This is a genomic window from Azospirillum sp. TSO22-1, assembly GCF_003116015.1.
In the GTDB taxonomy this organism is placed as follows: Bacteria; Pseudomonadota; Alphaproteobacteria; order Azospirillales; family Azospirillaceae; genus Azospirillum.
Genome location: NZ_LGQZ01000002.1, coordinates 1 through 53640, shown reverse-complemented (window position 1 = coordinate 53640; position 53640 = coordinate 1). Strand labels below are relative to the sequence as shown.

The following is a 53640-nucleotide window of genomic DNA, read 5'->3' as shown; positions in this document are numbered from 1 at the left end:
GGCGCAGCCGACCTCGCGGACCACGCGCTGAAGGGTCGCCACGTCGGGCTTGGCCGCGTAGCCAGGGATGCTCTCGCACTTGTCGAGCGTGCCGCCGGTGTGCCCCAGGCCGCGCCCCGACACCATCGGCACGAAGCCGCCGCACGCCGCCACCGCCGGCGCCAGGATCAGGCTGACCTTGTCGCCGACGCCGCCGGTGGAGTGCTTGTCGAGCACCGGGCCGGGCAGGTCGAGCGACCTCCAGTCGAGCACCCGGCCGGAGCGCGTCATGGCGCGGGTCAGCGCCACCCGCTCGCCCAGGCCCATGCCGCGGAAATACACCGCCATGGCGAAGGCGGCGGCCTGCCCCTCGCTGACCGTGCCGTCGGTGAGGCCCCGCACGAAGGCGAAGATCTCAGCGTCTTCCAGCGGATAGCCGTCGCGTTTGCGGCGGATGATCTCCTGCGGCAGCATCGGCGCTCAGTACCCCCCAATATTCTCCGGGGCTGCGGCGACCTGCTCGGGCGCCTCGCCCAGCTCGGCCAGCAGCGAGTCGAGCAGGCCCGACGCGCCGAAGCGGAAGCAGCCGGGCTTCGCCCAGCCCTTGCCCATCAGCGCGTCGGCAAGGTGCAGGTAGGTCGCCGCGGTCGCCGCGTCGCGGATGCCGCCGGACGCCTTGAAGCCGACCGGGTGCCCCGTCTGCCCGATGGTGTGGAGCATCAGCGCGGCGGCCTCCAGCGTTGCCGCCGGATTGGTCTTGCCGGTGGAGGTCTTGAGGAAGTCCGCCCCCGCGGCGATGGCGTCGCGGCCGGCCCAGGCCAGCAGGTCGGGGTCGGGAAAGGCGCCCGATTCCAGGATCACCTTCATGGTCACCCCCTCGCCGCAGGCCTCGCGGCAGGCGTGCAGCACCTTGTTCGGCATCGTGCGCGCGCCCTCGATGAAGGAGCGGTAGGGCAGCACCACGTCGATCTCGTCCGCCCCGGCCTTCAGCGCGGCGCGGGTGTCGGCGGCGACGGTGGCGCCGTCGTCCTCGCCGGCGGGGAAGTTCACCACGGTGGCGACCTTCACCGGCGTGCCCTTCAGCGCCTTGTGCGCCGCCTTGACGAAGCGCGGCCAGACGCAGACCGCCGCCACCGGGCCGACCGGCGTCACCGCGCGCTTGCACAGCGCGGCGACCGACGTCTCGGTGTCGTCGTCGTTCAGGCTGGTGAGGTCGAGGAGCGCCACGGCGCGGCGCGCCAGGGCGGGAGTGGCCTTCGCCTCCTTGGCGGAGTCGACGGCAAGCTGCAATTCGGCGAGCAGTTTCATGGCTGGGCCTCGTCCCCTGCGGTCCATCCGTTGACGTGATCGGCAAGAAAACCTGTCAGCAGCCGCTCCAGGTCGGCTGCGGCGGATGCTGCGTTGCGCAGCGTGTGGTCGTGGTCCACCGGTTCGTCGCTCAGGCCCACGCCGAGGTTGGTGATCACCGCCACCCCGGCGACCCGCAGCCCGCAATGCCGCGCCACGATGCATTCCGGAACCGTGGACATGCCCACGGCATCGGCCCCCAGGACCGACAACATCCGCACCTCGGCCGGCGTCTCGAAGCTCGGGCCGAGGCAAGCGGCGTAGACGCCCTCGGCGAGCGGGATGCCGAGGCCGGCGGCGCGGTCCTTGAGGCGGGCGCGAAGATCCGGATCCCAGGCGTCGGTCAGGCTGGGGAAGCGCGGGCCGAAGGCGTCGTCGTTCGGGCCGGCCAGCGGGTTGGCGCCCAGCAGGTTGATGTGGTCGGTGATCAGCATCAGGCGGCCGGGGCCGACCTCGCGCCGCAGCGAGCCGGCGGCGCAGGTCAGCATCAGCGCCTCGCAGCCGGCGAGCTTCAGCGCGCGGACGGCGGTCTTCAGCGCGGCGAAACCGGCGCCCTCGTAGGCGTGCACGCGGCCCTGCATGACGGCGACCGGGCAGCCGGACAGCGTGCCGAGCACGAGGCGGCCGGCATGGCCCTCGACCGCCGGGACGGGGAAGCCGGGCAGCTCGGCGTAGGGGACGGCGGTGGCGCCCTCGACCCGGTCGGCGACGCCGCCCAAGCCGGAGCCGAGCACGATGCCGACGCGCGGCCGCACGCCGGGGGCGCGGGCCAGGATCTCGGCGGCGGCCTTGGCGGCGGTCATGCGCGGGCGTCCTTCAGGGGTGCCGGTGGGGGATGAACGGACACGGCGGTCCCTCGGTTCAACGGGGCCATCACCGCTCCTTCAGATAGGGAACGCCGCTCGCCTTCGGCGCCACCGCACGGCCGACGAAGCCGGCGAGCAGCAGGACGGTCAGCACATAGGGCAGCGCCTGGATGAACTGCACCGGAATCGTGCCGATCAGCGGCAGCGCAACGCCCTGCAGGCGCACCTGCGCGGCGTCGGTGAAGGCGAACAGCAGGCAGGCGGCCAGCGTCGGCCAGGGGCGCCACTTGCCGAACACCAGCGCGGCCAAGGCGAGGTACCCCTTCCCCGCCGACATGTCGCGCACGAAGCCGGCGCCGTGCGCGATCGACAGATAGGCCCCGGCCACGCCGGTCAACGCCCCGGTGGCCAGCAGCGCCTGATAGCGCAGCCGCGCCACCGACAGGCCGGCGCTGTCCACCGCAGCCGGGTTCTCCCCCACCGCGCGCAGGCGCAGGCCGAAGCGGGTGCGGTGGAGCATCCAGGCGGTGACCGCCACCACCGCCGCGGTCAGCCAGATCAGCACGTTGAGATCGCCGAGCAACGGCACCGGCAGGTGGACGTCCGGCAGGCGGGCCGAGGCGGGGAGCAGCGGCGTCTGCCCGCCCTGTTTGAACCACGCGTAGGCCAGCGTGGGCGCCAGGCCGGCGACCAGGATGTTGATCGCCATGCCGGACACCACCTGGTTGCCGGCGTGCGTCACGCAGGCGAAGCCGTGCACCAGCGCCAGCGCGATCCCGGCGCCGACGGCGGCGAGCAGGCCGAGCCACGGGCTGCCGGTAGCGTATGCGGTCGCGGCGGCGGCGAAGGCGCCGGCCAGCATCTTGCCCTCCAGGCCGACGTCGACCACCCCGGCGCGCTCGCAGTACAGGCCGGCGAAGGCGGCCAGCACCAGCGGCGTCGCCAGCCGGACGGTGGAATCGACGAGCAGAAGCAGGAGGGTCAGCGCCTCGCTCATGCCGCCCCCACCCTGCGGAACAGCGCCTCGGCGCGGCGGCGGAACAGATGCTCCAGCGCGCCGGCGAACAGGATGACGAGGCCCTGGATGACCACCACCAGCTCGCGCGTGATGGTCTGGAACTCGAACGACAGCTCGGTGCCGCCCTGGTACAGCGCGCCGAACAGCAGCGCCGCCAGCACGATGCCGACCGGGTGGTTGCGCCCCATCAGCGCCACCGCGATGCCGACGAAGCCGACGCCGCCGGTGAAGTTCAGCAGCAGCCGGTGCTGCACGCCGAGGATCTCGTTGAGCCCGACGAAGCCGGCCAGCGCGCCGGACAGCAGCATGGCGGTGACGACGATGCGCGCCGGGCGGATGCCGGCGTAGACCGCGGCGCGCTCGTTCTGGCCGGTCACGCGCAGCTCGAAGCCCCAGCGGGTGTGCCAGACCAGGACGTAGACGATCCCGCAGCACGCCAGCGCCCACGGGAAGGAAAGGTTGAGCGGCGAGGACGGCAGCGCCAGCCCAAGCGGGGCCAGCATCGCGTCCATGGCGGGCAGCCACGTCTCCGGTGCGAAGTCGCGCGATTCGGGGCTCTGCTGGCCGGGCTTGATGAGAACGTCGACCATCAGCCAGGTCATCAGCGAGGCGGCGATGACGTTGAACATGATGGTGGTGATGACGATGTGGCTGCCGCGCTTCGCCTGCAGCCAGCCGGGCAGGAACGCCCAGGCGGCGCCGAACCCGGCCGACGCGGCGATGCCCAGCAGCGCCGCCGCCGGCCACGGCCAGCCGGTCAGCGCCAGCCCGACCAGCCCGGCGCCGAGGCCGCCCAGCGTCGCCTGCCCCTCCCCGCCGATGTTGAACAGCCCGGCGTGGAAGGCGACCGCCACCGCCAGCCCGGTGAAGATGAAGTTGGTGGCGTAGTACAGCGTGAAGCCGACCGCCTCGGGGTAGCCGAAGGCGCCGTAGGCCAGCACCTTCAGCGCGGCCAGCGGGCTCTCGCCGATGCCGGCGACCACGAGGCCGGAAAGCAGCAGCGCCGCGGCGAGGTTCAGCGCCGGCAGCAGGGCACGGCCGACCCAGCCCGGCACCGTGCCGGGCGGCCGTCCGCCGCTCCCCCGCGCTTCGCCCACCATACCGCCCCCCGGTCACGCCCCCGCTCGGGAAGGTGCCCCGCCGCGGTGCGCAAGGCAAGCGGCGAGCCGCAGCCGACGGACTCCTCAGGCGGCGGCCAGCGCCAGCACCACCGCGGCGTAGTGGCAGGCCGCGGCGGCGAAGACGCAGCCGTGCCAGATCGCCTGGTTGTAGGGGATCGAGTCGCGCAGGTGCACCGGCACGCCGGCGGTGTAGATCACCCCGCCCGCCATCAGCAGCGTCAGCGCGCCGGACGACAGCCGCTCGATGACGGCGTCGAGCTGCACGACTCCGGCCCAGCCGAGCGCCACGTAAAGCACCACCGTCACCGCCTCGGGCCGGTGGCGGAACAGGACCTTCAGCAGGATGCCGAGCGCCGCGACCAGCCAGACCGCGGCGAGCAGCCCGAAGCCGCGCCAGCCGCCGACCACCAGCGCGCAGAACGGCGTGTAGGTGCCGGCGATCAGCAGGAAGATGGCGGAATGGTCGAAGACGCGCAGCACCGCCTTGCGGCGCGGCGCCGTCGCCGCGGCGTACAGCGTCGAGCAGGCGAACATCGCCACCAGCGACGCCCCGTACACCCCCGCGGCCACCGCGGCCCCGGCGCTGCCGGCCTGGACCGTCCAGGTGATCAGGATGGCCCCGGCCACGATGCTGGCCGCCAAGCCGCTGGTCTGGATGGTCAGGTCCACCCGCCGTTCCCGCAGTGCCCGCATGCGCGCCTCCCGGTTGACCGTAAGGGAGCTGTCGCGGGTGACGCAAGCGTCAAGCCGACCGTTGGGATGAGTGGGGTCCTCCGCTCGGGTCAACCCCTGCCATCATCAGCCCCAGCGTCCGCTCGTCGGTGTCCGGCGGCACCTCGCCGACGATGCGGCCGGCGCACATCACCAGGATGCGGTCGGACAGCGCGCGGATCTCGTCCAGCTCGGCCGAGACCAGCAGGATCGCCGTGCCGGCGTCGCGCAGCGCCACGAGGCGGCGGTGGATGAACTCGATGGCGCCGATGTCGACGCCGCGGGTCGGTTGGCCGACCAGCAACAGATCGGGGTCGCCCTCGATCTCGCGGGCCAGCACCAGCTTCTGCTGGTTGCCGCCGGAAAAGCCCGCGGTGCGCAGCTCCGGGTCGGCGGGGCGGACGTCGTAGGCGGCCATGGCGCGGGCGCAGCGGGCGCGGGCCTCGCGCCAGTCGAACAGGCCGCGGCGGGTGAGCGCCGGGTCGGACTGCTGGCCGAGCACGGCGTTCTCGTAGGCGGCGAAACCGGTGACGAGGCCGACCTTCTGACGGTCCTCCGGCACGTGGCCGCGGCCGTGGCCGGACAGGCGCACCGTGCCCTCGAACGGACGCGTGCCGGCCAGCGCCTCCAGCAGCTCCGACTGGCCGTTGCCGGAGACGCCGGCGACGCCGACGATCTCGCCGGCGCGGACGGTGAGGTCGATGCCCTTGACCGCGGCGCCGACGCGCAGGCCGGAGACCTCCAGCACCGGGGCGCCGGGGGTGGCGGGGGGCTTGTCGACGCGCAGCAGCACCGGGCGGCCGACCATCCGCTCGGCGAGGCCGGCGGCGTCGGTCTCGGCGGTGGGGAGGGTGGCGACCACCTCGCCGCGGCGCATCACGGTGACCGCGTCGGTCAGCTCCATGATCTCGCGCAGCTTGTGGGTGATGATCACCACCGTCTTGCCCTGCGCCTTCAGCGCCCGGAGGATGCGGAAGAGGTGCGCCGTCTCCTGCGGGGTCAGCACGCCGGTCGGCTCGTCGAGGATCAGCAGGTCGGCGCCGCGGTGCAGCGCCTTGAGGATCTCGACGCGCTGCTGCGCGCCCACCGGCAGCTCGCCGACCGGGCGGTCGAGGTCGACCTCCAGGCCGTACTCGCGGGCCAGCCGCTCCAGCCCGGCGCGGGCGCGCCCGAGGCCGGGGGCGAGCGTGGCGCCGCCCTCGAAGCCCAACAGCACGTTCTCCAGCGCGGTGAAGGGCTCCACCAGCATGAAGTGCTGGTGCACCATGCCGACGCCCAGGGCGATGGCGTCGTGCGGGCTGGCGATGCGGGCATCGCGGCCGTCCAGGCGCACCGTGCCGGCGTCGGGCGTCAGCGTGCCGTAGACGACGTTCATGATGGTGGACTTGCCGGCGCCGTTCTCGCCGACGATGCCGTGGATCGTCCCCTTGGCCACCGCGAACGACACCGCGCGGTTGGCGTGGTTGGCGCCGAACCACTTGTCGACGCCGACGACTTCCAGTGCAGGGGCGGTCATCCGTGGTGCCCCCACCCCATCCCTCCCCCGCTTCGCAGGGGAGGGGGTCTGTCGCCGTCAATTCCCTCCCCTGCGAAGCGGGGGAGGGTCAGGGAGGGGGCAAGGCGGCTCACGGCCTGTACGGCTTCACGGCCAGCGAGCCGGCGACGATCCGGGCGCGCGCCTCGTCCACCGCCTTCTGCATCTCCGGCGTGATCAGCGCCCGGTTGTTGTCGTCGAGCGCCCAGGCCACGCCGTCCTCCTTGAGGCCGAGCACGCGGTGCCCCGCCTTCCAGGTGCCCTCGCGGGCGTCCTTGAAGCAGGCGTAGACCGCGCCGTCCACGCGCTTGACCATGGAGGTCAGCACCTTGCCGGGGTGCAGGTGGTTCTGGTTCGAATCCACGCCGACGCCCAGCTTGCCGGCATCCGCCGCCGCCTGCAGCACGCCCAGGCCGGTGGCGCCGGCAGCGGCGTAGACCACGTCGGCGCCGCGGCCGAACTGGCTCTTGGCCAGTTCCGCGCCGCGCGTCGGGTCGTTCCAGGCGGCGGGCGTGGTGCCGGTCATGTTGACGAACACCTCCGCCCCGGCATTGGCGTGCTTCACCCCCTGCTCGTAGCCGGTGAGGAAGTTGCGGATCAGCGGCACGTCCATGCCGCCGACGAAGCCGACCTTGCCGGTCTTCGAGGCCATCGCCGCCAGGAGGCCGACGAGGAACGAGCCCTCCTCCTCCTTGAAGGTGACGGACTGCACGTTGGGCGCGTCGAGCTTCTCGTCGATCAGGCAGAACCTGGTGTTGGGGAACTCGCGCGCGACCTTCTCCATGGGGGCCGCCTGCGCGAATCCGAGGCCGACCACGACGGTCGCGCCGCGCCGCGCCATGGTGCGCAGGGCCTGCTCGCGCTGCGCCTCGTTGGTCACCTCGAAGTCGCGGTAGGCGACGCCGGTGTCCTTCCTGAACTTTTCGGCGCCGACGTAGGCCGCCTCGTTGAAGGATTTGTCGAACTTGCCGCCCATGTCGTAGACGACGGCCGGCGCGAACTCCTGCGCGCCGGCGGCCGGGATCCAGGCGAGCAGCGCCGCCAGCGTCAGCGTGAACCGCGTCATCACCACCGTTCCTCCTCGGTTTGCGAAAAAGAATAGCCGCGCTTGCGCCACCGGGACAGAGGGCGCGTGACCGCGGTCGGTTGACTTGCCCCCATCGGACGGATATCACGCGGGCACGGCTCCGCCCGCGCGGACCCTGTAGCCTCGGGGAGGACGTTGGTGGTCCAGGAACTGCTGGTGGTGCTGGTGCAGGGGTACGTGCTGGGCATCGCCATCGCAGCCCCCGTCGGCCCCATCGGCCTGCTGTGCATCCGCCGCACCATCCAGCACGGCGTCTTCATGGGCTTTTCCACCGGCATGGGGGCGGCGGTGGCCGACACCATCTACGGCGGCATCGCGGCGTTCGGCGTGTCGGCGGCGCTGGCCTTCCTCGAGGGGCATCAGTTCTGGTTCCGCGTCGTCGGCGGCGTCTTCATGCTGGCCGTGGCCGTGCGCACCTTCCGCCAGCAGCCGGCGGCGGAGGAGCAGGAGGTCGCCAAGGTGCCGGACAGCCGCACCGCCATCGCCGGCTTCATCACCGGGCTGTCGCTGACGCTGACCAACCCGGCGACCATCCTCGCCTTCATCGCGGTGTTCGCCGGATTCGGGCTGGGCGCCAACCTCGGCAAGTTCGACGCCGCCACCATGGTGCTGGGCGTGTTCCTGGGGGCGAGCAGCTGGTGGCTGGCGCTGTCGTCCGGCGTGGCGGCGGTGCGCCACCGCATCACCGACCAGGGGCTGACGGTGCTCAACCACTGCACCGGGGTGGGTCTGGCGTGCTTCGGCCTGTGGGCGCTGGGGACGGCGTTCACCGGCATCGGGTCGGCTGGGTGGTGAGGATCTCCTCGCCCGGGCGGCCGCCGCGCAGCGCGTGGAAATGCATGGCCAGCCGGACCACGTAGACCCCGATCAGCAGGACCACCAGGCCGATGGTGAACCACCCCACCAGGTCGGCGATGCGCGGCCACGTTGCCAGCATGTAGCCGCTCCACGCCAGCACGAACGTCCACGCGACCGAGCCAACGCCGGAGGCGAGGCCGTAGCGCCACACCGGCATGTTGCAGGCGCCGGCGGGGATGGAGATCAGGGTGCGCAGCCCGGGGATCGGCTGGCAGAACAGCACGGCGAGGTCGCCGCGCTGGCCGAACCAGCGGGTGGCGCGCTTCACCTGCTTCGGCCGCACCGTCAGCCAGTGGCCGTAGCGCCTGAGGAAGCGCTCGAACCGGTCGGCCGGCATCAGCCGGCTGGGCAGGTACCAGACCAGCTGCCCGACCATCGAGCCCAGCCCGCCGGCCAGCGCCACGGCGTACAGGTTGTACTCGCCGGCGGCGGCGCCCAGGCCGGCCAGCGGGATCACCGTCTCGGCCGGGACCGGCGGCACGACGCGGGCGAGCACCAGGAGCAGGAAGATCCCCACGTACCCCATGGAGTGCATCACATCGACCAGCCACTCGGTCATGCCAATCTCCGCTTGTCCGGCGAAGGAGCAACAAAGCCGATGGGTGCGGGTTCCCGAGGGCGTCAGGCGAGGGCCGGCGTGACGTCGGTCCGGGAGAAGTCGCCGCCCTTGAACAGCAGCGGCAGGTCCAGGGATTTGGCCAGCGCGTAGGATGCGCAGTCGCCCATGTTCAGGCCGGCGGGGTGGCGGCCCTTCCCGAAACGGATGAAGGCGTCGCGGGCGATGGCGGCGAGATCGGCGTCGAAGGGGGCGATCTCGACGCCCATGGCCCTGAGAACGGCATCAAGGCCATCGCCGGTATCGGTCGCACTGCGCCCGATGGTCACCATGGCCGCCTCGAAAACGCTCACGGCACAGACGAGCCGGCCATTCGCATCGGCTATGACCTGCTCAAAGCGGGCCTTTTCAGGTTCTTCCCTCAGGATGGCGATCAGGGCCGACGTATCGATGACGATCACGCTGGCAATCCGTTCTCATCATACAGATCGTCTTCCGAGAAATCGGGATTGACCGCCGGGTACTTCCTGTTGAATTCGTCCACCGCTTCCCGGATGGAGCGCAACCGCTCCGCCACCTCCTCCGGGCTGCACTTCTTCAGGTGCCGGACGCCGCCGTAGATGAACTCCACGCCCGCCGCCTCCAGCGCCGCCCGGACCTGGGCGAAGGTCGAGGGGGCGACCGCCGACATCCCATGTTCGGACTCCAGCCGGCGCAGCGTGGCGACGGAGACGTGTGCGCGCGCCGCCAGTTCCCGTTGCTCGAGGCGGAGCAGCGCGCGGGCGGCGCGGATCTGTTCGGGCGTGACCATCTTCATGAGCGATAAATATCACCCGTGAGCGATAGCGTTCAAGGCCGGGAGGTGCGGACGGGCGCGGGGGTGGGGGGAAGCTGCGCCCGTCCGTCCTTCCGCAGGCCGTCGCGCGGGGGTGGACGGCCTGTAGCGGCGGTTGCCGTGCGCTAACGATGCCGGCCGGGGCGGGACCGGTCCAATTGTCTTTTCCAACCGGTGTGATAGGAAGCAGCGATGATCGAAGCCGTGACGCTGCGCCAGCTGCGCTACCTGGTATCCGTCGCCGACACGCTGCACTTCGGCCGCGCGGCCGAGCGCTGCCACGTCAGCCAGCCCAGCCTGTCGGCGCAGATCCAGCAGCTGGAGGACGTGCTGGGCGTGCAGCTGGTGGAGCGCACCCAGCGCCGCGTGCTGCTCACCCCGGCCGGGCGCGACGCGGTGACACGGGCGCGCCGGATCCTGGGCGAGATGAGCGACCTCGCGGCCGCCGCGCGCAGCGCCGCAACACCGCTGGGCGGCGAGCTGCGGCTGGGGGCGATCCCGACGCTGGCGCCCTACTACCTGCCACGGGTGCTGCCCGATCTCCGCCATGACCACCCGGACCTGAAGCTGTTCCTGCGCGAGGACCTGACCGGGCGGCTGCTCGACTTGCTGAAGGCCGGAGCGCTGGATGCGGTGCTGCTGGCGCTGCCGGTGGACGAGCCGGGGCTGGAGCACGCCGCGGTGTTCGACGAGCCCTTCGCCGTCGCCCTGCCCGCCGGCCACCCCCTGGCCGCGCGCCCGGCGCTGACCGAGCGCGACCTGGGCGGCGAACGGCTGCTGCTGCTGGAGGAAGGGCACTGCTTCCGCGACCAGGCGCTGGCGGTGTGCCATCGGGCCGGCGGGCCGGACCGCGACGGCTTTTCCGGCACCTCGCTGGCCACGCTGTGCGAGATGGTCGCCGGCCGCATCGGCGTCACGCTGCTGCCGGAGCTGGCCCGCGCGCGGGCGCCTGAGGGCGTGGAGACCCGCCCCTTCGCCGAGCCGCGGCCGGCCCGGCGCCTCGGTCTGGCGTGGCGCAAGGGCAGCCCGCGCGGGGCGGAATTGCAGCAGTTGGCGGCGTACCTGCGCCGGCACCTGCCGGACGGCGTCGCAGCGGCGGAATAGGCGTCAGCCGGCGACCCAGCCGGCGATGCCGGCCAGTGTCAGCGCCCACAGGACGAGCACGACGCGCAGGGCGCGCAGTTCGCCGGCGAGGCGGCGTTCCATGACCACGCGCGTGCGGCCCATGGCGGCCAGACGCGCATCGACGTCGAGCAGGCGTTGCGTGGTGAGGGAGCGATAGGCGTGCATGCCGCCAGCCTAGGGCGGCGGCGTGGCGGCGCGGTGTGGCCTTCGCGGGATCTTTTACGCGCCGGCCGTCTCGTCCAGCAGCTCGCGCACCGCCTCGGCGAGCACCTCCGGGCGGTAGGGCTTCTGCAGCAGGCGGAAGCCCTCCTTCTCCGCGGTGCTGGCGGCGTTGGAGTAGCCGGTGGTCAGCAGCACCGGCATCGCCGGGAAGCGCTCGCGCACCCGCCGCGCCAGGTCGAGGCCGTTCATGCTGCCGGGCATCACGATGTCGGAGAACACCAGGTCGAAGCGCCTGCCGTTGGACAGCGCCTCCAGCGCGCGGTCGGCGTTCTCGGCGTACACGACGCTGTAGCCGAAGCCCTCCAGCAGCGTGGTGGCGGTGCGGCCGATCTCCGGGCTGTCCTCGACCAGCAGGATGGTGCCGCCGGCCGGCCGCGGGCTTTGCGCCGGGGTGGCGGCGGCCTGGGCCGCCCCTTCGCCGCTGCGCGGCAGGTAGAGGGTGATGGCGGTTCCCTCCCCCGGCCGGCTGTCCAGCCCCACCGTGCCGCCGGCCTGGGTGGCGAAGCCGTAGACCTGGCTGAGGCCCAGGCCGGTGCCCTTGCCGACATCCTTGGTGGTGAAGAACGGGTCGAAGACGCGGTCCTGGATGTCCGTGTCGATGCCGCAGCCGGTGTCGGCCAGGGTGAGCGCCACGAAGTCGCCGCGGAGGCCCCCCGGCCCGTCGCCGCCGAGCGTCACGTTGCGGGTGCGCACGGTCAGCCGGCCGCCGTCCGGCATGGCGTCGCGGGCGTTGACCGCGAGGTTGAGCACCGCCAGCTCCATCTGCGCGCGATCCGCCTTCGCCGGCCACAGGCCGGACATCAGGTCGGTGTCGATGGCGATGTCGCCGCGCAGCGAACGCTTCAGCATGCCGTCCACCATCGGCCCCAAGGCGGCGTTGACGTCGAACACCTCCGGCTTGACCGCGTGCTGGCGCGAGAAGGTCAGGAGTTGCTGCGTCAGCTGCCCGCCGCGGTAGGCGGCCTGCATGGCGGTGTCGATGAAGGGCGCCGCCGGGCCGGGTTCGCCGCCGCGCGACTGCGCGAGGTAGAGGTTGCTGGTGATCACCATCAGCAGGTTGTTGAAGTCGTGCGCGATGCCGCCGGCGATCTGGCCCAGCATCTCCAGGCGCTGGATCTTCTGCAGGATGGCCTCGGCGTGCTGGCGGCGCTCCACCTCGGCGGCGACGCGGGCGAGCGCCACGCGCTCGGCGCGCGCCTTGCGCACCACCAGCCACGACACCAGCGCCAGCAGCAGCGCCGAGGGCACCGCGAACAGCGCGTAGAACAGCACCTGCGAGCGCCACTCGGCCAGGATCCAGCCGATGGACCGGCCGTACAGGACATACACCGGGAAGTCGCCGACCTTGCGGTAGGCGTACAGCCGCTCCACCCCGTCGCCCTGCGACTGCGTCCGGAACACGCCGCCGGCCGGAGCGGCGGCGACGGCGCGCATGAAACCGCTCTCGGGCGTCAGCTTGACGGCCGTCGGCGGCCCCGGGTAACGCGCCAGCATGGTGCCGTCGGCGCGCACCAGCGACACCGCGTCGCCGGGGGTGGCTACCACCTGCGCGAAGAACTCGGTGAACTCGGCGACGTAGACCGAGGCGAGGATGCTGCCGTCGTAGCTCCCCTCCGACGCCGAGCGGCTGCGCGCCACGTTGAACGCCAGCTTGCCGGTGGTGCGCCCGGGATAGGTCGCGCTGATGAAGCGCGTCTCGCCGCTCTTGAGCGTCAGGTGGTAATCGCGGTCGGAGACGTCGGAGGCCGGCACCGGAAAGAAGCGGCTGCTGCCGGCGATCCGGCCGGCGGCGTCGACGAGCCACAGGCTGCCCACCTGCGGGAAGGCGTGCTCGACCCGCTCCAGATAGCGGTGGACCTCCGGCGTGGCGGTGATCCCCGGCCACGGACGCCCGGCGATGTACTGGTCGATCTCGTCCAGCACGAAGGCGTAGGTCTCGAACAGGCGCAGCGTGTGCTCGTAGACCACGGAGTTGGACCGGTCGACGTGCCGCTCGGCCTCCGCAAAGCCCTCGCCGTAGTCCCGCCACGCCACCACCGCGAGCAGCAGCAGCGGCACCGTGAACGAGAACAGCAGCAGGATCCAGAGGTCGCGTGCGGACCGTCGGTAGGGCATGTCGGAGGAACGTCTTGACTTCTTTGAGTTGCGTGAAAATTAGCAGATCAAGACCGCCCGTCATTACGACATTGGGAAGGCGTATCCCATACGAATGTATGAGTCATAGCGCTTTCGCCCGGTCCGGATCGCCCTACAGCCGCTTGCGCAGCAGGACGCTGCCGCCCTCGTGCGGCAGGCGCTCATCCCAGGGAATCGCCGCCACCTCCACCTCGATGTAGCCGTGCCGGGCGTAGAGGCGGCGGGCCGGGGCGTTGTCGGCCCAGACATGCAGCGTGATGCGGTCGAAGCCGCCGCTGCGCGCGCGGCCCTCGACCCAGTCCAGCAAGCGCCCGGCGATGCCCCGCCGCCGCCATGGCGGCGCCACCGCCAGGGCGGACAGGAAGTAGCTGCCCCAGTCCTGCGCCGCGTCGAAGCTCCGGATGTGCGCCAGCCGCTCGGGCGGCAGGTAGCTGCGGTCGACGCTGCGCATCCAGTCGGCCGGATAGGCGTGCGCGGTGCCGACGACGGCGCCGCCGTCCAACGCCACCGCGCAGTGCCGGTGCGAGAACGAGCCCTCGCGCGCCGCCAGCCCCGGCATCAGCATGTCGGCCACCGCCATGCCCGGCACCACGCCGTCGAGCAGGAACTGGTAGATGCCGCCGCCGGCCTCGACCATCAGCGGCGCCACCGCGGGGGCGTCGTCGGGGTCGGCGGGGCGGATCAGGATCTCGGCGGTCATGGCGGCCTCGTGCGTGCCCCTTACCGAGTAACGCAGAGCAGGGCCGCACGCCAGCCCGTTCCGCGTCGGTTGACCGGACGGACGATCGCGGCTAGGGTCACCGGCATGAACGTCGCGCCGCTGTCCCCGACTCTTCGAATTAGCGGCCCGGTCCTCCTCTGAGGGCCGGGAACCAACCGCCGCACTCCTTCGAAGACCGTCCAGGGAAAGCCCGTGCCATGCCGGCCGTTCAGACCGTTTCCGTCCTGCCCGCCCCCGCCGAGACCCGCGCCACCGATCCGGGGCGCTGCGTGACCTTCGCCGTGCGCGCCGACGCCGATCCCGGCGCGCTGCCGCGCGTGCTGGAGCTGTTCGCCAAGCGCGGCCTGGTGCCCACCGCGCTGCGCAGCGAGCTGCTGCCGGAAGCCGGCATGCTCGACATCAGCGTCGAGGTGGTCGGCATGGTGCGCGCCGAGTCCGACCACGTGGCCAACTGCCTGCGCGCCATCCCGCTGGTCGGCCACGTGCTGACGGCGGAGCGGACGGTGGCCTGATCAGGCCACCCCGCCCTTCTTCTCCTCGTCCACCGGCGCCTCGGCCGCGGGGGCCTCGCCCTCGGCCGGGGCCTGGATGTCGGCGGCGGCGCGCTGCAGCTTGCGGAACTGGCGCAGCGACACCGGGATCAGAGCCACGTAGGCGATGCCGAGCAGGATCAGCGTCCACCAGGGCTGCGCCACCAGGAACGCGGCGAGCAGGCCGACGCCGACCAGCGCCGGCACCACGTAGTCGGTCGGCACCCGCATGCCCTTGCCGGAGAAGGTCGGCAGCGTCGACACCAGCAGCAACGCCATCGCCAGCGTCCACGGCACCACCAGCACCGGGTGGCTAACCAGCGCCGGGTCCACCTCGAATCCGGCGACCATGGGCAGCAGCACCAGCCCCGCCCCGGCCGGCGCCGGCACGCCGGTGAAGTAGTTGAAGGCCCACGGCGGCAGGTCCGGCGCGCCGAGGCGCGAGTTGAAGCGGGCCAGCCGCAGCGCCATGCACACCGCGTAGGCCAGCGCCGCGATCCAGCCGAAGCTGCCGGCCGAGCCCAGCGCCCACAGGTACATCATGATCGCCGGGGCGACGCCGAAGCTGACCACGTCGGACAGGCTGTCCAGCTCGGCGCCGAACTTGCTCTGGCCGTTCAGCAGGCGGGCGATGCGGCCGTCCAGCGCGTCGAGGATGGCGGCGGTCACCACCGATACCACCGCCGGGCGCCACTGCCCGTCGATGGCGAAGCGGATCGCCGTCAGGCCGGCGCACAGCGCCAGCACGGTCAGCACGTTGGGCAGCAGGTGGTTGATCGACAGGCCCTTGAGCCGCGGGTGCACCCGGCGCGGGTGCCGCTTGCGGAACACCCCGGGCTTGAAGGCGCCCGGCTTGAAGACGGGCGGCCGTTTCATCGGCGGATCTCCCCCGTCCGCTGCGGTTCGCTCGACTCCAGGTCGGCAAGGACAGTCTCGCCGCCGATCGCCAGCTGCCCGACGCAGACCAGCGGCGCCACGCCGTCCGGCAGGTAGATGTCGGTGCGGCTGCCGAAGCGGATCAGGCCGAAGCGCTCGCCCGCCTTCACCGCCTGCTTGGGCTTCAGATGGCAGATGATGCGGCGCGCCACCAGGCCGGCGATCTGCACGTAGGCGATCTCCCGCCCGTCCGGCAGGCGGTGGCGGATCGCCATGCGCTCGTTCTCGGCGCTGGCCTTGTCGAGCGCGGCGTTGAGGAAGGCGCCGGGGTGATACTCGGCGGCCACCACCTCGCCGTCGGCCGGCACGCGGTTGACGTGCACGTTGAAGACGTTGAGGAAGATCGAGATGCGGGTGCGCGGCTCCGGCCCCATGCCCAGCTCGGGCGGCGGGACGGCGGGCACGATCATGGTGACGCGGCCGTCGGCCGGGCTGACCAGCAGTCCGGAGCGGGAGGGCGTCACGCGCTCGGGGTCGCGGAAGAAGTAGACGCACCAGGCGGTCAGCACGAGGCCGATCCAGCCCAGCGGCGCCGCGACGGCAAGGCCGAGGACGGCCGAGACCACCGCGAAGATCGCGATGAACGGCCAGCCGGCGCGGTGGATGGGAACGAGTACGGTGTCGATGGCGCTCATCGCCGGTCACATGTCCTTTGACGTGAAGCGGCGCATGATAGTCGCAGCACCCCGCCCTTTACAGAATTTTAGCGGCATGCCGCGAAGCTTCGGTCTCCGCCGCCGTCAGGACTGCGTCCCGCCCCATGACCGTTCCCGCCGCCGCCCGTCTCGACGCCTTGCGCGCCCTGGCCCAGGTCGCCGAGGGCGCGCTGCCGCTCGGCCTCAGCGCCGTGACCATGACGGCCGACGGCGTGCCGTCGATCCGCCCGCCGCAGCCGGTGAAGCTGAACTTCTTCGCCGACGGCCTGCCCTTCCACGCCGCGGTCAGCCCCGAGGGCGACGGCGCGGTCTGCCAGATCTGGGCGGAGGTCGGCCACATCCCCTACACCGCGCAGGCGCCGGAGCGGCGGCGCAAGCTGCTGGCCGCGCTGCGCGCCATGCCGAAGCTGGAGCGCGCCCGATTCGTCGTGCAGGACCAGAAGATCCTGCTGGCCTCGGAGACCCGGCACGCGGGCGCGGTGACGGCGGAAGACCTGATGTGCGAGACGGTGGCGCTGATCCAGGAGGGGCGGCCATTCCTCAGGATTCTCGGGGAGTGGCTGTAAGCGTCAGCCTACCGCATCGAGCACTCTCTTGGCCGTCATCCCCGCGAAGGCGGGGATCCAGAAAACCTTGCCGCGCCTCGACTTTGCAAAGCCGCCTGGATCCCCGCCTTCGCGGGGATGACGAATTGAAAGGCTCTTGAGCGCAGATCGCCTCACCCCTTCGGCACCGCCGCCGGCAGGCTGAAGATCTGCCCGGGATAGATCAGGTCGGGATCGCGGATCTGCGAGCGGTTGGCTTCGTAGATCGTCGTGTAGCGCAGCCCGTCGCCGTAGGTGCGCCGGGCGATGCGCCACAGGCTGTTGCCGGGCTGGACCACCAGCGACTGGCCGTCCGGCAGGTTCTTCGGGACTTCCGACACCTGCACCGGCAGCTCGACGCGCGCCATCACCTTGCCGGTCTCCGTCACCTGGTCGGCGCGCAGCGCGTAGATGCCCGGGTCGATCGGACGCTGCGGGCTGAGGCGCCAGTGGCCGTCGGGGTCGGTGGCGGCCCGACCGACCAGGATGTTGTCGAGGTAGAGCTGCACCGAACTGCCCGGCTGCGCGCGACCGCCCATGGCGACGCGGCCGGCCGAGTCGTAGTCCATCGTCTCCACCGACACGCCGCCGGGCGGCAGCGGCGGCAGGGCGCGGGTGGAGGAGCCGCCGGGGGACGGAGCCACCTTCGCCGATTCAACGCGTGGTGTTTCAACGGTGGACGGCGGCGGCGCCTGCAGGACGGTGCTGGCGCCCGCCCCCTCGCGCGGCACGGCGACGGCCATCGCCGGGGCGGGCGGCGCGTCGCGCGCCGGCTCGGGCACCACCAGCACGACGACGCGCTCGGCCTGCACCGAGTCGCCGTTCAGGCGGGCGGTCAGGCTCAGCTCGCGGCTGCCGGGCGACAGCGGGGACGCGGGCAGCAGCACCCACTCGCCGCGGCGGTCGGCGCTGACCTCGCCGAGCGGGCGGTTGCCGTCGAACACCGTCACCACCGATCCCGGCGCGGCGCGGCCGGCGATCACCGCCTCGCCGCCGGGGGTGACGCGCACCACGTCGAAAGTCGGAGCCGGCGGAGTCGCGGGCTTGGCGGCGGGCGGTGCCGGAGCGGGCGGCGGGGCGAGCGTGGCCGGGACGACCGGCTTCGGGCCGGCGGAGTCCGGGGCTGCGGGTTTGGTTTCGGGGGCCGCAGGCAGCGCCGCCTGCAGCGCGGCGGGGGCGATGGCGACCGCCTCGTCGCGGGCCGTGGGTGACATCAGGCCGTAGGTCGCCGCGGCGACCGCCAGGACCGCGCCCAATCCGCCGCCGAGAAGGACAAGCTGTTTCACCGCCGCACCGTATGCTGGCGGACGCCATAGCAAGCGCCCGAAACATACGAGTATCGGTAAGTCCTCCGCGCCGATCAACGGCCGTCTGCGCCGTTGGGCAACTATTCCGTATACCGACGGCGCGTCACGGAACCGACGGCAGCGACTTCAGGTAGACGGCGATGGCCCGGCGGTCCGCCGGGGTGAGCTTGGAGGTGGAGTTGCGCACCACCTCGGCCATGGAGCCGCCGACGAAGTCGCCGTCCGGCAGCATGCCCATCTCCAGCGCCGCCTCGACATCGCCCTGCGACCAGTCGGCCAGGCCCTTCGGACCGGGGCGCAGGTTGGGCACCTTGTCGCCCTCCGGCCCCTGCGGGTTGCCGGCCAGCGCACGCGCGGAATCGACGCCGCCCATCCAGCCGCGCGGGCTGTGGCACTCGCCGCAGTGGCCCAGCGCCTCGACCAGGTAGCGGCCGCGGTTCCACTCGGCGGGCCTGGCGGGGTCGTCCTTCAGCGGCCCCTCCTCCAGGTACAGCGTCTGCCAGACCGGCAGCAGGAAGCGCCAGCCGAAGGGCGCCGACAGATCGTGCGGCCGGTTCGCCGCCGGGCTGGCCGGGCGGCTGGACAGGTAGGCCTTGAGGTCGGCGACGTCGCGGTCGCTCATCCGCGTGTAGGAGGTGTAGGGGAAGGCCGGGAACAGCGGCTCCCCCTCCCTGCCGTGGCCGGAGCGGAGCGCGCGGGCGAAGTCGGCGTCGGTCCAGCGGCCGATGCCGTGCACCGGGTCGGGGGTGATGTTCGGGCTGTAGAAGGTGCCGAAGGGCGTCTTCAGCGGACGCCCGCCGGCCAGCGGCGCGCCGCCGCCCTTCTCGTTGGTGTGGCAGCCCAGGCAGCCGGCGGCGTCGAAGACGTATTCGCCGCGCCGCACCGGGTCGGGCGAGGCGGGATCGCCCGCCCGCGCGGCGACCGGGGTCAGCAGGCCGAGGAGAAGGAGAACGGCGGCGCGCATCGGGCGGCTTAGTTCTTCTTGATGCGGAAGTCCTCGTGGCAGGCGGCGCAGGCCTTGCCGGCCGCCTGCTGCGCCTGGGCGATCTGCGCCTTCTCGCCGGTCATCGCGGCGGTGACCAGCTTGTCGGCAGCCGGCTTGACGTCCACCCACTGCTGCTGCGCCTTCGGCAGGTTCTGCCACAGTTCCGGCTTGGCGGCGCTCTCGGCGACCGGGGCGGCGGTGCCCGGCGGGAACAGCGCGGTGAAGTCGCCCTTCGCCGCCTCGTCGATCTGCGCGGCGGCCTTCTGCACGTCCTCGACGGTGCCGCCCTCGCCCTTGAGGAACTTGCCGATGGTCTGCATGCCGCCGCCGAACTTCTTCATGTGCTGCTGCCGGGCCTTGACCAGTTCCTCCGGCGTCGCGGCCGGGGCGGCCGGCGCGAAGGCGAGGAACAGGCCCGCCGATACGGCGACGGCGAAAACGGCGTGGAGCGTGCGGTGGATCATGGTGGCTCTCTCCCTGTTTGTGTCACGGTGGACGCCGGGTTGACGCCCGGGGCCGGCGTGTTATTCCACCGAGGATGGTGCCGTCGGCAACGCGGCCGGCGCCAATCACAGGATCGTGATGAAACCGACGATGGTGGGTGCGATGAAGACGCCGAATTCCGTGTGCGTGTACTGCGGCTCGTCGAGCCGGGTCGCGGACGTCCACAAGGCCGCGGCGCACGCGCTGGGCGCCGGGCTGGCCGAGCGCGGCATCCGGCTGGTCTACGGCGGCGGCCGGGTCGGGCTGATGGGCATCCTGGCCGACGCCGCCATCGCCGCGCACGGCGAGGTGGTCGGCATCATCCCCGAGCACATCAAGGTGATGGAGGTCGAGCACACCGGCCTGGCCGAGTTGCATGTGGTCGACAGCATGCACACCCGCAAGCGCATGATGGTCGAGCGTTCGGACGCCTTCATCGTGCTGCCCGGCGGCATGGGCACGCTGGACGAGACGTTCGAGGTGCTGACCTGGAAGCAGCTGCGCCTGCACGACAAGCCGGTGGTGATCGTCGATGTCGAGGGGTACTGGGCACCGCTGCTGGCGCTGATCGACACCATGGTCGAGGAGGGCTTCTGCCGGGAGGAGCACCGCCGCCTGTTCACCGTGGTGAAGCGGGTGGAGGACGTGTTCACGGCGCTGGACCGCGCCCCGGAACCGTCGGCCCCGGCGGACACCAAGTGGCTGTAGCCGCCGCGCGCGACAACGTGGGCTGCGCCGCCCGCCGCGCCTTCCTTCCCCGGGGGGCCGGTGATATAAGACCGCCGAACCTACGCCCAGCCGTGCGGGCCGCCCCCTACGTCAGCCAGGACCAGGGCGCCCCGGACGGTCACGCCCGCTGGATGGCGCCTGGCGCCCAAGGATAACGACAGCCCTGACCCCAAGGGGAGACCTCGTACCCATGACCAAGATCAAAGTCGCGAACCCGGTCGTCGAGCTTGACGGCGACGAGATGACCCGGATCATCTGGCAGTTCATCAAGGACAAGCTGATCCTGCCGTACCTCGACATCGATCTGAAGTACTATGATCTCGGCATCGAGAACCGCGACAAGACCGACGACAAGGTGACCGTCGAGTCGGCCAAGGCGATCCAGCAGTACGGCGTCGGCGTGAAGTGCGCGACCATCACCCCCGACGAGGCGCGCGTCAAGGAATTCACCCTCAAGAAGATGTGGAAGTCGCCGAACGGCACGATCCGCAACATCATCGGCGGCACCGTCTTCCGCGAGCCGATCGTCTGCAACAACGTGCCGCGCTACGTCCCCGGCTGGACCAAGCCGATCATCATCGGCCGCCACGCCTTCGGCGACCAGTACAAGGCCACCGACTTCAAGGTTCCGGGCGCGGGCAAGCTGACCATCAAGTGGACGCCCGAGGGCGGCGGCGAGCCGATCGAGCACGAGGTCTACGACTTCCCCGGCGCCGGCGTGGCGATGGGCATGTACAACCTCGACGAGTCGATTGAGGGCTTCGCGCATTCCAGCTTCCTGTACGGCCTGGAGCGCAACTACTCGGTCTACCTGTCGACCAAGAACACCATTCTCAAGGCCTACGACGGCCGCTTCAAGGACATCTTCCAGGAGGTGTTCGACCGCGACTACGCGGCGAAGTTCAAGGAGAAGGGCCTGGTCTACGAGCACCGCCTGATCGACGACATGGTCGCCTCGGCGCTGAAGTGGGAAGGCGGCTTCGTGTGGGCCTGCAAGAACTACGACGGCGACGTGGAGTCGGACGTGGTGGCGCAGGGCTTCGGCTCGCTGGGCCTGATGACCTCGGTGCTGATCACGCCGGACGGCAAGACCGTCGAGGCCGAGGCCGCGCACGGCACGGTGACCCGCCACTACCGCGAGCACCAGAAGGGCAAGGAGACCTCGACCAACCCGATCGCCTCGATCTACGCCTGGACGCAGGGCCTCGCCTACCGCGGCAAGTTCGACGGCACGCCCGATGTGGTCAAGTTCGCCCAGACGCTGGAGCGCGTCTGCGTCGAGACCGTCGAGTCCGGCTACATGACCAAGGACCTCGCCATCCTCATCGGCCCGGAGCAGCCCTGGCTGACCACCAAGCAGTTCCTCGACAAGCTGGACGAGAACCTGCAGAAGAAGATGGCCGCCTGGGCGTAACCTTCGGGTGCGACACCATGGCCCCTCTCCCTTGAGGGGCGTTTCGGCGGAAAAGGTGGGGGAACGACCGTTCCCCCCGGACTCCTGAAAAGGACTCCTGAAAAGCCCGGGGCGAGCGCTCCGGGCTTTTTTTCATGCTGATCCATAACCTGAGGGAAGAGATGCCCAACAGCACTTTCTGCGTCGCCGTCATCGGTGCCGGCGAGACCGGCACCCCGCTTCTGCAGCAGCTTCTCAGCGCGCCGTTCGTCCGCGTGCTGGGGGTGGCCGACCTCGATCCGGACGCGCCGGGCATGAATCTCGCGCGCGACCACGACGTGCCGACCACCACCGATTTCATGGACCTCGCGCGCATGGGCGAGGACCTCGACGTGCTGATCGACGTCACCGGCGTGCCGCTGGTGCGCGAGGCGCTGCGCCAGCACATGCAGGACACCGACAACCACCGCACCATCATCATGCACGAGGTGATCGTGCAGCTGATGCTCTCCCTGTCGAAGGGCGAGCTGGTGCGGCTGAAGCATGGCGACGTGGAGTATTGAGACTTTCCCTCTGAAACCGTCATGGCCGGGCTTGTCCCGGGCATGACGGCTATCAAGAGGATACGAAAAACAAAAGCGGCCCCGAACCAGGGCCGCTTTTCGTTTTCCGGACGGGAGACTGTCGCTCGGGCGTCAGGCGACGCCGACGCTGCGGTCCTCGTCGCGCTTCTTGCTGGAGGAGGTCGGCTGGTAGGCCACCGCCGCGTGCTCCGCGCAGTACGGCAGGCCGGCCAGCGCCGTCTTGCCGCAGAAGTGGAAATCCTGGTGCTTGGGGTCGCCCACCGGCCACTTGCACATGCGCTCGGTCAGGCTGAGGATCGTGGCCCCCCGGCTCGGCTTCTTCTTGATGGGCGACGGGCGCCCGGAGAGGCCAAGGCGGTGCGCCTTGCCGATCACGGCGTTGCGGCTGATGTCGCCGAGCATGTCGGCGATCTCGCTGGCGCTCAGCCCCTGCGCCCAGAGATCCTTAAGCTGTTGAACCCGCTCGTCCGTCCAACTCATCCCCTGTCTCCAAACTTGGTCCGGTTGCCCGTGCCTTGGCCGGTGGCTATAGCCATAAGGCTGATAAGCCATTTTCCATAAGGCTCAATATTTTGTGCCGACCGGGGAGGAAGCTACCAGATGGAGCCCGCAAGGGATAGAGGGTGCCAGCAACATTCCTGTGCATAACTCCCTGGGTCCTACGAGTTCAGAGCCCGGTAGACGTCCTCGGCTATTCCGGAGAGGGTAACCCGGTCGAGTTCGCCCGTCAGGGCCCAAGCTAACCCATTGTCGCGCCAATAAAAAGCTTGGACGTTGCCGTCGTGCGCAAATCGGAACGATGTGTCCGCCGGGTCACGGGTCGGCCGGGCATACAGGGTGATGCGGCGACCGGTCGCATCCTGATACATCAGTTGGGCCGCCGGGCCGTCGGTGTCCGACAGCAGCCGCCCGCCCACCAGTTCGTAGCCGCGCCCGGCGAGGCGGGGAGCGCGCAGCGGCTTGCCGAGCCGCTTGCCGAGCCACGTCACGAGGTGCTCCTCCTGGTCGGCGCCGACCTCGACGGGGTGGCGCACCTCGGCGGCGAAGACGCGGTGGGCGGCGACGGCCTCGGCGACGAAGGCGCGGGACGACGGGGCGCCGGGCGCGCTCCAGCCGTGCGCCAGCCAGCCGGCGGCCCCACCCGCCACGAAGGCGAGCAGCGACGCCGCCAGCGCCAGCCACGGCAGCGCGCGGTGGCGCCGGCTGAAGGGCGGCTTCAGGCGGTCGGGCAGCGGCCGGTCGATCAACGGGGCAAAGGCGCGGGCGGTCATCGTCCGCTGCGCGCGGTAGCTGGCGAAGCGGTGGGCGACCTCGGGGTGGTCGTCCAGGTAGCGGCGCACCGCGTCCCGCCGGTCGTCGGGCAGTTCGCCGTCGAGCCACGCGTGCAGCTCGGCCTCCGTCACGGGCTCCTCCTCGGGGGTGGTCATTTGATTCTCCTCAGCGGCCGCTCCTCGCCGCCTTCCAGCAGCGCGCGCAGCCGTTCACGGGCGCGGGCGAGCCGCGACATCACGGTGCCGATTGGCACCTCCAGCACCTCGGCGACCTCGCGGTAGGACAGGCCTTCCACGCCGGTCAGCAGCAGGATGCGGCGGTGCTCCTCGGACAGTTGCCCAAAGGCGCGGACGAAGTCGCGAACCGCGCCGCGGTCGGCGGGCGGGGTGCTGAGCGCCACGTCGTCGGCGAAGTCCTCCACCGGCGTCTCGTGCCCCCGCCGCCGCCGCCAGCGGATGCCGCTGACGTGCAGGTTGTGCAGGATCGACAGCAGCCAGCCGCCGAGCCGGCTCGGGTCGCGCAGCGCATGGCGGTTGGCCAGCGCCTTCTCCACGCAGTCCTGCACGAGGTCGTCGGCGTCCGCGAGGTTCCCCACCAGCGCCGCGGCGTAGCGGCGCAGGCGCGGCACGTGCGCCGCGATGGCGCGGTCGTCGATGTCGTCGGCTGCTGGCATGGCTCCGGTCCCCCGCTCTGCAAGGACGCACCCGCAGCCCATGTTATTCCGTGGACGCGCGCGTCAAGCGCATAGGGGGTAGATCTTTCGGCCGGAGCTACGTCGCCGAGAACCCCGCCTTGCCGTCGAAGTTGCAGAGGTTCTCGGTCTGGATGAAGTCCAGGCCGGCCACCGCGAGGCGGTCGAGCAGCGCCACGATGTCGCGGTGGACGATCGGCTCGCCGCGCACCAGGAAGCGGCAGCGCCAGTGATCGGTGCAGAAGGTGCCGGCGTTGCCGTCCGGCCAGACGGTCTGGCTGCGGTTGGAGATGCTCGACAGCTCCAGCGCCGGGCCGGCCAGCGGCTGCACGCGGGCCGCCAGGTCGTCCGGCCCGCCATCCGACCAGTGCAGGAAGACGTCCACCCCGACCAGCTCCTTCACCGCCGGCGCCCGGCCGGAGGGACGCAGCGCGGTGTCGAAGCTGGGGCGGGTGACGGCGTAGCTGACGCCGGGCAGCGTCTTCGGGAACTGGCCGAGGCGCTCGATCACCGCGTCGGCGAAGGCCTGCGTGCCGACGCGCAGACGGCTCATGCCGCGCGAGAAGATGTCGGCGGTGTGGATGCCGTCCTCGATGGTGCGCAGCCATGCGTTGTGCACGCGCGCCGCCACGTCGCCCTGGCCGATGTGCACGAGCATCATCACGGATGCCATCAGCAGGCCCGAGGGGTTCGCCACCCCCTGCCCGGCCAGCGCCGGGGCGGCGCCGTGCAGCGCCTCGAACATGGCGCAGCGGTCGCCGATGTTGGCGGAGCCGGCCAGCCCGATCGACCCGGTGATCTGCGCCGCGATGTCGGAGACGATGTCGCCGTACAGGTTGAGGGTGACGATGACGTCGAAGCGCTCGGGCTGGTCGGCGAGGCGGGCGGCGCCGATGTCGACGATCAGGTGGTCGGCCTTGATCTCCGGGTACTCGGCGGCGACCTCCTGGAAGGTGCGCAGGAACAGCCCGTCGGACATCTTCATGATGTTGTCCTTCACCAGGGCCGTCACCTTGCGGCGGCGGTTGGCGCGAGCGTACTCGAAGGCGTAGCGGACGATGCGCTCCGAGCCCGGCTGCGACACCAGCTTGACCGACTGGATCACGTCGTCGGTCTGGCGGTGCTCGATGCCGGTGTAGAGGTCCTCCTCGTTCTCGCGGATGATCACCACGTCCATGCGAGGGTGCCGGGTGCGGACATAGGGGTGGTGCGAGACGCAGGGGCGGACGTTGGCGAACAGCCCCAGCGCGGTGCGCGCCGTGACGTTCAGCGACTTGAACCCCGGCCCCTGCGGCGTCACCACCGGCCCCTTGAGGAAGACGCGGGTGCGCCGGATCGACGCCCAGCCGTCCGGCCCCAGCCCGCCGCCGTGGCCGCGGCGGTACACGGCCTCGCCCGCCGGCACCTCCTCCACCTTGAGGCGCGCGCCGGCCGCATCCAGGATGTGCAGCACCGCGTCCGCGACCTCCGGACCGATGCCGTCGCCTCTGGCCAACGTGATGGGGGTGGCGTCCGCCATGTGGATAAGTCTCCTTCGCGCTGCGACCCTAGCCGCAAAGCGAGCGGCCATGCAACGGAAGCGCGACGCGGCTTGACGCTGGCGTGAGCGGCGCCACGTCGCTTGCCGCGATGACCGGCATCACGAGCACCCCCTCCCCTTTCGACGGCCTGCCCTCGGCCGTGGCCGGCCTGGAGCCGCCGCGCACGGCGTTTGCGGCCCTGCCGGCGGCGGTCCGGCGCGAGTTGCGCGTCGATCAGGTCGGCGAGCTGGTGGCGGTGCGGCTGTACGACGGCGCGCTGGCCGGCAGCCGCGCCCCGGACGTGCGGCGCTTTGCCGCCGGACACCGGCGCATCGAGCGGGCGCATCTGGCGCTGTTCGAGGCGTACCTGCCGCGAGAGGCGCGCAGCCGGCTGGGCGGGTTCTGGCGGCTGGCCGGGTGGTTGCTCGGCTGGGTGCCGGCGCGGCTGGGGCCGGCGGCGCTGTACGCCGTGGTCGCCGGGGTGGAGCGCTGGGTGGACGGGCACTACGCGCGGCAGATCGCGCTCGTGCGGCGGCTGGCGCCGGACCCGGAGCTGCTGCGCGTGCTGGAGGCCTGCCGCAACGACGAGGCGAGGCATGCGGAGGACGCGGAGGAACTCTACCCGGATGCGCCGTGGTGGGCGCGGGTGCTGGCCGGGGTGGCGGTGGGGTGCTCGCGGGCGGGGGTGGTGGTGGCGCGGTGGGTGTGAGGTTCCAACGTTGGACCGTTGGCTCAGCCTAAGACTGCGCTCTGGGGTCCGGAAGGGCGCGGATGCCGCGCCCTTCCACCCTCTTCACAAGACAGAAACCCCGTACGCCTCGGTGAACGCCGCTGCAGCGTATTCGTTGGATGCATGTGCGAACCCACCGTCACCCCACGGGATGTCCCAACTGTTCCGGACAATGAACCTGTTCTTGTCGTATCCGACGAGCGCCACGGCATGCCCGCCGCCCGCTGTCGCCGCATCGTAGACGTTCAAAACGCCGTTGGTGTGGCTGGCGTTGTTCCACGTCGCATCGACATTCAAGCGGACCAGGACGGGACCGTTGAAGGCGATCCATTGCCGCCACTTCTCAGGCGAACGACCAAGGTTGATGTAGTTCTCGATCTTCAGCTTTGACGCGATGGCATAGAAGGTGCGCGCTTCGCCCTGGAAAAGAGTGGGAGGATTGAACGGCAGGACGCGGTCAGTCACCGCGCCATAACGGCGGGCGATGTCCAGTGCGGCCTTGAGGCTGGTCCCATCCGCTTCGATAAACGTGGTAGGAGACGACAAGAATTCGTCCGTTTCCTTCGCCGCCATCCAAATGAACCTTGGTGACAGCATCTCCGAAGATTGAAGCCTCCCTGCCTTAACGAAATGCCAGCGAAGGACCGAGTCTGCTGTCGCCCAGCCTACGCAAGATCCGGTAGAGCCCTGATCGCCGATCGTCCACCACGCTTCGCGCAGATCCTTTGATGCCGGCGGCGCGGCGGCAGCCGTCAACTCGGCCGCCGCGGCATGCTCGAACATCCAGTCCTGCTCCGTATCCCGCGACGGAAGACAGTTCAGTATGCGGACAACACCGTCGCTCCTGGTAACCGCTTCTTCGGCCGGGCCGATGCGCGGGGCGGGCTTGGTCGCAGCGCGAGTGCGTTCGGCTCTGCTCAGCGTCTTTACCATGATTCCCCCCTTTGTCGATTGCCATGCCGATTGCTATACGCAACAGCACAGCAAAAATATTCGCGAGGAATCACAACAATCTCAACAGACAAATCAAACGCAACATACCGTAGTATGTTGATTATCAGAAGACTATACCAAATAGTGACCCTACCTCACCAGTTCCCGCATCGCCGCATCCAGCCCCTCCAGCGTCAGCGGGTACATGCGGCCGCCCATCAGGCGCTGCAGGATCCGCGTGCTCTCCATGTATTGCCAGTGCCTCTCCGGCACCGGGTTCAGCCACACCGCCTTCTGGTAGACTGACAGAACCCGCTGCAGCCAGACCTGCCCGGCCTCCTCGTTCCAGTGCTCGACGCTGCCGCCGGGGTGGGTGATCTCGTACGGGCTCATCGCCGCGTCGCCGACGAAGACCAGCTTGTAGTCCGCCGGATAGGTGTGCAGCACGTCCCAGGTCGGGGTGCGCTCGGCTTGGCGCCGGTGGTTGTCCTTCCACAGGCTCTCGTAGACGCAGTTGTGGAAGTAGAAGTGCTCCAGGTGCTTGAACTCGGTCCGCACGGCGGAGAACAGCTCCTCGCACAGGCGGATGTGGTCGTCCATCGAGCCGCCGATGTCCAGGAACAGCAGCACCTTCACCGCGTTGTGCCGCTCCGGCACCAGCTTCAGGTCCAGCCAGCCGGCGTTGTTGGCGGTGGCGCGGATGGTGCCGGGCAGGTCCAGCTCGCTGGCCGCCCCGGTGCGGGCGAACTTGCGCAGGCGCCGCAGCGCCACCTTGATGTTGCGGGTGCCGAGTTCCACCGAATCGTCGAGGTTCCTGAACTCGCGCTTGTCCCACACCTTCACGGCGCGGCGGTGGCGGGATTCCTTCTGGCCGATGCGCACGCCCTCGGGGTTGTAGCCGTAGGCGCCGAAGGGCGAGGTGCCGGCGGTGCCGACCCATTTCGAGCCGCCCTGGTGCCGCCCCTTCTGCTCGGCCAACCGTTGCGCCAGCGTCTCCATCAGCTTCTGCCAGCCGCCCAGCGCCTGGACCTGCGCCTTCTCCTCGTCGGTCAGGAAGCGCTCGGCCAGCTTGCGCAGCCATTCCTCGGGCAGGTCGACGACCGGCACCTCCTCGCCGTCCGGCGGCGGCTCGCCGATGCCCTTGAAGACGTGGCCGAACACCCGGTCGAAGCGGTCGAGGTTGCGCTCGTCCTTCACCAGGCAGGAGCGGCTGAGGTAGTAGAAATCCTCCACGCTGCAGTCGGCCAGCCCACGCTTCATGGCCTCCATCAGCGTCAGGTATTCCTTCAGCGACACTGGCACGCCGGCTTGGCGCAGCTCGAAAAAGAAGTTCGTGAACAATGGCGTTCTCCCCGCGGGGGCGGCATTATAGCGCATCCTCAGGAAAACAGCGCATGAACCCTCTCGTCCAGTTCGCCGTCGCCCTCGACTTCGCCGCCGGCAAGCACACCGACCACCGCCGCAAAGGCGTGCGCGGCGAACCCTACGTCAACCACCTGATCGAGGTGGCGCGCCTCGTCGCCCAGGCGACCAACGGCCAGGACCCGAACGCGGTCGTTGCCGCCGTGCTGCACGACACGCTGGAGGACACCGACGCCACCCGCGAGGAGTTGGAGGAGCATTTCGGCGCCGAGATCGCCTCCATCGTCGCCGAGGTCACCGACGACAAGCGCCTGACCAAGGACGAGCGCAAGCAGCGGCAGGTGGACTCCGCCCCGCACGCCTCGCACCGCGCCAAGCTGGTGAAGCTGGCCGACAAGATCAGCAACCTGCGCTCCATGCAGACCAGCCCCCCCAACGCCTGGACGCTGGAGCGCAAGATCGAATACTTCGAGTGGGCCGCCCGCGTGGTGGAGGGCCTGCGCGGCATCAACGCCGACCTGGAGGCGCTGTTCGACGCCGCCTACCGCGACGGGCTGGACCAGCTCCGCGGCAAAAAGTCCTGATCCGCCATTGCGATAGCTCAATGTGACTTGGTCACAGACGGCGTACATTAGGGAAATCTAGAACGGATCGAAAGCCGAGCCTCCCCGGCACGAGGATCCCATGTCCCTGAGCACGCACGCCGCTTCCAATCCCTCGGCCGCGGACGAACCCGGCCGCCACTGGTTCATCAATCGCCCCAAGGTCTACCCCGCCGCGGTGACGGGCACCTTCCGCCGGCTGAAATGGGCGGCGGTGATCGTCCTGCTGGCGATCTACTACCTCACGCCGTGGATCCGCTGGGACCGCGGCCCGGGCATCCCCGACCAGGCGGTGCTGGTCGATATGCCCGGCCGGCGCCTGTATTTCTTCTTCATCGAGATCTGGCCGCAGGAGGTCTACTACCTGACCGGCCTGCTGATCCTCGCCGCCATCGGGCTGTTTGGCGCCACCACGCTGTTCGGCCGCGTCTGGTGCGGCTACGCCTGCTGGCAGACGGTGTGGACCGACCTGTTCATCTGGGTCGAGACGAAGATCGAGGGTAGCCGCACCGAGCGCATCCGTCTCGACAAGGCGCCGATGACGCCGAACAAGGCGCTGCGCAAGACCGCCAAGCACATAGCCTGGATGCTGATCGGCGTCGCCACCGGCGGGGCCTGGGTGTTCTACTTCAACGACGCGCCGACGCTGATGCGCGATCTGCTGGCAGGCCAGGCCTCCGCCACCGTGCTGGGCTTCGCGGCGCTGTTCAGCGCCACCTGCTATTTCTTCGCCGGCTGGGCGCGCGAGCAGGTGTGCATCTACGTCTGCCCGTGGCGCAGCTTCCAGTCGGCCATGGTGGACGAGGACACCTACATCGTCACCTACCAGGACTGGCGCGGCGAAGGCCGCCGCCCGCTGCGCAAGTCGCAGGGCTGGGGCGAGCGCGAGGCCGAGGGCTACGGCGACTGCATCGACTGCAAGGTGTGCGTCCACGTCTGCCCGACGGGCACCGACATCAGGAAGGGGCAGCAGATCTCCTGCATCGGCTGCGGCCTGTGCGTGGACGCCTGCAACGACGTGATGGCCCAGATCGGCCGGCCGCGCGACCTGATCCTGTTCGACACCCAGAACGACCAGGTGGCGAAAGCGCAGGGCAAGATCGTCAAGCCGCGCGTCGTCCGGCCGCGCACCATCGTCTACGGCCTGATCCTGCTGACGGTGGCCAGCGCCATGTTCGTCAGCCTGATGATGCGGGCGACCGTGGACGTCAACGTGCTGCGCGACCGCGCGCCGCTGTTCGTCGCGCTGTCGGACGGCTCGGTGCAGAACGCCTACACCGTCAAGGTGCTGAACAAGACGCACGATCCGCGCACCTACACCCTGGCGCTCCAGGGGCTCGACAACGCGGAGCTGTCGGCCGCCAGCCTGGAGGGGCATGGGAACACGCTGACGATCACCGCCGGACCGGATTCGGTGGCGACCTACCGGGTGTTCGTGAAGCTGCCGCAGGACAAGGCGAAGAGCGGGTCCACGGACGTGACGCTCATGGTCACCGAGACGGGGACCGGTGAGGTCGGAACGCACAAGAGCGTGTTCATGGCGCCGTAGAAGGAAAGCGAGGGAGGCACTGCCTCCCTCGCGCTCCCTCCGCCAAGGGCCGCAGGCCCTTGGATCCCGTCAGCGGCCCTCGCGCCGCGCGATGAACGCCAACCGCTCCAGCAGGTGCACGTCCTGCTCGTTCTTCAGCAGCGCGCCGCACAGCGGCGGGATGAGCTTGCGGGCGTCCTTGGCGCGCAGCGTCTCGGGGTCCACGTCCTCGACCATCAGGAGCTTGATCCAGTCCAGCAGTTCAGAGGTGGAGGGCTTCTTCTTCAGGCCCGGCACCTCGCGCAGGTCGTAGAACAGCGCCATCGCCTCGCGCAGCAGGGCCGGCTTCAGGCCGGGGTAGTGCACCTCGACGATCCGCTCCATGGTCTCCTTGTCGGGGAAGCGGATGTAGTGGAAGAAGCAGCGGCGCAGGAAGGCGTCCGGCAGTTCCTTCTCGTTGTTCGAGGTGATGAGGATGATCGGGCGCTGCCGGGCCTTGACGGTCTGCCGCGTCTCGTAGACGTGGAACTCCATGCGGTCGAGTTCGAGCAGCAGGTCGTTGGGGAACTCGATGTCGGCCTTGTCGATCTCGTCGATCAGCAGGACCGGCGCCTCCGGCATCTCGAAGGCCTCCCACAGCTTGCCGCGCACGATGTAGTTGGCGATGTCGTGCACCCGCTCCTCGCCGAGCTGGGAGTCGCGCAGACGGCTGACCGCGTCGTACTCGTACAGGCCCTGCTGCGCCTTGGTGGTCGACTTGATGTGCCAGGGGATGAGGGGCTTGTTCAGGGCCCGGGCGATCTCCTGCGCCAGCACGGTCTTGCCGGTGCCGGGCTCGCCCTTGACCAGCAGCGGGCGTTCCAGCGTGATCGCCGCGTTGACCGCCACCATCAGGTCCTCGGTGGCGACGTAGGTGTCGGTGCCGGTGAAACGCATCGAATCCGTCCCGTTCTTTTCGCTTGGGCCTGCAACCATCCAGGATTGCGCCTATCCTTTCAAGAGACGAACCGTTCGGAACGTTCCAAGAGGGAGGACAGGCATGGGCGAGTTCTGGCCGGAATACCTCGCCGAACACCGCAACCCGGTCAACCGCGCGCTGCACGTGACCGGCACCATGCTGGCCACCGGGCTGCTGGTGGGGGCGGTCGTCCTGTGGGACTGGCGGCTGCTGGCGGCGGCGCCGGTGGCGGGCTACGGTTTTGCCTGGTTCGGGCACTTCGTGGTCGAGAGGAACCGGCCGAAGACGTTCGAGGCGCCGTTCAAGTCGCTCGCCGGGGACTTCCGCATGGCGGGGCTGGCGCTGTGCGGGCGGCTGGGGAGCGAGATGGAGCGGTACGGTGTCGCCGACTCTGGCCCCCACCCTAACCCTCCCCCGCTCCGCAGGGGAGGGCTTTAGGGGCTGGCGGCGGAGTTCCCTCCCCTGCGAAGCGGGGGAGGGTTAGGGTGGGGGCAAGTGACGCGACTTACGCCACCACCTTCTCAGAAATCGCCTTCTCGATCGCCTCGACCGCGGCGTTGGCCAGCGAGCCGTCCGGGCCGCCGGCCTGGGCCATGTCAGGACGGCCGCCGCCGCCCTTGCCGCCGCAGGCCTCGGCGCCGACGCGCACCAGATCGACCGCGCTGATGCGGCCGGTCAGGTCGTCGGTGACGCCGACGACGATGGACGCCTTGCCGTCGTTGGTCGCCACCAGCGCCACCACGCCGGAGCCGAGTTGCTTCTTCAACTCGTCGGCCATCGGCTTGAGGTCCTTGGCCGGCAGGCCGTCCACCACACGGGCGGCAAACTTCACGCCGTTGATCTCCTTGGCCGCGGAGCCGCCATCCGACTTGGCGCCGCCACCCATGGCGACCTGCCGGCGCAGATCGGCCAGTTCGCGCTCCATCTTGCGGCGCTCGTCCACCAGGGCGGCGACACGCGACGGCACCTCCTCCGGACGGACCTTGAGAGCCGAGGCGGCCTCGCCCAGCAGGTGCTCGCGCTCGGCGAGGTACCTGGCGGCGCCCTGCGCGGTCAGCGCCTCGATGCGGCGCACGCCGGCGGCCACCGCACCCTCGGCGACGATCTTGAAGATGCCGATGTCGCCAGTGCGGCGCACGTGCGTGCCGCCGCACAGCTCGACCGAGTAGTCGCGCTCCAGCTCGCCGTGCGGGCCGCCCATGGAGACGACGCGCACCTCGTCGCCGTACTTCTCGCCGAACAGCGCCATGGCGCCGGACGCCTTGGCCTCGTCCGGGCTCATCAGGCGGGTGACCACCGCGCTGTTGCCGAGGATGCGGGCGTTGACCTCCGCCTCCACCGCGGCGATGTCCGCGGCGCTGAGGCCGACCGGCTGCGAGATGTCGAAGCGCAGACGCTCCGGCGCCACCAGCGAGCCCTTCTGCGTCACGTGCTCGCCCAGGCGGTTCTGCAGCGCCTTGTGCAGCAGGTGGGTGGCCGAGTGGTTGGCGCGGATGGCGGCGCGGCGCTCCGTATCGACGCGCAGTTCGACCACGTCGCCGACCTTCAGCGTGCCCTTGGTGACGGTCCCCTGGTGCGCCCAGACGGCACCCAGCTTCTTCAGGGTGTCCTTGACCACCACCTCGACGCCGTCGGCGGAGAAGATGACGCCGGTGTCGCCGACCTGACCGCCCGACTCGGCGTAGAACGGCGTCTGGTTGACGATGACCAGCACCTCGTCGCCGACGCCGGCCTGCTCGACGCGGCCGTCGCCCTTGACGAGCGCGGTCACCTTGCCCTCGGCGACCTCGGTGTCGTAGCCGAAGAACTCGGTGGCGCCCAGCTCGTCCTTCAGTTCGAACCACAGCTTCTCGGTCGCCGCCTCGCCGGAGCCGGCCCAGGATTCGCGGGCCTTGCGGCGCTGCTCGTCCATGGCCGCCTTGAAGCCGGCCTCGTCCACCGGGCGGCCCTTGGCGCGCAGCACGTCCTGCGTCAGGTCGAGGGGGAAGCCGTAGGTGTCGTACAGCTTGAACGCCACGTCGCCGGGCAGCGCGGCGTTGCCGTCGAGCCGGCCCTCCTCCTCCTCCAGCAGCTTCAGGCCGCGCTCCAGCGTCTGCTTGAAGCGGGTCTCCTCCAGCTTGAGGGTCTCGACGATCAGCGCGCGGGCGCGCACCAGCTCGGGGTAGGCGTCGCCCATCTGCTGGACCAGCGCCGGGACGAGGCGGTGCATCAGCGGCTCGCGGGCGCCCAGCATGTGGGCGTGGCGCATGGCGCGGCGCATGATGCGGCGCAGCACGTAGCCGCGGCCCTCGTTCGACGGCAGCACGCCGTCGGCGATCAGGAACGAGGTCGAGCGCAGGTGGTCGGCGATCACCCGGTGCGACACCGCCTGCGCGCCGTCCGGCGAGGTCTTGGTCGCCTCGGCCGAGGCGACGATCAGCGCCCGCATCAGGTCGATGTCGTAGTTGTCGTGCTTGCCCTGGAGGACGGCGGCGAGGCGCTCCAGGCCCATGCCGGTGTCGATCGAGGGCTTGGGCAGCGGGACGAGGTTGTCCGGCCCGAGCTGCTCGTACTGCATGAACACGAGATTCCAGATCTCGATGAAGCGGTCGCCGTCCTGATCCTCGGAGCCCGGCGGGCCGCCCTGCACCTGCGGGCCGTGGTCGAAGAAGATCTCCGAGCACGGGCCGCACGGGCCGGTGTCGCCCATGCGCCAGAAATTGTCGTCGGTCGGGATGCGGATGATCTTCTCGTCGGGCAGGCCGGCGATCTTGCGCCACAGCGCGGCGGCGTCCTCGTCCGAGGTGTGGACGGTCACCGTCAGCTTGTCGGCCGGCAGGCCGAACTCCTTGGTGATCAGCCCCCAGGCCATCTCGATGGCGCCTTCCTTGAAGTAGTCGCCGAACGAGAAGTTGCCGAGCATCTCGAAGAAGGTGTGGTGGCGCGCCGTGTAGCCGACGTTGTCCAGGTCGTTGTGCTTGCCGCCGGCGCGCACGCACTTCTGCGAGGTGGCGGCGCGCTTGTACGGACGGGACTCGGCACCCGTGAACACGTTCTTGAACTGCACCATGCCGGCGTTGGTGAACATCAACGTCGGGTCGTTGCGCGGCACCAGCGGCGACGAGTCCACCTTCTGGTGGCCGTGCTTGGCGAAGTAGTCCAGGAACGTGGTGCGGATGTCGTTGGCGGTCTGCATGGGATCGTCAGGCTCCGGTGCGCGGATCGGGCCGAAAATAGGCCGAACGGGTGCTTTTAGCGTGACTTGGGGTGGCTGTCCACACAAGGCCAGCGGCGGATGAGACGCCGTGAAACGCTATGAAACGGCTGGTAGGGGGTGGTTGCATTCGCCTTGGATCCTCGGCGGCACCCTCACCCGGCGCTGCGCGCCACCCTCTCCCGGGGCGGGAGAGGGGATAGGCCCGCAACTGACGCTGTGCAGGGCCCCCTCACCCTAACCCTCTCCCCAGAGGGGATAAAAGGAAAGGCGCCGCCTTTTGGGCAGCGCCTTCTTGTCCCGGGATCCAAGGGCCGACCGGCCCTTGGTGGGGTGCGCGAGGGGCAAGGCCCCTCGCCGGTCACTCCGGCGTGGACGCGTCGCCGTCGGTCTCCGGGGTGCCCATCATGGCGTCGGCGACGAGGCCGGCGTTGCCGCGGATCTTGTCCTCGATGGACTTCGCCGTGTCGGGGTTGTTGCGCAGATACGTCTTGGCGTTCTCGCGGCCCTGGCCGATGCGGGTGCCGTCGTAGCTGAACCACGCGCCCGACTTCTCGACCACGCCGGCCTGGATGCCCAGGTCGAGCAGCTCGCCCACCTTCGACACGCCCTCGCCGTACATGATGTCGAACTCGACCACGCGGAACGGCGGGGCCATCTTGTTCTTCACCACCTTGACTCGGGTCTGGTTGCCGACCACCGTCTCGCGGTCCTTGATGGCGCCGATGCGGCGGATGTCCAGGCGGACCGAGGCGTAGAACTTCAGCGCGTTGCCGCCCGTCGTGGTCTCCGGGTTGCCGAACATCACGCCGATCTTCAGGCGAATCTGGTTGATGAAGATCACCAGGCAGCGCGACTTCGAGATCGAGCCGGTCAGCTTGCGCAGCGCCTGGCTCATCAGGCGGGCGTGCAGGCCGACGTGGCTGTCGCCCATCTCGCCCTCCAGCTCGGCGCGCGGCACCAGCGCCGCCACGGAGTCGACCACCAGCACGTCGATGGCGCCGGAGCGCACCAGCGTGTCGGCGATCTCCAGCGCCTGCTCGCCGGCGTCGGGCTGCGAGATCAGCAGCTCATCGACGTTCACGCCCAGCTTGCGCGCGTAGGTCGGGTCGAGCGCGTGCTCCGCGTCCACGAAGGCGCAGGTGCCGCCGTTCTTCTGGGCCTGGGCGATGGCGTGCAGCGCCAGCGTGGTCTTGCCCGAGCTTTCCGGCCCGTAGATCTCGATGATGCGGCCGCGCGGCAGGCCGCCGATGCCGAGGGCGATGTCGAGGCCGAGCGAACCCGTCGAGATCACCTCCGTCTCGACCGTCGCCTCGCGCGCCCCGAGCTTCATGATCGAGCCCTTGCCGAAGGCGCGCTCGATCTGGCTCAGCGCGGCGTCCAGGGCCTTCTGCTTGTCCATGGAGTCCTTTTCCACCAATCGGAGCTGTGCGGACGACGACATTGCCCGTTTCCCTTCCTCAGTTCAACACGGTCATCTGGCTGGGGTGCAGGGCTTAATGTACTCTCTTTGTTCCTGTTCGCAAGGGCGTTTTCACGGAACGTTCCGGTTTTTGGAGAGGGAATTGTTTGTGTGAGAATGTCAATGCGGCGTGGGGTCGCGTTTCCCTCTCCCGTCCCGGGAGAGGGTGGCCGCCGCAGGCGGCCGGGTGAGGGTAGCGCGAGGATCCTTGGATTTACCCTCACCCTCCCGCGCTCCGCGCGGGCCCCTCCCTCTCCCGGGGCGGGAGAGGGGTTCTAACCCTTGATGACTTCCTTCACCTTCGACGCCAGCTGCTTCAGGGAGAACGGCTTGGGCAGGAAGTGGGCGGCGTTGTCGCCGCCGTCCAGCTCGTCCTTGAAGCGGTCCTCGGCGTAGCCGGAGATGAAGATCACCTTCATGTCCGGGCGCATCTTGCGCACGTTGCGGGCCAGCGTCGGGCCGTCCATCTGCGGCATCACCACGTCGGTGATCATCAGGTCCACCTTGGCGCCCTCCGTGGTCAGGAGCTGCATGGCGGCCTCGCCGTTCTTCGCCTCGACGACCTGGTAGCCCTTGTTGCGCAGCGCGCGGGCGGAGAACACGCGCACCGCGTCCTCGTCCTCGACCAGCAGGATGGTGCCGGAGCCGGTGAGGTCGCTGCCGCGGCGCTCGCGCGGCTCGGTCTCGACGGGCCGCGACTCGCCCTGGTGGCGCGGCAGCAGGATGGAGAACTTCGCCCCCTCCCCCGGCGCCGAATCGACGAAGATGAAGCCGCCGGTCTGCCGCACGATGCCGTACACGGTGGACAGGCCGAGGCCGGTGCCGGAGCCGACCTCCTTGGTGGAGAAGAACGGCTCGAAGATGCGCTGCAGGTTCTCCTTGGGGATGCCGTGGCCGGTGTCGATGACGTCGATGGAGACGTACTCGCCGGCCGGGATGATCTCGTGCTCGCGGCGCTCCGGCGTGGTGACGGTGTAGTTGGAGGTGGCGACGGTCAGCTTGCCGCCGCCGGGCATGGCGTCGCGGGCGTTGACCACGAGGTTGATGATCACCTGCTCCAGCTGGTTCTGGTCCACCTTGATGAGGCCGAGGTCGCGGCCGTGCAGCATGCGCAGCTCGATGTTCTCGCCGATCAGGCGGCGCAGCAGGTTCGACAGCTCGGCCAGCACGTCGGTGACGTTGAGGATGCGCGGCTGCAGGGTCTGCTGGCGCGAGAAGGCGAGGAGCTGGCGCACCAGGTTGGCGGCGCGGTTGGCGTTCTGCTTGATCTGCATGATGTCGCTGAACGACTGGTCGCCGGGCTTGTGGCGCAGCAGCAGCAGGTCGCAGAAGCCGATCATCGCGGTCAGCAGGTTGTTGAAGTCGTGCGCCACGCCGCCGGCCAGCTGGCCGACCGCCTGCATCTTCTGGCTTTGTGCGAACTGCGCCTCGAGGTTCTTGCGCTCCGTCATGTCGATGAAGTGCAGGATCAGGCCGGCGCCGCCCTCGCTGCCCACCCCGCCGAGGCGCCGCGCGTAGAGCTGCACCACGAGGTCGCGGCCGGCCGTCATGCGCACCTCCAGGGGTGCCTCGGGGTCGTGGCCGCGGACCACGCTGGTCAGCCGCTCGGCCACCATCTCGCGCTCCTTCGGCTCGATCAGGTCGGCGAAGGGGCGGCCGATCACCTGCGGCCCCTCGGCGCCGATCAACGCCAGGAAGGCGTGGTTGCACTCCGACAGGACGCCCGATTCGTTGAGCAGCGCGATGCCCACCGGCGCGTCCTCGAAGAAGCGCTGGAAGCGCTGCTCGGACAGGCGCAGGGCTTCCTGCCACTCGCGCTCCGGCGTCAGGTCGCGGATTACCGAGCGGGTGTGCACCGTCCTGCCGTCGTCGGAGACCACCACCGTCTGCGCCGCCGAGGCCTGGAAGCGCCGGCCCTGCAGGCCGCGCATGGCCAGCTCGCCGCGCTGCTCGGCGCCGCCGCCGTCGAACAGGTCGTAGGGCTTGGCGTTGCGCGGCGGGCCGGCCAGCACGTCGTGCAGGGTGCGGCCGGCGTCCACCAGGTCGCGCGGGGTGCAGCCCAGCCACTTGGCCAGCGTGGCGTTGACGAACAGGAAGACGCCGTCCTGGTCCACCGAGAAGAAGCCGACCGGCGCGTGGTCCATGAAGTCCACGAGCTTGGCCTGCTCGCGCAGCATGACGTGCTCGAGTTCCCGGCGCGCGGTGATGTCCTCGACGCGCCAGTGCACGGCGCCGGGGAAGGCGGCGATCGGCTGCGCCTGGACGCGGCGCCATTCCGGATTCCGCCCCTCGCGCAGCACGGTCAGCTCGGCCGCCGCGGGGATGCCGGCGCGGGCGCGCTCGCGCACGCGGGTGAACTCGGACAGGCTGTCGGGGTCGGAGCCGAGCTGGCGTTCCAGCGCCTGCAGGGGCGCCTCGCCGGGGGCGGCGTCGACCAGGGTGCGGAAGGCGCTGTTGACGAACACGGCGCCGCCGATGGCGTCGGTGACCAGCTGGCCACTGCCCAGCCCCTCCAGCGCGCCGGTCAGCAGCGCCTCGTCGTGCGCCACGCGACGGCGCAGCCGGGCGGCGCGCACGCCCAGCGCCACGATGCCGGCCGCCGCCAGCGCGGTGCCGGCCCAGGCCAGCGCGTCCAGGCCGAGCGCCAGCCCGGCCGCCATCGCCGCCAGACCGCCGCCGGCGGCCAGCTGCATGGCGGCCGCCAGGAGCGAGCCCGGCGCGGCCCCGGCCCGGCCGCGCGCCGGACGCAAAGCCCCCTCCACCATGGACGATGCTTCGTTCACCCGTGAATACCCGCAACGGTTCGCCGAGGCATCCGTCAGCCCCCGACCGAACGCCCTTTCAACTTGAAAACATAGGTGATGAGTTCCGCCACCGCACGATAATGTTCGCCGGGAATCTCCTCGTCGATCTCGACCGTGGCGTAGAGCGCGCGGGCTAGCGGCGGGTTCTCGACGATGGGAACGTCGGATTCCTTCGCAATCTCACGGATCTTCAGGGCGATGACATCGACGCCCTTGGCCAGCACGGTGGGCGCCCCCATGCTTTCGGGGTCATACTTCAGAGCCACGGCGTAGTGGGTCGGGTTGGTCACCACCACGTCGGCGTGCGGCACGTTGGCCATCATGCGCTTGCGCGTGCGCTCCATGCGCAGCTGGCGGACCCTGGCCTTGACCATGGGATCGCCTTCCTGCTGCTTGTACTCGTCCTTCACCTCCTGCTTGGTCATCTTCATCTGCTTGTTGTAGGTGTGGCGCTGCCAGAAGATGTCGCCGCCGGCGATCAGCGTCAGCACCGCCAGCACGCCCACGAACAGGCGGTAGGTCAGTTCCTTCATCTCGGCCAGCAGGGCCATGACGTCGATGCCGGTGAAGTGCTCGACCGAGGTCACCATCGGCAGCAGCGCGAAGTAGGCGACGCCGCCCACCACCGCCATCTTGGCGATGCCCTTCACCAGCTCGATCAGCTGGTTGATGCTGCCGAACACCCGCTTGAAGCCGGCCAGCGGGCTGATCTTCTCCAGGTTGGGGACGATCTTCTCCCACACCACGATCCAGCCGGTCTGCGCGATCGAGCCGAGCACGCCGGCGATCAGCAGCAGCAGCACCGGCAGCCACAGCGCCCAGAAGATGTCCTTCGCCGCGCGCAGCAGCAGCATGCCGGCGTTGCCGCGGTCGATGGTCATCTCGTGGATGTGCTCGATGTAGAAGGCCAGCCGCCGCTGCAGCCCCGCCGCCGTCCCCGGCAGCACCCCGATCAGCAGCACCAGCGCCGCCGCCAGCATCAGCCAGTTGTGGATCTCGCGGCTGACCGGGAAGCTGCCCTTGCGGTGCGCGTCGTCGAGCTTCTTGGCTGTCGGCTCTTCTGTTTTGGAGGCGTCATCGGCGTCTTCGGACATGGGCTCCCCTCACGTCCTCAGGCCGGATTCAGGAATTCGATGAAGGTGGACTCGAAGTAGCCCAGCCAGAACATCATCATCGCCGACAGCGTGATGGCGAACAGGAACAGGCCGAGCGCCACCTGCGTCGACATGAACAGGAAGAACACCTGGATCTGCGGCGCCAGCTTGTTCAGCAGGCCCAGCGCCAGCGCGAACATGATGCCGGTGACGATGAACGGCGCGCACATCTGCAGACCGATGACGAAACTCTTTGCCACCAGCCGGCCGATCATGTTGGCCATGTCGTTGATCGGCAGCGCCGCCCCCGGCCGGAACAGCGTGTAGCTGTCCACCACCGCCATGATCATGACGTGGTGCAGGTTGGTCAGGAAGATCAGCAGCAGCCCCAGCCAGCCGAGCAGCGCCGCCGGCAGCGTGCCCTGCGACGCCATCGCCGGGTTGAAGATCTGCGCGTTGGCGAGGCCCGACTGCGTGGCGATGACCGAGCCCGCCACCTCCAGCGCGCTGAACAGCAGGCGCGCCACGGTGCCGAGGAAGACGCCCACGGTGATCTCGCCGATCATCAGCGTGGTCAGCCGCAGCACGTGCGTCGGCTCCGCCGGCAGCTGCGGGCGCAGCACGGGGGAGACCACGAAGGTGACGGCCACCGCCAGCAGCAGGCGCGTGCGCGTCGACACGAACTGGTCGCCGAAGCCCGGCATCGCCATGAACGCCGCGCCGATGCGCATGAAGACGATGATCCAGACGTAGAGCTGGTCGCCGACGAGGACCTGGAGCGCGCCCATCAGTGCGTGCCGATGGCGACGATCCGGTCGGCGACCTCCGCCTGGAAGAAGTGCACCAGCTCGTTCAGCATGTAGGGCATCAGCAGGATCGACAGGCCGAACACCACCAGCACCTTCGGCACCATGGCCAGCGTCTGCTCGCTGATCTGGGTCACCGCCTGGAACACCGAGATGACCGTGCCCAGCACCATCTCGATCAGCAGGATCGGTCCCGCCACCATCAGCAGGGTGATGATCGAGGTGCGGCAGATCTCGACGACATCGGTTTCATTCATGGGGTTTCGTTCATGGCACTTCGGTCGTAAGGGAGCCCCGGCGCGCCGTCAGATCGGCATGCGCAGGATTTCCTGGTAGGCGCCGATCACCTTGTCGCGGATGTTGGTGGCGGCCTGCAGGGTCATTTCGGCGTTGGTCACCGCCTGCACCACGTCGGCGATGTCGGCCTGGCCGACGGCGGCCTTGGCGGTCAGCGCCTCGCCCTTCTTCAGGGTGTCGATGCCGTCCTTCGCCGCCTCCTGGAGCAGCGCGCCGAAGCTCGGCCCCTCGTCGCGCGGGGTCATGCCCACGCCGGAGGTCTTCAGCGCGGTGCTGGCGTAGGCGGCGGCGGCGTTGGCGACGTTGGCGACCATGGCGGTGTTCCCCGGAATTCAGGCTATCAGGTGCGCAGCAGTTCGACGGTGCGGTTCAGCATGGTGCGCGACGCCTCGATGACCGACAGGTTGGCCTCGTAGGAGCGCTGCGCCTCGCGCATGTCCATCGCCTCGACCAGCGTGTTGACGTTCGGCATCAGCACGTAGCCCTCCGAATCCGCGCTGGGATGCGTCGGGTCGTACTTGCGCTGGAAGTCGCTCTTGTCCACGCCGATCTTGTTGACGCGCACGGTGTCCACGCCGGCCTGCCGGTCCAGCATGTTCTGGAAGGTGACGACCTTGCGCCGGTACGGCATGTCGCCCGGCGTCTCCGACGTGGTGTTGGCGTTGGCGAGGTTCTCGGCGATGACCTTCAGGCGCGTGCCCTGCGCCTTCATGCCCGCCGCCGACACCGTCATGGCCTTGTAGAGATCCATCCGACCCTCCGCCCTTATCCTTGAACCTCAGTGGGCATCCTATTGGCCACCACGGCCGATCGCGGTCTTCAGCAGACCGACCTGCTTCTTGTAGAGGTTGGTGATCGTCTGGTAGTCCATGCTGTTCTGGGACAGCTTCATCATCTGCTCTTCGATGACGACGTTGTTGCCGTCCGGCGCGGTTTCGTACGGGTTGCGCACCCGCTGTTCCTTGTTGCTGCCGCCGGCCGGCACCGTGCCGTTGAGGTGGGTCGCGCTGGTGGCGGTCGGGGTCAGGCGGCGGCTGTCGGCCAGCGCGTCGCGGAAGTTGAAGGGCTTGAGGTCGCGGCCCTTGTATTCCGGCGTGTCGGCGTTGGCGATGTTCTGCGCGACGACCTCCTGGCGCTGGGTCAGCCAGTCCATCTTCCGCGACATGAGCTTGAAAAGCCCGAGGTTGCTGAGGTCCATGGCGCCCTGCCCCGTCCACCAGGGGTGATCCCGTCCCGCACCGGCGCGGGACGCCCGGCACACCGGGTCATTCCGATCCTCGCCGTTCTTCGTTAACAAAGCCTGAATATTTGGCATTTGACGCAATTTGCCGGGAGTTCCCGGCTCCGCTCGCACCACGTCCGAAATGGGTAAAACGATCGGGCGGGTGTCCGTCCGCCGATGCCCCATGCTACGGTCTGGCCAGCGGGAAATTTCTGAATTACCGCAATACCATAGCCGAACTGAGGGTTTTGGCGCAAGTACGGGAGAAGTCTTCGATGGCCGGTCCGATCGATGTCCGCGCGGACCTGCGTGGTCTCGACATCCCACTTGAGCGCGACATCTTACTGTGCTCGCTGTACGTGCGAACCGCTCCCGGCAACCGGCACTGACCCCGCGATGAGCACGGTGATCCACACCAATATGGCGGCCACGCTTCCCGAGGCCGCCGGGCACGCCGCCGCCGAGGGCGTCATCGACCTGCTGCCGGAACCCGCGGCGCTGGTCGGCGGCGACGGCCGCATCCTGCACGCCAACGGCGCCTTCGCCGCCCACCTCGGGCAGCCGCGCGGCGCGCTGGCGGGCCGGCCGCTGGCCGAGCTGTCCACCGCCCCGGCAAACGAGCTGGCGGCCTACCTGGGGCGCTGCGCCGGCACCCTGCAGCCGATCCCCGGCGGGCTGGCGCTGCGCGGCGCCGAGGGTGCCGACACACACCTCGTCTGCGAGGGCGCCGCGGTGCGCGGAGCATCCGGCGCCGTGCTGCTGCGCTGCCGGCCGCGCCCGCAGGCGGCGCCGAGCTTCGCCGTGCTGACCGAGAAGGTCCACGCGCTGACCCGCGAGGTGCTGCGCCGCAAGGACCTGGAGGCCGGGCTGCGCCGCAGCGAGGAGCGCCTGCGCCTCGCCGTCGCGCTGGCGCGGCTGGGAACGTGGGACCTCGACCTCGCCGACGACACCATGATCGTGTCCGAGCGCTGCCGGGTGCTGCGCGGCCTGCCGCAGAACGTTCCGGTCGGATCGCCGATGGACCGCGCGGTGTTCGAGGCGACCATCCACCCCGCCGACCGCCACATCCGCGCCGAGGCGATCGCCGGCATCCTGGCCGACGAGACCCCCGACTACACGGTGGAGTACCGGGTGCTGCACCCGACCGACCCGATGGAGCACTGGGTGGCCGAGAGCGGCCGGGCGGCGTTCGAGGACGGCATGCCGGTGCGGCTGTTCGGCACCACGCTGGACATCACCCAGGAGCGCCGCGCCGCCGAGCACCAGCGGCTGCTGATCAACGAGCTGAACCACCGGGTGAAGAACACGCTGGCGACGGTGCAGTCGATCGCCATGCAGACGCTGCGGCACACCCCGGCGCCCGAGGCGTTCCGCGCCGCCTTCACCAGCCGCCTGGCGGCGCTGTCGCAGGCGCACAACCTGCTGACCGAGACGCAATGGCTGGGCGCCGATCTGCGCACGCTGATCGAACTGGAGACCGCCCCCCACGAAACCGCGGAACGGAGCCGCGTGCGGCTGTCCGGGCCGCCGCTGCGCATCGGCCCGAAGGCGGCGGTGGCCTTCAGCCTCGCCTTCCACGAGCTGGCCACCAACGCCGCCAAGTACGGCGCGCTGTCCGTCCCGCAGGGCTGGATCGAGGTGACGTGGTCGCTGGCCGACGCCGGCGGCGGCGAACGCCGGCTGGAGGTGCGGTGGCGCGAGCGCGACGGCCCGCCGGTGGCGCCGCCGACGCGGCGCGGCTTCGGCTCGCGCGTCATCGAGCAGGGCTTGGCCTACGACCTGAACGGCAGCATCCAACTGGCCTTCGAGCCGGAGGGCGTGCGCTGCGCCATCAGCGTGCCGTACCGGGCGCTGGAGCGGGACGGCCAAGAGTGAACGCCGATACCGGGACAGAGCCCGCCGGCCCGCTGGCCGGGCGCCGGATCCTCGTGGTCGAGGACGAGGCGCTGGTCGCCATGATGATCGCCGACACGCTGGCCGACCAGGGCTGCGAGGTGGTCGGCCCGGTGGCGACGACGCGCGACGCGCTGAGGCTGCTGGACGCCACCCCGGTGGACGGCGCCACGCTGGACATCAACCTGACGCACGAGGAGGTGCTGCCGGTGGCCGAGGCGCTGGACGCCCGCCGCATCCGCTTCGTGCTGGTCACCGGCTACGACCAGGAGAACGTCCTGCGCCGCTACCGCCGCTGGCCGATGGTGCAGAAGCCGTTCACCGAGGCCTCGCTGGTGCGCGGGCTGACGCGGGCGCTGGAGGGCTGAGCCCGGACCAGATGCCGCAGTTGTCCGACCGCGACGCTGTGGTACTGTACGGGCCGCAACGATCGCCCGACCGGAGCCCATGCGCTTGCCCAAGTCCAGCACCCGCACCACCGACGCCGTCCCGGCCGGGACGTGGCGGCGGCTGGCCGCGGGACTGGCGGTGCTGGCGCTGCTCGCCCAGACCGCGCTGACCATCCACGCCGCCACGGCGGCGGCGGCGAGCGACCTGGACGAGATCTGCTCGGTCACGCCGGCCGCGGGCCCGGCGCAGGACGGGACTGGCAGCGCCGGAGGGCAACCGGCCGCCAAACCCGTGCACTGCCCGGTCTGCACCGCCGCGCCCGGCGCGGTCGCGCCGCCACCGCCGGCCCTGGCGCTGGCCCCGCCCCCGCCGCCGCCCGCGGCGGACCGGCTGCCGGTGGTGTCCTTCGACGTGGTGCAGCCGCCCTACATGGACGGCCCGCCGGGCCACGCGCCCCCGGCCCGCGCCTGATCCCCGACCGCCGCGGCGCCGGTGCGCCGCCGGCCGCGCTATGAGTCCGTCCAATCCTTCCTCCGCGGGACGGACCCCGGCGCGCCGCGACCGCACCGGCGCCGGCGGCTTGTCACGTCATGCGCCTCAAGCACTCTTTCGTCGTCATCCCCGCGAAAGCGGGGATCCAGGGCTCCCGGCGACGCGACTGAACCGGCTGGATCCCCGCTTTCGCGGGGATGACGGTGTTGGTGGCGTCCAGGAGCACAAGAAACCACAAAGGACTCCGCCATGAAGGTTCTGCCCACGCTGGCCGCGCTGTGCGCGCTGGCCCTCTCCGCCCCGGCCGTCGCCGCCGACATCGCCGTCTCGTCGCCGTGGGCCCGCGCCAGCGCGCCGAACGCGCCGAACGGCGCCTGCTACCTGGAGATCGTCAACACCGGCAAGGAGCCGGACCGCGTGGTCTCGGCCAGCAGCCCGGTCGCCGACAAGGCCGAGCTGCACACCCACCTGATGGACAACGGCGTCATGAAGATGCGCCCGGTCGAGGCCTTCGAGGTCGCCCCCGGCGAGCCGCAGGTGCTGCGCCCCGGCGGCAACCACATCATGCTGATGGGGCTGAAGCAGCCGCTGAAGCCCGGCGCCAGCTTCCCGGTGACGCTGACCTTCGCCAAGGCCGGCGCCGTCACCGTCGAGGTGCCGGTGCAGGAGGCCGGCGCCATGACGGCGCCCGGCGCGCACTCCATGCATCCGGGCGCCCCGGCGCAGCACGGCCAGCCCATGCACCCCATGCCCCAGGGCGGTCAGCACAAGACCAACTGACGCACGGAAACCCCGGACGGCGCCAAGCCGTCCGGGGCGAAGTCGAGAAACGCGGGGCGTACCTGTTTGAAATGCGACGGAACACCGCCATAACCGGGCGGCTCCGTCGCTTCAACCACGTCCGGGCGCCGCCGTCACCCCTGTCCGGAAGGTCAGGGGGCGGGCTCCCGGCGGCCGATCAGTGGCCGTGCGCGACCTTGGCGCCTTCCTTCAACGCGAAATGGCGCGAGCAGTACGGGCAGTCGACGCGGCCTTCCTTGCCGAGCGTCAGATAGACCAGCGGATGCCCGAGGGCGCCGCCGCCGCCGTCGCAGCCGACCGTCTCCGTCTCGACCTGGATCGTTTCGATGGGCTGCATGGGATCCTCCCCCCTTTTGACACACACTTCGGATCGACCCGGCGCTAAGATGCGGTGGGGTGCGGCGGGATCATACCGATCGCGCATTTCCAATCAATGGTCTTAAACTCACCGGACGTGACCTTTTCCGCGAGCCCGACCGACGCCATGGCCGAGACCACCGTTCCCGTGTCCCCCATCCCGCTGCCCGCCAACGCCGTGGAGATCCGCGGCCTGACCAAGGTGTACCAGGGCTCCGGCCGCTCCGGCCCGAAGCACGCGCTGAAGGGGATCGACCTGACGATCCCGCGCGGCTCGCTGTTCGGGCTGCTGGGGCCGAACGGCGCCGGCAAGTCGACGCTGATCAACATCATGGCCGGGCTGGTCAACAAGACCGCCGGCGAGGTCCGCATCTGGGGCACCGACATCGACATCAGCCCGCGGCAGGCCCGCGCGTCGATCGGCGTGGTGCCGCAGGAACTCAACATGGACCCGTTCTTCACGCCACGCGAGATGCTGGAGCTGCAGGCCGGCCTCTACGGCGTGCCGAAGGGCGAGCGCCGCACCGACGAGCTGCTGGCCGCCGTTGGCCTGTCCGACAAGGCGAACGCCTACGCCCGGACGCTGTCGGGCGGCATGAAGCGGCGCCTGATGGTGGCCAAGGCCATGGTGCACACGCCGCCGGTGCTGGTGCTCGACGAGCCGACCGCGGGGGTGGACATCGAGCTGCGCCGCCTGCTGTGGGAGCACGTGCGCCGCCTGAACAAGGCCGGCACCACGGTGCTGCTGACCACGCACTACCTCCAGGAGGCGGAGGAGCTGTGCGACACCATCGCCATCATCAACCACGGCGAGGTCGTCGCCTGCGAGCCCAAGACGCAGCTGCTGCGCCGGGTGGACGCCAAAGCCGTGACCTTCGAGCTGGACCGCGACCTGGACGCCGTGCCCGAGCCGCTGGCCGCGCTGCACGCCGAGCTGACCGAGCCGCGCCGCCTCGTGGTCCGCTACCAGCCGAGCCGGCAGAAGGCCGACGCCATCCTGGCGGCGGTGCGGGCGGCCGGGCTGTCCGTCGTCGATCTTTCCACCGAGGAGTCGGATTTGGAGGACATCTTCCTCCAGCTCACCGCCGGCGCCCATGACAACGAGGTATCCCGTGGCGCTGCGTGACCGGATCGCTGCCCTGGCCGTCGCTGCAACCGTTCTGGCCGGCTGCGCCGCCAACTACCAGCCGATGGGAACGAGCGTGACGCCGGCCCGCCTGACCGACACCGCCATCATCGCCGCGGACGGCGTGGCGCTGCCGCTGCGCTCCTGGCTTCCGGAGCAGCAGCCGGTGCGCGCCGCGGTCGTCGCGCTGCACGGCTTCAACGACTACTCCAGGGCGTTCGAGGGCACGGGGCGGAGCTTCGCCGACTACGGCATCGCCACCTACGCCTACGACCAGCGCGGCTTCGGCGCCGGCCGGTCGCCCGGCGTCTGGGCCGGCAAGGACACCATGATCGCCGACGCCCGCGCTGCCGTCGAGCTGGTGCGCGCCAGGCACCCCGGCGTGCCGGTCTACCTGATGGGCGAGAGCATGGGCGGGGCGGTGACGCTGGCCACCCTGACGCGCCGCGACGCGCCGAAGGTGGACGGCGCCATCCTGGTCGCCCCCGCCGTCTGGGGCCGCGAGACCATGGGCTTCTTCCCGCGCGCGGCGCTGTGGATCAGCTACAACCTGGTGCCCGGCATGACGGTGACGGCGCCCAAGGGGCTGAACATCCGGCCCTCCGACAACATCGAGATGCTGCGGGCGCTGGGCCGCGACCCGCTGGTCATCAAGGGCAGCCGCGTCGATGCGCTGGAGGGGTTGACCGACCTGATGGACGAGGCGCTGCAGGCCTGCGACCGCCTGGAGGTGCCGACGCTGGTGCTGTACGGCGCGCACGAGCAGGTGCTGCCGCCCCGGCCGGTGAAGCGCGCCATCACCGCGCTGGGCTCGAACGCCCGGCACACCGTGGCGGTCTACCCGGACGGCTACCACATGCTGCTGCGCGACCTGAAGGGCGAGACGGTGGTGCGCGACGTCGCCGCGTGGATCCGCACCCCCGACATCCCGCTGGCCAGCGGCGCCGACCGCGCCCCGCGCGAGCTGGTGGCCTCCGGCAACCGGTCGCCGTCCGGCGGCTGAGCGCTCAGGGGTCCAGCTGCGCCACGCGGCGGCCGCCGGTCGCCGGGAAGACCGGCACCGGCGCGGGACTGCTGGGCGACACGAACACCGGCACCACGTGGTAGCCCAGCGCGCAGACGCTGGACACCATGATCGCCCCCAGGCCGCCGTACAGCAGCGCCGGGCTGAGCGGCGCCACCGCGGCGCCGGACACCACGCTGCCCAGGGTCTGCGCGTTGATGACCACCGCGGCGGTGACCGCGGCCGTGCCGGCGAGCGAGCAGCCCCAGCCGATCATCCCCGAGGGCGCCGCCTGCGCGGTGGGGGATGCCAGGGCCAGCATGGATGCCAGAACGAGTGCCTTGCGCATGGAGCGGCCCGTGGTGGGATGCGGTCCGGCCATCTCAAACGATCGGCGGGGGCGGCGCAAGGGGTTTGGTGGAGGGCTCGTGGCTACAACTGCACCTGCGTGCCCAACTCGACCACGCGGTTCGGCGGGATCTTGAAGAAGTCGGTGGCCGACACCGCCGTGCGCGACATCACCACGAACAGCTTCTCGCGCCATTGCGCCATCTGCGGGTTGATGCGCGGGATCAGCGTCTCGCGGCCGAGGAAGAACGAGGTCGCCATCAGGTCGAACTCCACGCCGAACGCCTTGCACAGGCGCAGCGCCTTGGGGATGTTCGGCTCCTGCGAGAAGCCGTAGCGCACCGTCAGGCGGTAGAAGCCCTCGGCCAGCCCCTCGACCAGCACGCGGTCCTTGGCGGGGACGCGCGGCACGTCCTCGACCAGCACGGTCACGAAGATCACGCGCTCGTGCATGACCTGGTTGTGCTTCAGGTTGTGCAGCAGCGCGATCGGCACGGTGTCGCCGCTCGACGTCATGAACACGGCGGTGCCCTTGACGCGGTGGATGTCGTTGGACTTCACGGTGCGCTTGATGAACTGCTCGAGCGGCAGCGATTCCTCGGCCAGCCGGCGGGCCAGCACGGCGCGGCCGCGCCGCCACGTCGACATCAGGCCCAGCGTCATCGCCGCGATCACCAGCGGCACCCAGCCGCCGTGCGGGATCTTGATGACGTTGGCCGAGAAGAACGACAGGTCCACCGACAGGAACAGCCCGCCCAGCGCCAGGCAGGCCGGCACCGGCCAGCGCCAGCGGCGGTGCGCCACCACCAGTGCCAGGATGGTGGTGATCACCATGTCGCCGGTCACCGCGATGCCATAGGCGGCGGCGAGATTCGACGACGAGCGGAACCACACCACCAGCCCGATGGTGCCCAGCAGCAGGCCCCAGTTGGCGCGCGGGATGTAGATCTGCCCCTCCTCCTCGCTGGAGGTGTGGCGGATGTCGAGGCGCGGGCACAGGCCGAGCTGCACCGCCTGCCGGGTCAGCGAGAAGACGCCGGAGATCACCGCCTGGCTGGCGATGACGGTGGCCAGCGTCGCCAGCCCGATCATCGGGTACAGGCCCCAGTCCGGCATCAGCAGGTAGAAGGGGCTGCGCACCGCCGCCGGGTCGCCGAGCAGCAGCGCGCTCTGGCCGAAATAGTTCAGCAGCAGCGACGGCAGCACCACGTAGAACCACGCGGTGCGGATCGGGATGCGGCCGAAATGGCCCATGTCGGCGTACAGCGCCTCGCCGCCGGTGACCGCCAGCACGACCGAGCCCAGCACCAGGAAGGCGATGACGCCGTTGTTGCGGAAGAAGTTGATCGCGTACAGCGGGTTGACGGCGCCGAGGATGTGCGGCTCCTGCACCACCTCGACCAGCCCGGCGAGGCCCAGCGTGACGAACCACGCGATCATGATCGGCCCGAACAGCGTGCCGACCTTGCCGGTGCCGTGGCTCTGGATGGCGAACAGCACGATCAGGATGCAGACGGTGACCGGCACCACCATCTCGTGCAGGCCGGGCTGCGCCACCTCCAGCCCCTCGACCGCGGAGAGCACCGAGATCGCCGGGGTGATCATGCCGTCGCCGTAGAACAGCGCGGCGCCGAACAGGCCCAGCGCCATCAGCTTGGTCAGGCGGCCGGTGGCGTCGGGGCGGCTGCTGGTCGCCAGCGCCAGCAGCGACAGGATGCCGCCCTCACCCTTGTTGTCGGCGCGCATCACGAACAGCACGTACTTCACCGACACCGTGACGACCAGCGCCCACACGATCAGCGACATGATGCCGAGGATGTTCTCCGGCGTCAGCGGCAGCCCGTGCTCCGGCGAGAAACATTCGCGCAGGGTGTACAGCGGGCTGGTGCCGATGTCGCCGAAGACGACGCCGAGCGCACCGAGCGTGAGCGCCGCGAACCGGCCCTTGTCGGGCTCCGCGGCCTTCAGTGTCGTGGCGGACATGGAGTGGGGTCGGGACCTGTGGGTGGTGGGGGAGAGCCTTGAGCCCGTCGGCTGGAAACGTCGGGGACGGAAGCGTGTCTGCTAGGCGTGGCACCCTGGCCTTAGGTCGGTCGGAGCGATCATTGTAACGCGACAATTCGGCTCGAATGTCAAGCGGCACAACGCCACACGCGTTGCGGTGCACACAAACGATCGCCGCGGTTTGCTTGCCCCCACCCTCCCCGCGCCCTTCGGCGCGGGTCCCCTCCCTCCCCCGCTGCGCAGGGGAGGGCAAGGAAAGGCCCCCTCCCCTGCGCAGCGGGGGAGGGCTGGGGTGGGGGCAAGTGCGTTACAGCGTCCCGAAGCTTCGGGCGAGAGACCCCGCGATCAGGTACCAGCCGTCCACCAAGACGAAGAAGATGATCTTGAACGGGATCGCCACCATAGTCGGCGGCAGCATCATCATGCCCATCGACATCAGGATGGAGGACACCACCATGTCGATGATCAGGAAGGGCAGGAACAGCAGGAAGCCGATCTCGAACGCCCGCTTGATCTCCGAGATCATGAAGGCCGGCACCAGCACCTGCATGGGCGTGGCGATCGGCTCGGCGATGGTCTCGATGCGCGCCATGTCGGCGAACAGCTTCAGGTCCTTCTCGGCGGTGTGGCGCAGCATGAACTCGCGGAAGGGCAGCAGGGTGCGGTTGAAGGCCTCCGCCTCGCTGATCTCCTCCTTGATGAGCGGGTCGATGCCCTGGTTGTAGGAGCGCTCCAGAACCGGCGCCATGATGAAGAAGGTCAGGAACATCGCCAGCGACACCAGCACCGTGTTCGGCGGCACCTGCTGGATGCCCAGCGCCTGGCGCAGGAACGACAGCACGATGACGATGCGGGTGAACGCCGTCATCATGATGAGGATCGACGGCGCCAGCGACAGCACGGTGATCAGCGCCACCATCTGCACGATGCGGCCGGTGGTCGAGCCGCCGGCCTCGCCCATGTCGAAGGTCAGGCTCTGCGCCAGCGCCGGCCCGGCCAGCACGCCCATACCCAGCGCCAGCAGCAGCGCGAGGAGAAGCCGCGCGCGGGTCATGCCTCGCCTCCCTTCGGCGTGTCGGCCCTTGGAGTGTCGGCCTGCACGGCGGCCACCGCCTCGCGGAAGCCGGCGCGGATGCCCGGCTCGATCACCAGATCGCCGTTGCCGCTGAGCAGGATCAGGTGCTCCACCTCGTCGCGGCGCACCAGCACCAGCCGGCGCTTGGCGTCGAGCGGCGCCACCTCCACCACCGACACCCGGCGCTGCCGGCGCGGCGTCGCCGCGGCGTTGCCGAAGCCGAAGCGGCGCAGCAGCAGCGTCAGCACGAAGAACAGCGCGATGACGAAGACCAGCGCCAGCGAGAAGCGGAAATAGGTGTCGATGTCCATGGGGCCGGCGTCAGCCTTCCTCTGGCGGAGCAGCCGGGCGCCCGTAGACGGCGGCGGCCCGCTGGCGGGCGGTGTGGGTCTCGTCGCCCTGGGCCAGTTCGCGCTGGCGCGCCAGCGTGCCGGCCAGCGCGTTCAGCGCGCCGGTCAGGGCTTCCAGGTCGGGCAGCAGCGCCCTGCCCTCGTCGCGCGGCAGCGCCGCGGCGGCGGCGCACAGCGATCCCACGCGGGCGTCCAGCCCGGCGAGATCGACCAGCGCGCCCGATTCGGCCTGGGCGACGGCCTCCGCCAGCACGGCGGAGAGCGATGTCAGATCGTGGTGCAGGGTCACGGGGTGGCCTCCGGCGTGTCCGCCTTCGGCGGCAGCTTTCCGTTGGCACGGTAGACGTGCGACAGGATCTCCGCCACCGCGACGATGGCCTCCACCGGGATCTCGCTGTCCAGGTCGAGGGCCGAGAGGATCTCCACGAGGTCGGCGTCCTCGCGCACCTTCACGCCGTTGGCGAAGGCGACCTCCAGGATCTGCTCGGCGACGGCGCCGCGGCCGGTCGCCACGACCTTCGGCAGGCCCGGCTGGCCCAGCTCGTAGCTCAGCGCGACCGCCACGGGGCGCTGCGGCTTGGCGCGGGCGTTGGGGGACGGGTCGGACAAGGCAGAATCCGCCGATGAACCGTGGAAGGTCCGCGCATCCTTGCCGAACATGCTTAACGAAGAATGAAAAACCTGGGCCGCGCCGGTTTGCCGCACAACAATCCGGTAACAAAAGCTTTTCAGCGGTAGTTTTTTTGAAACACATTCCAGAGTTGTTCCGGGCTATGCTACGCCATAAGTCGGATCCGGCCGTCCGGCCAGCTGTTCGAGTCGCCACATGTTGTTCGCCGAAGGAATGCCCGCCGCGTCACTTGGAGCGCTGCCGATGAGCCAGGACACCGAGGCCCAGTACCGCAGCATCTTCGAGAACGCCGTCGAGGGCATCTACCAGACCACCATCGACGGCCGCTATCTGCGGGTGAATCCGTCGCTGGCGCGGATCTACGGCTACGACTCGGTGGCCGAGCTGGTCGAGAACCTGACCGACATCGCCGGCCAGCTGTACGTCGATCCCGGCCGGCGCGAGGCGTTCGCC

The 53640-nt window shown here is 70.2% G+C and carries 60 protein-coding genes (1 of these 60 only partly in view); 18 read left to right on the top strand and 42 right to left on the bottom strand.

Going from position 1 to position 53640, the window contains the following annotated elements; translation table 11 throughout:
- The 8 genes from deoA to TSO221_RS00425 all read right to left on the bottom strand — a co-directional run.
- On the bottom strand, positions 1-453 hold the start of the coding sequence (deoA, locus tag TSO221_RS00460) for a thymidine phosphorylase (RefSeq protein WP_109116510.1). It extends 861 nt beyond the left edge of the window; 453 of the gene's 1314 nt are visible here — the first part of the coding sequence; it begins with the start codon at positions 451-453; its stop codon lies beyond the left edge, outside the window.
- A 6-nt stretch (positions 454-459) separates the two neighbouring features.
- Positions 460-1287: a deoxyribose-phosphate aldolase gene (gene deoC / locus TSO221_RS00455; protein WP_109116509.1), complete on the bottom strand. Its 828-nt coding sequence runs from the start codon at positions 1285-1287 to the stop codon at positions 460-462.
- Positions 1284-2129, bottom strand: coding sequence for a purine-nucleoside phosphorylase (locus tag TSO221_RS00450; RefSeq protein ID WP_109116508.1), 846 nt, complete (start codon positions 2127-2129; stop codon positions 1284-1286). The genes deoC and TSO221_RS00450 overlap by 4 nt, the downstream gene beginning before the upstream one ends.
- Positions 2130-2199: 70 nt before the next feature.
- Positions 2200-3129, bottom strand: coding sequence for an ABC transporter permease (locus TSO221_RS00445; RefSeq protein ID WP_109116507.1), 930 nt, complete (start codon positions 3127-3129; stop codon positions 2200-2202).
- Entirely contained in the window at positions 3126-4250 is a 1125-nt protein-coding gene (locus TSO221_RS00440) for an ABC transporter permease (RefSeq protein ID WP_109116506.1), read from the bottom strand. Before TSO221_RS00440 ends, TSO221_RS00445 begins: the two co-directional genes overlap by 4 nt.
- An 84-nt stretch (positions 4251-4334) precedes the next feature.
- Positions 4335-4964: a hemolysin III family protein gene (locus TSO221_RS00435; RefSeq protein WP_109116505.1), complete on the bottom strand. Its 630-nt coding sequence runs from the start codon at positions 4962-4964 to the stop codon at positions 4335-4337.
- A 49-nt stretch (positions 4965-5013) separates the two neighbouring features.
- Positions 5014-6498 carry an ABC transporter ATP-binding protein gene (locus TSO221_RS00430; protein ID WP_109116504.1) on the bottom strand — a complete coding sequence of 495 codons (1485 nt, stop codon included), beginning with the start codon at positions 6496-6498 and terminating at the stop codon, positions 5014-5016.
- A 109-nt stretch (positions 6499-6607) separates the two neighbouring features.
- Positions 6608-7582: a BMP family ABC transporter substrate-binding protein gene (locus tag TSO221_RS00425; RefSeq protein WP_109116503.1), complete on the bottom strand. Its 975-nt coding sequence runs from the start codon at positions 7580-7582 to the stop codon at positions 6608-6610.
- Between the two features lie 159 nt (positions 7583-7741).
- Here TSO221_RS00425 and TSO221_RS00420 point away from each other — a divergent pair, with 159 nt between their 5' ends.
- The gene (locus TSO221_RS00420) at positions 7742-8398 is read left to right on the top strand and encodes a LysE family transporter (RefSeq protein WP_109116502.1); all 657 of its coding nucleotides are present in this window, start codon (positions 7742-7744) and stop codon (positions 8396-8398) included.
- Here TSO221_RS00420 and TSO221_RS00415 read toward each other — a convergent pair.
- The 3 genes from TSO221_RS00415 to TSO221_RS35855 all read right to left on the bottom strand — a co-directional run bounded on the left by TSO221_RS00415 (position 8370) and on the right by TSO221_RS35855 (position 9834).
- Positions 8370-9020, bottom strand: coding sequence for a DedA family protein (locus TSO221_RS00415; RefSeq protein WP_109116501.1), 651 nt, complete (start codon positions 9018-9020; stop codon positions 8370-8372). The two genes, TSO221_RS00420 and TSO221_RS00415, sit on opposite strands and share 29 nt — an antisense overlap.
- Positions 9021-9082: 62 nt before the next feature.
- Positions 9083-9478 (bottom strand): type II toxin-antitoxin system VapC family toxin, encoded by a 396-nt coding sequence (locus TSO221_RS00410; protein ID WP_109116500.1) that lies wholly within the window; start codon positions 9476-9478, stop codon positions 9083-9085.
- Entirely contained in the window at positions 9475-9834 is a 360-nt protein-coding gene (locus TSO221_RS35855; protein WP_199229344.1) for a helix-turn-helix transcriptional regulator, read from the bottom strand. The genes TSO221_RS00410 and TSO221_RS35855 overlap by 4 nt, the downstream gene beginning before the upstream one ends.
- 210 nt (positions 9835-10044) lie before the next feature.
- Here TSO221_RS35855 and TSO221_RS00400 point away from each other — a divergent pair, with 210 nt between their 5' ends.
- Entirely contained in the window at positions 10045-10956 is a 912-nt protein-coding gene (locus tag TSO221_RS00400) for a LysR substrate-binding domain-containing protein (RefSeq protein ID WP_199229343.1), read from the top strand.
- Between the two features lie 3 nt (positions 10957-10959).
- Here TSO221_RS00400 and TSO221_RS00395 read toward each other — a convergent pair whose 3' ends face one another.
- The 3 genes from TSO221_RS00395 to TSO221_RS00385 form a co-directional block, all read right to left on the bottom strand.
- Complete coding sequence (locus TSO221_RS00395) at positions 10960-11142, bottom strand: hypothetical protein (RefSeq protein ID WP_109116499.1); 183 nt, start codon at positions 11140-11142, stop codon at positions 10960-10962.
- Between the two features lie 54 nt (positions 11143-11196).
- Positions 11197-13314: a hybrid sensor histidine kinase/response regulator gene (locus TSO221_RS00390; RefSeq protein WP_109116498.1), complete on the bottom strand. Its 2118-nt coding sequence runs from the start codon at positions 13312-13314 to the stop codon at positions 11197-11199.
- Between the two features lie 133 nt (positions 13315-13447).
- Positions 13448-14035 (bottom strand): GNAT family N-acetyltransferase, encoded by a 588-nt coding sequence (locus TSO221_RS00385; RefSeq protein WP_109116497.1) that lies wholly within the window; start codon positions 14033-14035, stop codon positions 13448-13450.
- Positions 14036-14253: 218 nt separating this feature from the next.
- On the opposite strand from TSO221_RS00385, the gene TSO221_RS00380 reads away from it, so the two are divergent.
- Positions 14254-14568 carry a hypothetical protein gene (locus TSO221_RS00380; RefSeq protein WP_109116496.1) on the top strand — a complete coding sequence of 105 codons (315 nt, stop codon included), beginning with the start codon at positions 14254-14256 and terminating at the stop codon, positions 14566-14568.
- Here the strand turns inward: TSO221_RS00380 and TSO221_RS00375 are convergent, their stop codons facing one another.
- Together TSO221_RS00375 and TSO221_RS00370 are read right to left on the bottom strand one after the other, a co-directional pair.
- Entirely contained in the window at positions 14569-15462 is an 894-nt protein-coding gene (locus tag TSO221_RS00375; RefSeq protein ID WP_109116495.1) for a phosphatidylcholine/phosphatidylserine synthase, read from the bottom strand.
- Positions 15459-16157, bottom strand: coding sequence for a phosphatidylserine decarboxylase (locus TSO221_RS00370; protein ID WP_109116494.1), 699 nt, complete (start codon positions 16155-16157; stop codon positions 15459-15461). Before TSO221_RS00370 ends, TSO221_RS00375 begins: the two co-directional genes overlap by 4 nt.
- Positions 16158-16282: 125 nt before the next feature.
- Here TSO221_RS00370 and TSO221_RS00365 point away from each other — a divergent pair, with 125 nt between their 5' ends.
- Positions 16283-16744, top strand: coding sequence for a hypothetical protein (locus TSO221_RS00365; RefSeq protein ID WP_199229342.1), 462 nt, complete (start codon positions 16283-16285; stop codon positions 16742-16744).
- 152 nt (positions 16745-16896) lie between these two features.
- Here the strand turns inward: TSO221_RS00365 and TSO221_RS00360 are convergent, their stop codons facing one another.
- The 3 genes from TSO221_RS00360 to TSO221_RS00350 form a co-directional block, all read right to left on the bottom strand.
- On the bottom strand, positions 16897-18048 hold the full coding sequence (locus TSO221_RS00360; protein WP_247877853.1) for a LysM peptidoglycan-binding domain-containing protein: 1152 nt from the start codon (positions 18046-18048) through the stop codon (positions 16897-16899).
- Positions 18049-18172: 124 nt separating this feature from the next.
- Entirely contained in the window at positions 18173-19033 is an 861-nt protein-coding gene (locus TSO221_RS00355) for a cytochrome c (RefSeq protein WP_109116493.1), read from the bottom strand.
- 8 nt (positions 19034-19041) lie between these two features.
- Positions 19042-19518, bottom strand: a complete 477-nt coding sequence (locus TSO221_RS00350) for a cytochrome c (RefSeq protein WP_109116492.1) — start codon at positions 19516-19518, stop codon at positions 19042-19044.
- A gap of 142 nt (positions 19519-19660) precedes the next feature.
- Here TSO221_RS00350 and TSO221_RS00345 point away from each other — a divergent pair, with 142 nt between their 5' ends.
- The 3 genes from TSO221_RS00345 (at position 19661) to TSO221_RS00335 (ending at position 22222) form a co-directional block, all read left to right on the top strand.
- Entirely contained in the window at positions 19661-20245 is a 585-nt protein-coding gene (locus TSO221_RS00345) for a TIGR00730 family Rossman fold protein (protein ID WP_109116553.1), read from the top strand.
- 211 nt (positions 20246-20456) lie between these two features.
- Positions 20457-21680 (top strand): NADP-dependent isocitrate dehydrogenase, encoded by a 1224-nt coding sequence (locus TSO221_RS00340; RefSeq protein WP_109116491.1) that lies wholly within the window; start codon positions 20457-20459, stop codon positions 21678-21680.
- 161 nt (positions 21681-21841) lie between these two features.
- Positions 21842-22222 (top strand): oxidoreductase, encoded by a 381-nt coding sequence (locus tag TSO221_RS00335; RefSeq protein WP_109116490.1) that lies wholly within the window; start codon positions 21842-21844, stop codon positions 22220-22222.
- 132 nt (positions 22223-22354) lie between these two features.
- On the opposite strand, the gene TSO221_RS00330 is transcribed toward TSO221_RS00335, so the two are convergent.
- From TSO221_RS00330 to TSO221_RS00315, 4 genes are all read right to left on the bottom strand, one after another.
- Positions 22355-22723 (bottom strand): GcrA family cell cycle regulator, encoded by a 369-nt coding sequence (locus TSO221_RS00330; protein ID WP_109116489.1) that lies wholly within the window; start codon positions 22721-22723, stop codon positions 22355-22357.
- Between the two features lie 179 nt (positions 22724-22902).
- The gene (locus TSO221_RS00325) at positions 22903-23670 is read right to left on the bottom strand and encodes an anti-sigma factor (RefSeq protein ID WP_109116488.1); all 768 of its coding nucleotides are present in this window, start codon (positions 23668-23670) and stop codon (positions 22903-22905) included.
- Positions 23667-24188 (bottom strand): RNA polymerase sigma factor, encoded by a 522-nt coding sequence (locus TSO221_RS00320; RefSeq protein WP_109116487.1) that lies wholly within the window; start codon positions 24186-24188, stop codon positions 23667-23669. The genes TSO221_RS00325 and TSO221_RS00320 overlap by 4 nt, the downstream gene beginning before the upstream one ends.
- Positions 24189-24285: 97 nt before the next feature.
- Positions 24286-25725, bottom strand: coding sequence for an NADP-dependent isocitrate dehydrogenase (locus tag TSO221_RS00315; RefSeq protein WP_109116486.1), 1440 nt, complete (start codon positions 25723-25725; stop codon positions 24286-24288).
- Positions 25726-25808: 83 nt separating this feature from the next.
- Between TSO221_RS00315 and TSO221_RS00310 the strand changes: the two genes are divergently transcribed.
- On the top strand, positions 25809-26435 hold the full coding sequence (locus TSO221_RS00310) for a demethoxyubiquinone hydroxylase family protein (protein ID WP_247877852.1): 627 nt from the start codon (positions 25809-25811) through the stop codon (positions 26433-26435).
- Positions 26436-26519: 84 nt separating this feature from the next.
- Here the strand turns inward: TSO221_RS00310 and TSO221_RS00305 are convergent, their stop codons facing one another.
- Complete coding sequence (locus TSO221_RS00305) at positions 26520-27389, bottom strand: C1 family peptidase (RefSeq protein WP_199229341.1); 870 nt, start codon at positions 27387-27389, stop codon at positions 26520-26522.
- 150 nt (positions 27390-27539) lie between these two features.
- The gene (locus tag TSO221_RS00300; protein WP_109116484.1) at positions 27540-28730 is read right to left on the bottom strand and encodes a VWA domain-containing protein; all 1191 of its coding nucleotides are present in this window, start codon (positions 28728-28730) and stop codon (positions 27540-27542) included.
- A 53-nt stretch (positions 28731-28783) separates the two neighbouring features.
- Here TSO221_RS00300 and TSO221_RS00295 point away from each other — a divergent pair, with 53 nt between their 5' ends.
- On the top strand, positions 28784-29335 hold the full coding sequence (locus tag TSO221_RS00295; protein ID WP_109116483.1) for an HD domain-containing protein: 552 nt from the start codon (positions 28784-28786) through the stop codon (positions 29333-29335).
- Positions 29336-29435: 100 nt separating this feature from the next.
- Positions 29436-30902, top strand: coding sequence for a cytochrome c oxidase accessory protein CcoG (gene ccoG / locus TSO221_RS00290; protein WP_109116482.1), 1467 nt, complete (start codon positions 29436-29438; stop codon positions 30900-30902).
- A 69-nt stretch (positions 30903-30971) separates the two neighbouring features.
- Here ccoG and TSO221_RS00285 read toward each other — a convergent pair whose 3' ends face one another.
- Entirely contained in the window at positions 30972-31817 is an 846-nt protein-coding gene (locus TSO221_RS00285) for a MoxR family ATPase (protein WP_109116481.1), read from the bottom strand.
- 103 nt (positions 31818-31920) lie between these two features.
- Here TSO221_RS00285 and TSO221_RS00280 point away from each other — a divergent pair, with 103 nt between their 5' ends.
- Complete coding sequence (locus TSO221_RS00280) at positions 31921-32277, top strand: DUF962 domain-containing protein (RefSeq protein WP_109116480.1); 357 nt, start codon at positions 31921-31923, stop codon at positions 32275-32277.
- Between the two features lie 67 nt (positions 32278-32344).
- Here the strand turns inward: TSO221_RS00280 and alaS are convergent, their stop codons facing one another.
- From alaS to flgB, 9 genes are all read right to left on the bottom strand, one after another.
- Positions 32345-35014: an alanine--tRNA ligase gene (gene alaS, locus TSO221_RS00275; RefSeq protein WP_109116479.1), complete on the bottom strand. Its 2670-nt coding sequence runs from the start codon at positions 35012-35014 to the stop codon at positions 32345-32347.
- Between the two features lie 379 nt (positions 35015-35393).
- Entirely contained in the window at positions 35394-36476 is a 1083-nt protein-coding gene (recA, locus tag TSO221_RS00270; RefSeq protein WP_109116478.1) for a recombinase RecA, read from the bottom strand.
- Positions 36477-36769: 293 nt separating this feature from the next.
- Positions 36770-39277, bottom strand: coding sequence for a PAS domain-containing sensor histidine kinase (locus tag TSO221_RS00265; protein WP_247877851.1), 2508 nt, complete (start codon positions 39275-39277; stop codon positions 36770-36772).
- Positions 39278-39312: 35 nt separating this feature from the next.
- Positions 39313-40392 carry a flagellar biosynthesis protein FlhB gene (gene flhB / locus TSO221_RS00260; RefSeq protein ID WP_109116476.1) on the bottom strand — a complete coding sequence of 360 codons (1080 nt, stop codon included), beginning with the start codon at positions 40390-40392 and terminating at the stop codon, positions 39313-39315.
- A gap of 17 nt (positions 40393-40409) precedes the next feature.
- The gene (gene fliR, locus TSO221_RS00255; RefSeq protein WP_109116475.1) at positions 40410-41180 is read right to left on the bottom strand and encodes a flagellar biosynthetic protein FliR; all 771 of its coding nucleotides are present in this window, start codon (positions 41178-41180) and stop codon (positions 40410-40412) included.
- Positions 41180-41455: a flagellar biosynthetic protein FliQ gene (locus TSO221_RS00250; protein ID WP_109116474.1), complete on the bottom strand. Its 276-nt coding sequence runs from the start codon at positions 41453-41455 to the stop codon at positions 41180-41182. Before TSO221_RS00250 ends, fliR begins: the two co-directional genes overlap by 1 nt.
- 48 nt (positions 41456-41503) lie before the next feature.
- Positions 41504-41809: a flagellar hook-basal body complex protein FliE gene (gene fliE / locus TSO221_RS00245; protein WP_109116473.1), complete on the bottom strand. Its 306-nt coding sequence runs from the start codon at positions 41807-41809 to the stop codon at positions 41504-41506.
- A gap of 26 nt (positions 41810-41835) precedes the next feature.
- Complete coding sequence (gene flgC, locus TSO221_RS00240; protein WP_109116472.1) at positions 41836-42246, bottom strand: flagellar basal body rod protein FlgC; 411 nt, start codon at positions 42244-42246, stop codon at positions 41836-41838.
- Between the two features lie 39 nt (positions 42247-42285).
- Positions 42286-42693: a flagellar basal body rod protein FlgB gene (flgB, locus tag TSO221_RS00235; RefSeq protein WP_109116471.1), complete on the bottom strand. Its 408-nt coding sequence runs from the start codon at positions 42691-42693 to the stop codon at positions 42286-42288.
- 420 nt (positions 42694-43113) lie between these two features.
- On the opposite strand from flgB, the gene TSO221_RS00230 reads away from it, so the two are divergent.
- From TSO221_RS00230 to TSO221_RS00215, 4 genes are all read left to right on the top strand, one after another.
- Positions 43114-44592, top strand: a complete 1479-nt coding sequence (locus tag TSO221_RS00230) for an HWE histidine kinase domain-containing protein (protein WP_158283957.1) — start codon at positions 43114-43116, stop codon at positions 44590-44592.
- Positions 44589-44978, top strand: a complete 390-nt coding sequence (locus TSO221_RS35250; RefSeq protein WP_158283956.1) for a response regulator — start codon at positions 44589-44591, stop codon at positions 44976-44978. Before TSO221_RS00230 ends, TSO221_RS35250 begins: the two co-directional genes overlap by 4 nt.
- 79 nt (positions 44979-45057) lie before the next feature.
- Positions 45058-45471 carry a DUF2946 family protein gene (locus TSO221_RS00220; RefSeq protein ID WP_109116469.1) on the top strand — a complete coding sequence of 138 codons (414 nt, stop codon included), beginning with the start codon at positions 45058-45060 and terminating at the stop codon, positions 45469-45471.
- A gap of 270 nt (positions 45472-45741) precedes the next feature.
- A complete protein-coding gene (locus TSO221_RS00215; protein WP_109116468.1) occupies positions 45742-46272 on the top strand; it encodes a copper chaperone PCu(A)C in 531 nt (176 codons plus the stop codon).
- Between the two features lie 178 nt (positions 46273-46450).
- Here TSO221_RS00215 and TSO221_RS00210 read toward each other — a convergent pair whose 3' ends face one another.
- Positions 46451-46630, bottom strand: a complete 180-nt coding sequence (locus tag TSO221_RS00210; RefSeq protein ID WP_109116467.1) for a zinc-finger domain-containing protein — start codon at positions 46628-46630, stop codon at positions 46451-46453.
- A gap of 147 nt (positions 46631-46777) precedes the next feature.
- Here TSO221_RS00210 and TSO221_RS00205 point away from each other — a divergent pair, with 147 nt between their 5' ends.
- Together TSO221_RS00205 and TSO221_RS00200 are read left to right on the top strand one after the other, a co-directional pair.
- Positions 46778-47776 carry an ABC transporter ATP-binding protein gene (locus tag TSO221_RS00205; RefSeq protein ID WP_109116466.1) on the top strand — a complete coding sequence of 333 codons (999 nt, stop codon included), beginning with the start codon at positions 46778-46780 and terminating at the stop codon, positions 47774-47776.
- Positions 47763-48779: a lysophospholipase gene (locus TSO221_RS00200; RefSeq protein WP_348770242.1), complete on the top strand. Its 1017-nt coding sequence runs from the start codon at positions 47763-47765 to the stop codon at positions 48777-48779. The genes TSO221_RS00205 and TSO221_RS00200 overlap by 14 nt, the downstream gene beginning before the upstream one ends.
- Positions 48780-48783: 4 nt before the next feature.
- On the opposite strand, the gene TSO221_RS00195 is transcribed toward TSO221_RS00200, so the two are convergent.
- The 6 genes from TSO221_RS00195 to TSO221_RS00170 all read right to left on the bottom strand — a co-directional run bounded on the left by TSO221_RS00195 (position 48784) and on the right by TSO221_RS00170 (position 53165).
- Entirely contained in the window at positions 48784-49128 is a 345-nt protein-coding gene (locus TSO221_RS00195; protein WP_146208655.1) for a hypothetical protein, read from the bottom strand.
- Between the two features lie 83 nt (positions 49129-49211).
- On the bottom strand, positions 49212-51110 hold the full coding sequence (locus TSO221_RS00190; protein WP_109116464.1) for a potassium transporter Kup: 1899 nt from the start codon (positions 51108-51110) through the stop codon (positions 49212-49214).
- 328 nt (positions 51111-51438) lie between these two features.
- Entirely contained in the window at positions 51439-52185 is a 747-nt protein-coding gene (gene fliP / locus TSO221_RS00185; protein WP_109116463.1) for a flagellar type III secretion system pore protein FliP, read from the bottom strand.
- Complete coding sequence (locus TSO221_RS00180; protein ID WP_109116462.1) at positions 52182-52517, bottom strand: flagellar biosynthetic protein FliO; 336 nt, start codon at positions 52515-52517, stop codon at positions 52182-52184. The genes fliP and TSO221_RS00180 overlap by 4 nt, the downstream gene beginning before the upstream one ends.
- 10 nt (positions 52518-52527) lie before the next feature.
- On the bottom strand, positions 52528-52845 hold the full coding sequence (locus TSO221_RS00175; protein ID WP_109116461.1) for a hypothetical protein: 318 nt from the start codon (positions 52843-52845) through the stop codon (positions 52528-52530).
- Positions 52842-53165, bottom strand: a complete 324-nt coding sequence (locus tag TSO221_RS00170) for an EscU/YscU/HrcU family type III secretion system export apparatus switch protein (protein ID WP_247877850.1) — start codon at positions 53163-53165, stop codon at positions 52842-52844. Before TSO221_RS00170 ends, TSO221_RS00175 begins: the two co-directional genes overlap by 4 nt.
- A gap of 265 nt (positions 53166-53430) precedes the next feature.
- On the opposite strand from TSO221_RS00170, the gene TSO221_RS00165 reads away from it, so the two are divergent.
- Positions 53431-53640, top strand: a 210-nt coding sequence (locus TSO221_RS00165; RefSeq protein WP_146208654.1) for a PAS domain S-box protein, incomplete at its 3' end; no start/stop codon positions are given.

Excerpts from the sequence above, each read along its gene's own strand:
- TSO221_RS00340 (WP_109116491.1), top strand. The coding sequence starts at position 20,457 with ATGACCAAGATCAAAGTCGCGAACCCGGTCGTCGAGCTTGACGGCGAC.
- TSO221_RS35855 (WP_199229344.1), bottom strand. The coding sequence starts at position 9,834 with ATGAAGATGGTCACGCCCGAACAGATCCGCGCCGCCCGCGCGCTGCTC.
- TSO221_RS00330 (WP_109116489.1), bottom strand. The coding sequence starts at position 22,723 with ATGAGTTGGACGGACGAGCGGGTTCAACAGCTTAAGGATCTCTGGGCG.
- TSO221_RS00325 (WP_109116488.1), bottom strand. The coding sequence starts at position 23,670 with ATGACCACCCCCGAGGAGGAGCCCGTGACGGAGGCCGAGCTGCACGCG.
- TSO221_RS00280 (WP_109116480.1), top strand. The coding sequence starts at position 31,921 with ATGGGCGAGTTCTGGCCGGAATACCTCGCCGAACACCGCAACCCGGTC.
- flgB (WP_109116471.1), bottom strand. The coding sequence starts at position 42,693 with ATGGACCTCAGCAACCTCGGGCTTTTCAAGCTCATGTCGCGGAAGATG.
- TSO221_RS00440 (WP_109116506.1), bottom strand. The coding sequence starts at position 4,250 with ATGGTGGGCGAAGCGCGGGGGAGCGGCGGACGGCCGCCCGGCACGGTG.
- TSO221_RS00210 (WP_109116467.1), bottom strand. The coding sequence starts at position 46,630 with ATGCAGCCCATCGAAACGATCCAGGTCGAGACGGAGACGGTCGGCTGC.
- TSO221_RS00215 (WP_109116468.1), top strand. The coding sequence starts at position 45,742 with ATGAAGGTTCTGCCCACGCTGGCCGCGCTGTGCGCGCTGGCCCTCTCC.
- TSO221_RS00190 (WP_109116464.1), bottom strand. The coding sequence starts at position 51,110 with ATGTCCGCCACGACACTGAAGGCCGCGGAGCCCGACAAGGGCCGGTTC.
- TSO221_RS00320 (WP_109116487.1), bottom strand. The coding sequence starts at position 24,188 with ATGCCAGCAGCCGACGACATCGACGACCGCGCCATCGCGGCGCACGTG.
- flgC (WP_109116472.1), bottom strand. The coding sequence starts at position 42,246 with ATGGATCTCTACAAGGCCATGACGGTGTCGGCGGCGGGCATGAAGGCG.
- TSO221_RS00295 (WP_109116483.1), top strand. The coding sequence starts at position 28,784 with ATGAACCCTCTCGTCCAGTTCGCCGTCGCCCTCGACTTCGCCGCCGGC.
- TSO221_RS00230 (WP_158283957.1), top strand. The coding sequence starts at position 43,114 with ATGAGCACGGTGATCCACACCAATATGGCGGCCACGCTTCCCGAGGCC.
- TSO221_RS00355 (WP_109116493.1), bottom strand. The coding sequence starts at position 19,033 with ATGCGCGCCGCCGTTCTCCTTCTCCTCGGCCTGCTGACCCCGGTCGCC.
- TSO221_RS00445 (WP_109116507.1), bottom strand. The coding sequence starts at position 3,129 with ATGAGCGAGGCGCTGACCCTCCTGCTTCTGCTCGTCGATTCCACCGTC.
- TSO221_RS00315 (WP_109116486.1), bottom strand. The coding sequence starts at position 25,725 with ATGGCGGACGCCACCCCCATCACGTTGGCCAGAGGCGACGGCATCGGT.
- TSO221_RS00430 (WP_109116504.1), bottom strand. The coding sequence starts at position 6,498 with ATGACCGCCCCTGCACTGGAAGTCGTCGGCGTCGACAAGTGGTTCGGC.
- TSO221_RS00385 (WP_109116497.1), bottom strand. The coding sequence starts at position 14,035 with ATGACCGCCGAGATCCTGATCCGCCCCGCCGACCCCGACGACGCCCCC.
- TSO221_RS00205 (WP_109116466.1), top strand. The coding sequence starts at position 46,778 with ATGGCCGAGACCACCGTTCCCGTGTCCCCCATCCCGCTGCCCGCCAAC.
- ccoG (WP_109116482.1), top strand. The coding sequence starts at position 29,436 with ATGTCCCTGAGCACGCACGCCGCTTCCAATCCCTCGGCCGCGGACGAA.
- TSO221_RS00195 (WP_146208655.1), bottom strand. The coding sequence starts at position 49,128 with ATGCGCAAGGCACTCGTTCTGGCATCCATGCTGGCCCTGGCATCCCCC.
- TSO221_RS00285 (WP_109116481.1), bottom strand. The coding sequence starts at position 31,817 with ATGCGTTTCACCGGCACCGACACCTACGTCGCCACCGAGGACCTGATG.
- recA (WP_109116478.1), bottom strand. The coding sequence starts at position 36,476 with ATGTCGTCGTCCGCACAGCTCCGATTGGTGGAAAAGGACTCCATGGAC.
- TSO221_RS00350 (WP_109116492.1), bottom strand. The coding sequence starts at position 19,518 with ATGATCCACCGCACGCTCCACGCCGTTTTCGCCGTCGCCGTATCGGCG.
- fliP (WP_109116463.1), bottom strand. The coding sequence starts at position 52,185 with ATGACCCGCGCGCGGCTTCTCCTCGCGCTGCTGCTGGCGCTGGGTATG.
- TSO221_RS00390 (WP_109116498.1), bottom strand. The coding sequence starts at position 13,314 with ATGCCCTACCGACGGTCCGCACGCGACCTCTGGATCCTGCTGCTGTTC.
- fliE (WP_109116473.1), bottom strand. The coding sequence starts at position 41,809 with ATGGTCGCCAACGTCGCCAACGCCGCCGCCGCCTACGCCAGCACCGCG.
- alaS (WP_109116479.1), bottom strand. The coding sequence starts at position 35,014 with ATGCAGACCGCCAACGACATCCGCACCACGTTCCTGGACTACTTCGCC.
- TSO221_RS00345 (WP_109116553.1), top strand. The coding sequence starts at position 19,661 with ATGAAGACGCCGAATTCCGTGTGCGTGTACTGCGGCTCGTCGAGCCGG.
- TSO221_RS00305 (WP_199229341.1), bottom strand. The coding sequence starts at position 27,389 with ATGGTAAAGACGCTGAGCAGAGCCGAACGCACTCGCGCTGCGACCAAG.
- TSO221_RS00400 (WP_199229343.1), top strand. The coding sequence starts at position 10,045 with ATGATCGAAGCCGTGACGCTGCGCCAGCTGCGCTACCTGGTATCCGTC.
- deoC (WP_109116509.1), bottom strand. The coding sequence starts at position 1,287 with ATGAAACTGCTCGCCGAATTGCAGCTTGCCGTCGACTCCGCCAAGGAG.
- TSO221_RS00180 (WP_109116462.1), bottom strand. The coding sequence starts at position 52,517 with ATGGACATCGACACCTATTTCCGCTTCTCGCTGGCGCTGGTCTTCGTC.
- TSO221_RS00435 (WP_109116505.1), bottom strand. The coding sequence starts at position 4,964 with ATGCGGGCACTGCGGGAACGGCGGGTGGACCTGACCATCCAGACCAGC.
- TSO221_RS00395 (WP_109116499.1), bottom strand. The coding sequence starts at position 11,142 with ATGCACGCCTATCGCTCCCTCACCACGCAACGCCTGCTCGACGTCGAT.
- TSO221_RS00335 (WP_109116490.1), top strand. The coding sequence starts at position 21,842 with ATGCCCAACAGCACTTTCTGCGTCGCCGTCATCGGTGCCGGCGAGACC.
- TSO221_RS00380 (WP_109116496.1), top strand. The coding sequence starts at position 14,254 with ATGCCGGCCGTTCAGACCGTTTCCGTCCTGCCCGCCCCCGCCGAGACC.
- TSO221_RS00415 (WP_109116501.1), bottom strand. The coding sequence starts at position 9,020 with ATGACCGAGTGGCTGGTCGATGTGATGCACTCCATGGGGTACGTGGGG.
- fliR (WP_109116475.1), bottom strand. The coding sequence starts at position 41,180 with ATGGGCGCGCTCCAGGTCCTCGTCGGCGACCAGCTCTACGTCTGGATC.
- TSO221_RS00365 (WP_199229342.1), top strand. The coding sequence starts at position 16,283 with ATGACCGTTCCCGCCGCCGCCCGTCTCGACGCCTTGCGCGCCCTGGCC.
- TSO221_RS00375 (WP_109116495.1), bottom strand. The coding sequence starts at position 15,462 with ATGAAACGGCCGCCCGTCTTCAAGCCGGGCGCCTTCAAGCCCGGGGTG.
- flhB (WP_109116476.1), bottom strand. The coding sequence starts at position 40,392 with ATGTCCGAAGACGCCGATGACGCCTCCAAAACAGAAGAGCCGACAGCC.
- TSO221_RS00250 (WP_109116474.1), bottom strand. The coding sequence starts at position 41,455 with ATGAATGAAACCGATGTCGTCGAGATCTGCCGCACCTCGATCATCACC.
- TSO221_RS00370 (WP_109116494.1), bottom strand. The coding sequence starts at position 16,157 with ATGAGCGCCATCGACACCGTACTCGTTCCCATCCACCGCGCCGGCTGG.
- TSO221_RS00220 (WP_109116469.1), top strand. The coding sequence starts at position 45,058 with ATGCGCTTGCCCAAGTCCAGCACCCGCACCACCGACGCCGTCCCGGCC.
- TSO221_RS00450 (WP_109116508.1), bottom strand. The coding sequence starts at position 2,129 with ATGACCGCCGCCAAGGCCGCCGCCGAGATCCTGGCCCGCGCCCCCGGC.
- TSO221_RS00425 (WP_109116503.1), bottom strand. The coding sequence starts at position 7,582 with ATGACGCGGTTCACGCTGACGCTGGCGGCGCTGCTCGCCTGGATCCCG.